Raw genomic sequence first — 52,831 nt, forward strand, 5'->3', positions numbered from 1 at the left:
GTTTTGAAGACGACGGATAACCATGTAGGGATCGGCGATTACGTCATTCTTGCGGGAGACGGGTGGACCTTCATCAAAATGGTTTACCGCGATGACGTGGTTGGTAGCGATCAGCATTGCTTGACAGCTCGGCGCCCTGATCGGGGTCATGCAAGCGTTTCTGGCAAAGAGTAACTCGTGCTGCGTCCACCGCCCGGGTTCTTCTTCAACGCGCCCCGGCCCACTAGGTCCGCAATATCCCGCTGCGCCGTGTCCTGCGAACACTTGGCCATCCGGGCCCAACGTGAAGAGGTCATCCCACCTTCGAATCCGTCCAGCAGGCGATTGAGAACCTTGATCTGTCGGGCATTGAGCGGCTCGGTGGCGAACCGCTCCCAGAATTGGGCCTTGAACAGCACGTGCTCGAGTGCATCCTGAGCGCTGTCCAGCGAACGCTGCAGGCAGCCCAGGAACCATTCCAGCCACAGGGTGATGTCCAGGTCCCCCTGTTTCTGAGTCCGCTCCAGAATCGCGTAATAGTCACTGCGTTCCCGAAGGATCTGCCCGGACATGCTGTAGAAACGTTCCGCAGAACCATCCGCTCGTGCCAGCGCCATATCGGCGATCGCCCGCGCGATACGCCCGTTCCCATCCGCGAACGGGTGAATCGTCACGAACCAGAGGTGGGCCAGCCCCGCCACCAATAGCGGATCCAACGGGCCGGGTGCCTTGAACCAGCCGAGGAAGGCGTCGACCTCCCCCGGGATGCGTTCGGCCGGTGGCGCGGAGAAGTGCACCGTCTCCCGGCCAACGGGGCCCGACACCACATCCATCGGCCCTTGATCGTCATCCCGCCAGCGCGCGACGGGAATCCGCGTCATTCCGCTGCGCCCCGTCGGAAACAGGGCCGCATGCCAGTCGAACAGCCGATCCACCGTCAGCTCACGGTCAAAGGCCTTCGTGGCATCCAGCATCAGTTCGACCATGCCGTCGACATCACGCCCCGAAGCGACCAGTCCACCGGCCTCCAGGCCGAGGCGACGTGCCAGGGAAGAGCGCACCTGATCCAGGGGTAGCCGTTCGCCCTCGATCGCGCCGGAGTCCACGATATCCTCCGACAGCACCCGCAGCGACGCTTCCTCACGTAGCGCGAAACCCAACCCCTGCATCCGCCCGAGCAGCCGACCCTGCTCGCGCGCGGCCGCAGCCAGCATCGGCGCGATGTGTTCCGCATCCCACTGCCAGTGGGGCCAACCGGCCAGTTCCCAGATATATCGCACACCATTCTCCGCATAATATGCGGAGATTATGCGGATCATTCTCCGCATTTCCAAGCTTAGACGGAGTGCGGCGGATGCCGAGCACATCTGACGCTGTAGGTCTTCTCGGCCGGCCAGAGTAATTGTCGTTAGATTGATGCCCGCGTCCAATGGGCACTGCACGGCGAGTAATCAGGGCGCAACGAGTGCCAGGCGTCTTTGCAGCTCGAGGGCGTTTTCGGATGCAATCCTGCGAAACGTGGAACTGATGCGGGTGTCATCCGACACGGTTTGCCAGTACCCGATCGCGGCGTGACAAGTGGTGACCCACGCACCATGTTCACGGGGCAATGGCAGGGCGGGCTCGAACGTCACGCGCGGCAACTCGCCACCCGGGAGCGGCGCGTAGGCCATCGGGAGCATGTCGTAGACCGGGCACAGGACAAGCCGGCCGCCCTCCGGTCGAAAGGCGAGATTGCCCAGGTGCATATCGCTGTTGGCAATCAGTCGGCCGAACCAGGTCATGTGACGGATGGCTGCAACCGCCTCCGGCGCCAGCAGACGCTTGCCCGCCAGTCCTTGGGCGAGGGTGTCCCATGCCGAAGGCGCATGGCCGAGCAAGGCCGCGTTCACGGTCTCCAGCGTCACCACCGCGCTGCGGCCGAACAGTCCGTGGCGATCGAAGCGCTCGACCTCCAGGAACGTGCGGCCCTGTTGCTGGAGGATTCGGCTGGGCGGGCTCTGCACGCCGGGCAGCGCCGCGACCGCCTCCAGAGCCAGATGCTCCGCCACCAGCAGATCGGACCAGCGCTGCACGGTCGCGGAATCATCGTCACCGGAGAATTTCACGATGACGTGCGGACTATGACTGCCCTGCAGGTCCCGAAGGGCGGTGAACTTCGGGAACTCACCCGCGGCACTGGAGCCCGCAAGACCCAGCGAGATGGCCTCCTCCGCCGCCTTCACATACATCCCTTCGATTTCATCCGCCCCGAGAACCGGAGGGAGGTCCAGGCGGGCCTTCTGCCAGCCCTTGAATGCGGCATCACCAACGACCAGGTTGCCCGGGAGATCGGACCCCACACGACTCAGAACCCAGAGGATATCGTCGTCACTCCAGGCATCTGGATTGGGTGACACCTCGAGCGTGTCTTGCAAGCGATGCGCCAGCTGGCGCCCGAGGTAGCCCTGGGGGCGCATATCGTACAAAGGGTATGGCAGACCGGCCCACCATCCTTCGGGGGTCTCGTCGTCATCCTCCAAAGGCCAATCCGAGCCACCGAAGTCGGCATGGCAGCCCTGTGGCTGGATAGGCGAGAGTTCCGTGAGCTCGTGCGGCTGGCCGGCTTCATCAATCACACGGATGGGAATGGGCACGAAGTCGCCTCGCAGCGCTCTGCGCAGAGCGTAGCGAGTGCGCCGGGCCCGCCCAGCCGCAAGCACGGGCTCGGTCGTCTCCTGCAGCAGGCGGTGAAGGGTGGGAACCGACAGCCCCAGTTCGCGGGCAAGATCGGCTGCACGTGCCGGGGCGAGTCTGGCAAGCGCCAAGCCGAGCCGCTGATGCGCTGCCTCTCGCTTGCTCCTCATCCGAACCTGCCTATTGAAATGATTATTGAGAAGATACTACCTCATTAACGGTTTGATATATAACCCTTCAATTTCTCTCCCAAGCATTTAGTGAAACGATCCTATGGACGAACCAGATCCTGGGCGGGACAGGTCTCGGCTCGCCCAGTTTGTGACCGGATTTGTGACAAAAATGGGGCGATACAATCTCGGGACTCAAGACTCGATGCCGGAAACGCACCATGACCGACTCCCCCACCCTGTCGATGTACTCCGCCCTGCACCGGGCCTTCGATCATTTCAACGAACGGCTGTTCGACAACGAATTGCCGCCCTGCCTGATCACGCTGCGCAGTTACCGCCGGCAACGCGGCTACCACCACGCCGAACGCTTTATCACCTCGGATGGCGCGATCATCCACGAGCTGGGTGTTCATCCGGGGTACTTCACCCTGAATCCGCTGGAGGTCGCACTCTCCACGCTGGTACACGAGATGGTGCCTCACTGGCAGGAATGCATTGGCCGACCGAGCCGCTCGAACCACCACAACCGGGAGTGGGTCGGCAAGATGGAAGCGATCGGTCTGGTGCCGAGCGATACCGGCCTGCCGGAGGGCAAACAGACCGGCCGCCGGGTCACGCACTATATCTGGCCCGACGGGCCCTTCGCCCGAGCCTGCTCGGACCTGCTGGCCACCGGGTTCGAACTGCCCTGGTTCGACCGGCATGCCCCACCGATCCGGAATCGCTTGCCCAAGTGCAGGAGATGCTAGCCCACCAGGGTCTGGCCGTCGCCAGCGCCCCCGCGCCGGCCGAGACGATCGCGATGCCCGACGATGCCGAAAAACCGGCGGTGTTTGCGCCACCCGCACCGCGCCCGGATCGCCGTGTGCGCATGAACTGCCCGACCTGCGAGGCGCGCGTCTGGGCGGGACCGGAAACCGAAGTCGTCTGTGGATAGCGCATGGAGCCCATGAGGCCTCTCTGGGTGACCTCACCAAGGCCAAACCGACACGCGGACATGCCGAAGTGACCCTGACGCATCCCGCAAGCATCAGGCGTGAGCCAGAAGGTCAATCTGAGGCCGAATTCCTGTGCCACCTTCCGTGACAACCCAACCCCAATCTCTACCTGTGTGTGACACATCTGAGCGATATGGATCGGTCTTTATCGTCATTCCCACCATGACGTTTTTTGCTTTTACTCCAGATGGTTGGGGAGTTTGTGCTACGTTTTATATCGCCTTACAACTCTCTTAGCCGATCTTGATTACGTAGGCTTATTCTGGCTACGAACCAGGTGGTCGGAGGTTCGAATCCTTCCGGGCGCGCCATATTCCCGAGAGAGGGCAGCCATTTCGGGCTGCCCTTTTTCATTTGTCCGATCTCAAAGGATTCGAACCTCCGATAAATTCGTTGGTTCGATCCCGAGCGCAGCGAGGAACGTGTCGGCCACGGGCCGACACCCGGAAGGCCCAGGCGCGCAGCGCCGCCGCTATCCTTCCGGGCGCGCCATATTCCCGAGAAAGGGCCCCCACGTCGGGCGGCCCCTTTATCATTTGTCCGCTCTCAAAGGATTCGAAGCGCCGGACAGACACGTTGGTTCGATCGACCCGGAAACCGCCTCTCATGTATCAGATCACCAGCCCCGCTCCCGACGCCTCCCCCGGCCTCCGTCCCTGCTGGATGGATGCGCTGATCACACCTAAAGCCTCCACCCGCCTGCGGCACATCGCCCTGGGCCTGGTCCTGGCGATCGCCCTGCTGGCCGCGGAGTTTGAAGCCGCGGCGGCGGGCTGGATCCTTCTCGGCCTGCTGGGCTCGGTCACCGTGCTGGCCCTGTCGGTCGATCCGCGCTGGCTGTATCGCATGGCCTATCCGGGCGTGGTCGTACTGGCGGTGGCCGTCGCCGTACCCGCTGGATATGCCGCCTATATCCTGGGCCTGGCGGAGACCGTCGCCCCCGCGATCGCGTTCGCCCTGATCGCCCTGGCCGCCACGCTGCTCGGCCCCGAAGAAGGCAGCCGCTGGCTGGAGCGTCGCAGCCGCGACGAGGACCGCCTGCGCCGCGGTTGAGACAACCGCCACCGCCCACCCGGGCGTCCTCGTGCACACCATCCCTGCGCGGCAGCCGGCCACTTGCGGCCAACCTCCTGTGAACTTAGCGTGTCGGCATCACCCGACACGGAATTCGCCATGCGCCAGATGTCCCCCCGGGAATTGCAGGACCACCTCGCCGAGGCGGATCAGCCGCCGGTCCTGCTGGATGTACGCGAGCCCTGGGAGTACCAGCGCTGCCGCATCGACGGCTCGAAGCTGATCCCGATGGGCGAGATTCCGGCGGCATACCAGGAGCTGAACCCGGACGACGAGATCGTGGTGATCTGTCACCACGGGGTGCGCAGCCAGCAGGTGTGCTGGTTCCTGAACCGCGCCGGGTTCAGCAAGGTGATCAACCTGGCCGGCGGCATCGACGCCTGGGCGCGGGACGTCGACCCCCACATGGCGACCTACTGATCTCTCCTGTGCGCGGGCTCCCGGCCCTGTCGGTGATCGTCCCGGCCTGGAACGAGGCGCAGTGGCTGCCGCAAACCCTGGCGGCCCTGCAGCAGGCCCTCGCCAATGCGGACCGTCAGACCGAGATCATCGTCGTCGACAATGCCTCCACGGATTCCACCCCGCAGATTGCCCAGCAGGCCGGTTGCCGGGTCGTGTTCGAGCCGACGCGGCAGATCAGCCGCGCCCGCAACGCGGGTGCCCGGGCGGCCTGCGGCGACTACCTGCTGTTCGTCGATGCCGACACCTGGCCCGACGCCGATCTGATCCGCACGACACTCCAGGCACTGGACAGCGGCGAGGTCTGCGGCGGCGGAGCCCGGGTCGCGTTCGATCACCTGACCCATCGCATCTACCGCTGGGGCGCGGCGGCCTGGAACGCCCTGTCGGCACGGCTGGGACTTGCCGCCGGCTGTTACGTCTTCTGCACCCGCGAGGCCTTCGAGGCGATCGGCGGCTTCAGTGAACGGGTCTATGCAGGCGAGGAAGTGTTCCTGTCGCGCGCGATGGCGCGCTGGGGCCACCAGCACGGGCAGCGGTTCCAGATGCTGGAGACCCCCGTGATGACCTCGGGACGCAAGGCGGACTGGTTCAGCCCCGCGCACCACATCCTGGTGGTCCTGCAGGCCCTGCTGCTGCCCTGGAGCCTGCGCTCCCGCCGGCTGGCCTGGTTCTGGTACACCCGACCCAGGGACTGACCGCCCGGTCGACCACGCCAGCGTCATCCGCGTGCCGTAGGGGCGCCCGCACGCGGATGCCCGATATGGAGCCACACCCTGCCGAGACTCGGTTGCAAGTCTCCACTTGGCGTCTGGCTCCGGTATACTGCGCGGTCTTTCGTTTCCCTCGAACACGACACCCGAGCCGCCATGAACCCGCGCCTGGACCGGCTACAGCCCTACCCGTTCGAACGCCTGCGCCGGCTGTTCGCGGATCTGCAACAACCCGCCGACCGGGAGCCGATCGCCCTGTCGATCGGCGAGCCGCGTCATGCGCTGCCGGGGTTTGTCGAACCGGTGCTGCGCGACGCGATCCAGGGTTATAACCACTACCCCACCACCCGCGGCGAGCCCGCGCTGCGCGAGACCATCGCCGCATGGCTGCAGCGCCGCTTCCAGCTGGATGGCGTGGACGCCAACCGGCAGGTCCTGCCCGTCAGCGGTACCCGCGAGGCCCTGTTCGCGATCGCCCAGGCCGTCGTCGCAGAGAAGCCCGGGGCACGCGTGCTGATGCCGAACCCCTTCTATCAGATCTACGAAGGCGCGGCCCTGCTGGCCGGGGCTGAGCCGGCCTTCTACGACCTGGCGGCGGAGAACGGCTATCTACCCGATTTCTCCGCGGTCGATGCAGCGACCTGGGATGCGGTGCAACTGGTCTATATCTGCAACCCGGGCAACCCGGCCGGTGCCTGCATGTCCGAGTCGGCGATGCAGGAGCTGATCGGCCTCGCCGACCGGCACGACTTCGTGATTGCGGCGGACGAGTGCTACTCCGAGATCTACCACCCGGATGCCGAACCCCCGGCCGGGCTGCTCGGCGCGGCGGCGCGCATGGGCCGTACCGGCTTCGAGCGCTGTATCGTGTTCCACAGCCTGTCCAAGCGCTCCAATTTGCCGGGGCTGCGCTCGGGGTTCGTCGCCGGCGATGCCGCGCTGCTCGACCGCTTCGCGCTGTACCGCACCTATCACGGCTGCACCCTGCCACCGCCCACGCAGGCGGTCAGTCGCGCGGCCTGGGCGGACGAGGCCCATGTCGCCGATAATCGCGCGCTGTACGCCGAAAAATTCGCCGCCGTGGTGCCGATCCTGCAGGAGGTCCTGGACGTAGAGCCGCCCGCCGCGGGCTTCTACCTCTGGCCGCGCGTACCGGATGGCGACGACGAGGCCTTCGCCCGCCGCCTGTATGCCGAAGCCGGCGTCACGGTGCTGGCCGGACGCTACCTCTCCCGCAGCGATCCCGAGACCGGGCACAATCCCGGGGCCGGACACGTGCGCATGGCGCTGGTCGCCGAACCGGCGGCCTGCATCGAAGCGGCCCACCGCATCGCTGCTCTATATCAAGAAACAATTTTTTAAACACTTAAAAGGACTGTTTCATGTCGGACATCAAGAACATCATCGAGACCGCCTTCGAAAGTCGCGCCGAGATCAACCCGCGCAACGTGGAGACCAACGTACGTGACGCCGTCAACGAGGCCATGGAGATGCTCGACAGCGGCCAGGCACGCGTCGCCGAGAAAAAAGGTGGTGACTGGGTCGTCAACGAATGGCTGAAGAAGGCCGTGCTGCTGTCGTTCCGCATTGCCGAGAACGAGTTCATCAAGGGCGGCTTCACCAACTACTACGACAAAGTCCCGTCCAAGTACGCCGACACTTCCAGCCGCGACTTCCGCGAGGGCGGCGTGCGCGTAGTACCGCCGGCAACCGCCCGCCGCGGCAGCTACATCGCCCCGAACGTGGTGCTGATGCCCTCCTACGTGAACATCGGTGCCTATGTGGACGAGGGCACCATGGTGGACACCTGGGCCACCGTCGGCTCCTGTGCCCAGATCGGCAAGAACGTGCATCTCTCCGGCGGCGTCGGCATCGGCGGCGTGCTGGAGCCGCTGCAGGCCGCCCCGACCATCATCGAGGACAACTGCTTCATCGGCGCGCGCTCCGAGGTGGTCGAGGGCGTGATCGTCGAGGAAGGCGCGGTGATCTCCATGGGCGTGTACCTCGGCCAGTCCACCCGCATCTACGACCGCGAAAACGACGAGATCCTGTACGGCCGCGTGCCGGCCGGCGCGGTGGTGGTGCCAGGCAACCTGCCGTCGAAGGATGGCAAGTACTCGCTGTACTGCGCGGTGATCGTGAAGCGCGTGGACGAGAAAACCAAGGCCAAGGTCGGCCTGAACGCCCTCCTGCGGGATGTCTGAGCTCGTCCTCTACGGGATCGCCAACTGCGATACCGTGCGCAAGGCACGCCGGGCGCTGGATGCGGCCGGCGTGGACGTCCGCTTTGTGGACTTTCGCAAGGACGGGCTCGAGGAGGCGCAGTTGCGCCGCTGGGTGGAGGCCGTAGGCTGGGAGACCCTGGTGAACCGGCGCGGTACTACCTGGCGCCAGCTGCCCGAAGAGACACGCGAGGCCATCGACCAGGAGCCTGCGATCGCCCTGATGCTGGAGCATCCGGCACTGATCAAGCGTCCGGTGATCGAGCGTGGTGACGACGTGTACGTTGGCTGGAATGCGGCGACCGCGCGTGAGCTTGGGGCTGGCTGACCGTTTCTAGCGGGCTCCGGCGCTCGTGGCTCTAGCCGGCGCTTCGTATTGGCTGGGCCGGGTTCGGCATCTAGAGTTTACGGTGGCTTCGTCCGGCCGCCTGCCTTGTTGAGGCTGGCCCTGGTTCGGCATCCGGTGTTTTTGTGCTTTCGTCCGGCCGCCTGCCTGCGCTGTCTCGGCAGCGCACCCCGAGGTACTTTCTTGCTTGCCCAAGAAAGCACCCGTCGAGGCGCACCCGGATTCCGCCCGGGGACCTTGCTCCAGGGGCCTCGGGCCGGCGGCGCTGAAACTCGCTGCGCCTTTGGCTTCGCTCAGACAGTCAGCGCCTCTCTTCCGTCCCGAGGACCCTTCCGCAAGGGGCTTCATACGGGAGATGAAGGTCAAGACAACGTCTGGCCTGACGTTCGTGCGAATGGATGGAGGCTGGGCGTTCCGACACCCTGGGCACGCGCGGCCTTCGGCCTGGCGTGCCGCGCCCGCAAGCGGGCGCCAGAGCCCATCGTAGGATGTGATGAGCGCAGCGAATCGCATCAGGATTGCCCCGACGCTGGAACGGTGCGTTTCGCTACGCTCAACGCACCCTACAGCTCTGGGCTTATGAAAGGTGCGGGAACACCGACAGTTTTGACCTTCCCTCCCGATATGAGCCCCTTGTGGAGGGCGTGACAGGCCGGACGAAGCCACCGTAAACACCAGACGACGAACCAGGCCCCGCCACAACGAAGGTGGCCGAGGGCAGGCCCCGGGTGTCAGGCGGGTTGCTGGCGGAAGCCGGCTACCTCGGCCTGCAGGCGCTCGGCCAGGCCTTCCAGGGCCTCGACGGCCTCCTGCATCTCGCGGGCGCCGTCGGCGCTGCGTACCGCGATGTCGTTGATGTGGTGGACATTGCGGTTGATCTCCTCCGCGACCTGGCTCTGCTCCTCCGTGGCCGAGGCGACCTGGCGCGTCATGTCGTCGATGGTGGTCACGGAGTCGTGGATGTATTCCAGCGTCTCTTCCGCCTCGCCGGCCTTGCTGACCGATGCCTCGGCCTGCTGCTGACTGACCTCCATCGCCTGTACGGCCTTGCCGGCCGCGCCCTGCAGGCGCTGGATGATCTCGCGGATCTCGCCGGTGGAGTCATTGGTGCGCTGGGCCAGGTGGCGCACCTCGTCGGCGACCACGGCGAAGCCGCGCCCCGCCTCGCCCGCCCGGGCGGCCTCGATCGCGGCATTGAGGGCCAGCAGGTTGGTCTTCTCGGCGATCTCCTCGATCACCTCGAGGATGGACCCGATGTTGTCGGAGTCACCCTTGAGTTCGTCGATCACGGTGCTGGCCTTGCGAATCTCACTGGCCAGCGCATTGATCGAGCCCTGGGTCGCCTGCACCACGTTGCGCCCGCCCTCGGCCGCGCGGGTGGCCTGGCCGGCGCTCTCCGCCGTGCTCTGGGTGTTGTTGGCCACCTCCTGCACGGTCGCGGACATCTGGTTCATCGCGGTGACGACCTGCTCGACGTCCGAGCGCTGCTCGTCGGTCTCGCGACTCAGTCCGTTGCTGCGGCCCTCCAGCTGGCGCGCCGAGGCGGCGATCCCGTCCGCCGCATCCGCCACCTGCGTGATCAGGCCCGACAGACGCTCCATGACCGCGTTGAACGCGGTACTGGTACGGCCAATCTCGTCTTCGGTCGTGATCTCCACCCGATGGCCAAGGTCGGCCTGTCCGGAGGCGATGGCCTCCAGCCCCGAGGCGAGCCGCTCCAGTGGCCGAACCAGCATGTTGGCCGCGAACCAGCCAATCCCCAGCGCGACCAGAAAGGCGACCACCCACAGGCCCCAAAGGAGCCACCACAGCTGATCGACCAGCGCCGCGTCGACATTCGCCGCCAGATCGCCCTTCATCGTATGGAAGGTCACCCCGCCCATGATCGAGAGCGGGATGGTACTGACGAGAATCACGAGAACAATAAGCTTGAGGCGCAGGCCGCCGTTCGTTAGAAGCCGGTTCATGGGGTCCCTCCTTTCCCCGCTGTAACGGCCGGGGCGGCCGGTACTTGATAGCGCCCATCTTCCCGGTGGCGACGACAAGAGCAGGTGATCCGGATCAAGTCCGGCGCAGGTTCGCAGACACAAAAAAGCCCGCGTCCCCATGGGAGACGCGGGCGGGTCTTGCCGTTAAGAGAGCGGTCCTAGCGGCCGCGTGCAGCCCGGTTGCCCTGGGGCGCGCGGCCCTGGCCACCACCGCGATGGCCGCCGGGCTTGCTGCCACGACCCTGGCGCGGCTTGCCATTACGCGCGCCGCCACCCGGCTTGCCACCACGGCGATGGCCATTGCCATCATTTGCGGCCGGCTTCGGGGCCGCGAAGCCGTCGGTTTCGATGCGCTCGATCGGTCGCTGGATCAGGCGCTCGATGCCCTTCAGGAGCTTCATCTCTTCGCCATCTACCAGCGACAGCGCAGCACCGGCGGACCCGGCACGGCCGGTGCGGCCGATGCGGTGCACATAGTCTTCCGGCACATTCGGCAGCTCGAAGTTGACCACCTGCGGCAGCTGGTCGATGTCCAGGCCGCGGGCCGCGATATCCGTGGCGACCAGCACCGGCACGGCCCCGGTCTTGAACTGCTTGAGCGCCTTGGTACGGGCCGCCTGGCTCTTGTTGCCATGGATTGCCTCGGAGGGCACGCCGTCCTGCGTCAGCTTCTGCGCCAGGCGGTTGGCTCCGTGCTTGGTGCGCGTGAATACCAGCACCTGGCCCCAGTCGTTGGTGCGGATCAGGTGGCTCAGCAGCTCGCGCTTGCGGCTGCTCTCCACCAGATGCACCGTCTGCTGGACGGTCTCGGCAGCGGTGTTGCGCGGGGCCACGTCGACCTCGGCCGGCTTGTTCAGCAGGCTCGACGCCAGGGCACGGATCTCGCCGGAGAAGGTCGCCGAGAACATCAGGTTCTGGCGCTTTTTCGGCATCAGGGCAATCAGCCGGCGAATATCGCGGATGAAGCCCATGTCCAGCATGCGATCGGCCTCGTCCAGCACCAGGATCTCGATACCGGAGAGGTCAATCGTCTTCTGGCTGGCATGGTCCAGCAGGCGACCCGGGGTGGCCACGACGATATCCATCGGGCCCCGCAGCGCCTTGATCTGCGGGTTCATGTTCACGCCGCCGAAGATGGTCATCGACTTCAGCGACAGGTGGCGACCGTAGGTACGGACGGAATCATGGACCTGAGCGGCCAGCTCGCGCGTCGGCGTCAGGATCAGGGCCCGCGGGCGCCCCGGCTTGCGCTCGGGCGCCGGGCCATCGGTCAGTCGCTGCAGGATCGGCAGGGTAAAGCCGGCGGTCTTGCCGGTCCCGGTCTGGGCGGCGGCCAGCAGGTCACCGCCTTTCAGGACTTCGGGGATCGCCTGGGTCTGGATCGGGGTCGGCGTCTTGTAACCGGCCTGCTCCAGCGCACGCATAAGGGGTTCGGCCAACCCAAGGTCGGCAAAGGAAGAAACAAAAGACATTCAATACTCCAACGGCTACCCGCCGCTCGTACTCGAGGGGCACCCATCGGGGTATGACGAAATCGGGGGGACGGGAACCGAGAGGGTTCCGGATCAGTGAACGGACGCTGACGGGCGGGGCGTTCGGTGCCGACAGTGTACGCGATTCTGCCTCTATGTCCATCAGCATATTCGCCCAACGGAATAAATCTCGCTTTCCAAGGAACGCTGGACTATGCTCCGGCCACAACGAAAAACCGGTGCCCACGAAGTACCGGAACGACAGGCGCGGCGAAAGAGCAATCGGTCAAACGGGGGATGGACAGCCATGAAACGCAACCTGCCGATCTCGGGGAACGAGGTCGACTACCCGGCCTCGGCCAACATCCTGTCCACCACCAACCTCAAGGGCGCCATCACCTACGTCAATCCCGAGTTCATCGACATCAGCGGTTTCTCGGAGGATGAACTGATCGGGCGCAATCACAACGTGATCCGTCATCCGGAGATGCCACCGGCCGCGTTCGAGGATCTCTGGCAGACCATCCAGGCAGGCCAGTCATGGATGGGCATGGTGAAGAACCGCTGCAAGAACGGGGATCACTACTGGGTCAGCGCCTATGTGACCCCGGTGGTGCGGGACGGAGAAGTCGTTGAATACCAGTCCGTCCGGACCAAGCCGGACCGCAGGCTGGTCGAGCGGGCCGAACAGACGTATGCGGCGGTAATGGCAGGCCGCCCGCCACCGGCCCTTCGCCTGCCTCCGTTGGGTCTGCGCATGCGCGTGCTCGGGAGTATCGGGCTCGGGGTGCTGGCTGGGCTGCTGACCACCACCCTGGCGACACCAGCCACCCTCTGGACGGCACTGAGCTTTGCTCTACCCATGCTGCTGGTTGCCGTACCGGTCGCCTGGATCGGAACAGCGCCCCTTTGTCGGGCCGCTCGACATGCCCGAACAATCGGCCGCAGCCCGATCAGCCGCTACATCTACACCGGCCGCACCGACGAGGTCGGCGAGATCCTGTTTGCCCTGAAGATGCTGGAGGCCGAGGCCAGCGCGGTGGTCGGGCGTATCGGTGATGCGGCGCGACAGCTGAACGAGAATACCGACGGACTCCTCGGCGCGATGGCCGACAGCCGCCAGGCTGCCGACCAACAACAGGCGGAGACAGAGGAAGTCGCCAGCGCGACCCAGCAGATGGTCAACAGCGTGCAGGAGGTCGCCCGGAGCGCACAGGGTGCGGCCGAGGCAGCCGATCACGCAGACCAGTCCGCTCGCTCCGGGATGGATGTGGTGTCCCGTAGCAACCAGGCCATCGAGGCCCTCGGCAGGGAGATTGCCGAAGGGTCAGCCGTAATGACCGAACTCGACCGCGAAAGCCGTGAGATCAGCCGGGTACTCGACGTCATCCGCGGGATCGCCGAGCAGACCAACCTGCTGGCCCTCAACGCCGCGATCGAAGCGGCTCGCGCCGGGGAGCACGGACGCGGCTTTTCGGTGGTGGCCGACGAGGTTCGAACCCTGGCCAGCCGCACCCAGGACTCCACCGCCGAAATCCAGACCATCATCGAGTCACTGCAGACGCGTGCAGCCGCCGCGGTCGAATCGATGAACACCAGCCGAGACCAGGCAGAAGAGTCCGTGGAACTGGCCCGGACCGTTTCCCGTACGCTGGAGGACATCACCAGCGGGATCGGACATATCCGCGACATGAGCAACCAGATCGCGGCGGCGGTCGAGCAGCAGGGAACCGCGGGTGACGAGATTCGGCAGGGCGTTGCCACGATTCGAGACGCCGCCCAGACAACCGCGGACCGCGCAGTCCGCAGCGACGCCTCGGCGCGATCGGCCGCGGAACTCGCCAACGGGCTCGAGGCACTGGCCGATCAGTTCTGGTCCCGCCATCGGAACCAGGGCGAACACTGACCCCTTACACGCTGATGCCATCTGCATCCCGGCGATCGTACCTGCGAGAACACCGAGCAGGTTACGACGATATCGTGATGCGTTCTGTGAATCCCATCCGGAGTCATCATCCGCAGGAAAGCGCGGCCGCGCCGATTTTCGCTGATTACCCCACCCCGCCAGTAAAGATTATGGGCTGCCGCCAGATAACTAACCTATATTGCCGGGAATACAAGAATAATCGCGCCAGGGAGGGCCGGGGGAACCAGATCCATCGCCTTGGATCCGCGACGCCCAATGCCTACCGGCAACGGCATACACCCGGTATTTGATCGTCCGCTGCCAACCATGGAGGGGCAGGATGAAGCCGTACGCCCGTGACGAACGCTGCCGCGCAACCACCCGAGGAATGGCGTCTGCGCCAGAGCTCGCGGGCGCGCATGAGCGCACGAACTCTGCGGTAGCCCGATGAACACGCTCCCTCGCCCGCTTCTGCACCGGCATGGGCCCCTGATATGGCTGGTTATGCTCGCACTGCTTCTGCTGCCGGTCTTCCTGTGGATGGCCGGCATCGCCATGCCGCCTCTGGTCCCGCTGGAGCACATGACCGCTTTTCATACGGCGACCGAACTGTTCGCGGTCGTCGTGGCGATCGGGGTGTTCGCAGTCGCCTATCACGTCCGTGACCGCCGTCGCGCGCTGGCCACCCTCGTTCTCGCCACCAGCTTCCTCGCAGTGGGCCTGCTCGATTTCCTGCATCTGATGACCTATCCCCAGATGCCGGACTTCATCACGCCCAACTCCTCGCAGCAGACGATCTTCTTCTGGCTCGCAGCCCGTCTCGTCGCAGCCTTGGCGCTCCTGCTGTATGTAGCACTGTCACTGTTCCCGCGGATCCGGGGGCCCGCCGCCGGGACCCTGCTCGCGGGTGCACTGGGTCTGGTGGCACTCCTCGCCTGGGTGGGGCTTTGGCACGAGCACCGCATCCCGGCGTTGTTCATCCCGGGCGAGGGACTGACGCCATTCAAGATCGCGCTGGAGGGTGTGGTGGTGGCACTGCACGCAGCCACGCTTCTGATCCTGCTACTGCGTCCTCGGCTGCTGCAGCGCCCGGGCATGCCGCTGGTGGCCGCCGCGCTCATGATCCTGATGGCCAGCGAGGTCCTGTTTACTCTCTACGAGAACCTGACTGACGGCTTCTTCGTGCTCGGCCACATCTACAAGGTGGTGGCTTATGCCCTGATCTACTGGGGTGTGTTCCTCGAAAGCGTGCGGGCGCCCATGGCGCAGCTGAGAGCCGCACACCGAGATGTCGGGCTGCGCCAGAAACGCTACGAACAACTAATCGACACGGCGCCTGACGGCGTTCTGGTCACCGATGGAAACGGGACCATCGTGATGGCCAACCGCAATATCGAGCGAATGTTCGGCTATCCCAAACAGCACCTGACAGGCCAACCCGTGGAAACGCTGATACCGGAACGCCTGCGTGCACACCATCGCTCGATGCGCGAACAACATGCCGGCAACATCTCGGAACGCACCATGGGCGAAGTGCCAGATCTGCGCGGGCGCAGACGCGATGGCACGGAGTTCCCGGTCGACATCAGCCTGAATGCCCTGGAGGACGAAGACGGCCAACGCATCACGGCCTTTATTCGCGATGTTACGGAACGGCAGCGCCGTGAGGCCCGCATCCAGCACCAGGCAACCCATGACAGCCTGACCGGGCTGCCCAACCGGTGGCTCCTGCACGATCGGCTCTCCCAGGGCATTGCTCAGGCCAGCCTTCACAGCCACCAGGTCGCGGTCATGCTGCTCGATCTCGATAACTTCAAGGTGATCAACGACACCTTCGGCCACCACGAGGGCGACGAATTGCTGCGCGAAGTGGCGCAGCGCCTTAAAGACGCTGTCAGCAGTGAGGCTACCGTCGGCCGTTTCGGGGGAGACGAGTTCATGATCCTGCTTCCGGAGGTTGCGGATGGCCGGCAGATAGGAGAAACGGCCCGTGAGATTCTAGGCCTGTTTGAACGACCATTCCGCACGGGCCCCAACCGCGAAGTGACCTCCAGCGCCAGTCTCGGGATTGCGCTGTTCCCCGGGGATGCACGCGACGAGCACACCCTGGTGCGCTATGCGGACATGGCGATGTACGAGGCGAAGGGTTCCGGGCGCAATACCTACGCCTTTTATTCCGAGCATCTGGATGCCCAGGTGCATGCCGAACAGCAACTGCAGGAACGCCTGAAGCTGGCACTGGAGCACGACCAGCTGACCCTGCATTTCCAGCCGCTGATCCACGTACATACCGGAACCGTCGTGGCCGCCGAGGCCCTGCTGCGCTGGAACGATCCAGAACTGGGTGCTGTACCCCCGTCCCGCTTTATCCCCAGCGCCGAGGCCAACGGATTGATCCTGCCGCTGGGCGAATGGGTCATCCGTCAGGCCTGCCAGCAGCTGGCTACCTGGACACAACAGGGCATCGATACATCCATTTGTCTCAACATCTCGGCGCTGCAGTTCCGCCAGCCGGATCTGGTTTCGCAGCTCGGACGGGCTCTGGAGGAAACCGGAGCCCCGCCCGAACGCCTGGGGATCGAAGTGACCGAGACGGTGGCCATGGCCGATATGGCCCTGACGCGCGAGCACCTGTCCGGCCTCAAGGCACTCGGAGTGCGCGCAGCGCTGGACGATTTCGGAACGGGATACTCCTCGCTTGCCTATCTCAAGTCATTGCCGATCGACAGGATCAAACTGGATCGTTCGTTCATCGCCGACATCGGCCGCGACCGTGACACCGAGATGATCCTGCGCACCGTGATCAACCTCGGCCACAGCCTGCACCTGGAACTGGTGGCCGAGGGCGTGGAGACGCCCGAGCAGCTCGCCTTTCTCCGCGACGAGGCCTGCGACCTGTATCAGGGCTGGCTGTATGCGCCAGCGCTTTCGGAGGAGGAGTTCCGTGCCGCCCTCCACGCGCAACTGGATGCCTGACCTCCCCTTGCTGGCGGCGATTCGAACATGTATTATCGATCGCTGTTTTTAAATCAAAAACTTCTCCCATTGAATCAGTCACCTAATACCCGGTTTGAGCGGGCGATAGCAAGGAGGAAGGGGGGCGTCCGCCCCCCTCGTGACACGCGGAGTGGGCGTGGCAGCGATTCTTGAGCGGGCGGTATCCGGGCCCGGCGGGAGCGCGGCCTTGGGACCGCGCAGCCGCTCCGCCTGGGTGATTGGCGCCGGTTTCACCATGGTGCTAGTGCTGATGACGGCGTTGATTGCGCTGGGCCTGAACCGTATGACCCAGGTGCACGACCGCCTTGAGTTGATCGTGCACGAACATAACGTCAAGACCGAGCTGATCGGCAATATGCGCAACGCCGCACGCGAACGCTCGGTAACCCTGCTCCGGCTGTCGATCACTACCGATCCGTTCGACGTCGACCAGGGCATCATGGACTTTCGTGGCCACGCCTCGGACTTCATGGTCGACCGCCAGCAGCTGGACGCAATGCCGATGACGCCCGAGGAGCAACGGCTCCTGGACGAATCCCGCGGCCTGACCGAGCGTGCGGTCGCAGCGCAGGAACACATCCTCGACCACATCCTCGAGGACGAGAGAGGGGAAGCCCGAAGCCGCCTGCTCGCGGAGGCCATCCCGAAACAGGAGAGTGTGCTCGAGCACCTGGATGCGATGATCGAGCTGCAGCAGGAGGCCGGCCTGGCAGCCGTACGCGACACCGCACGACAATACCGTACCGCGGTCGTCCTGATGCTGGCGCTCGGCGGGGCCGCGCTGCTCATAGGCATCCTCATCACGCTCGGCGTACTGCGGCATACGCGTCGGATTGAATCCGCGCTGTTCGAGGAAAAGGAACGCGCCCAGGTCACCCTGCACGCCATAGGCGATGGCGTGATCACCACGGACCTGGAGAGGCGGATCGACTACCTCAATCCGGTGGCGGAGCATTTGACTGGATGGGACCAGGCCTCCGCGCGTGGCCAGCCCCTCTCACGGGTGTTCCACATCATCCGCGAATCTACCGGCGAACGGCTCCACCACCCCTTGACCGGACGCATGCCGGATGCCACGGCGTGCAGTCTGGATCAGGAGGCCATTCTCATTTCGGCGGAGGGCCGCGAGCGTGCCATCGAGGAGGTCTCGGCCCCCATCCGCAACCGCGAGGGCACCACCATCGGTGCGGCCCTGGTCTTCCGCGACGTGTCCAAGGCGCGCGTGATGGCGCGCGAGCTGTCCTGGGCCGCAACGCACGACTCCCTCACCTCGCTCGCCAACCGCGCGGAGTTCGAACCTCGGCTCAGCCAGCTGGTGGCCACGGCACAGCAGGAAGCCCGCGAACATGCCCTGCTCTACATGGATCTGGACCAGTTCAAGCTGGTGAACGATACCTGCGGGCACGGAGCCGGCGACGACCTGCTGTGTCAGCTGACCACGCAGCTGCACAACCAGCTCCGCGAGAGCGACACCCTGGCCCGCCTCGGGGGCGACGAGTTCGGTGTGCTGCTGCCGAACTGCCCACTGGTACAGGCGGAACACATCGCGGAGAACCTGCGCACAACCGTCGACAACTACCGCTTCGAGTGGCAGGGACGGATCTTCCGCGTGGGCCTCAGTATCGGCGTGGTCCCGGTCTTCGGCCGCGTGAAGGATACGGTGCAATACATGAGCGAGGCCGACGCCGCCTGCTACCTGGCCAAGGAACAGGGTCGCAACCGGATCCACGTCTCGCGGGCCGGTGACGCCGAACTGTCGCAGTGCCAGGGAGAGATGAACTGTGTCCAGCGCATTACCCATGCCCTGCAGCACAACCGCTTCTGGCTGCACGGGCAACGAATTGTCCCGGTTTCCAGCGATGGGGCCACTCATATCGAGGTCCTCCTGCGCATGGTCGAAGACGATGGCACAGTGGTCCTGCCTGCCACCTTCATCCCCGCCGCGGAGCGCTACGGGCAGATGCCCGCGATCGATCGCTGGGTGGTCAAACGGGTGTTGCAGCACGCGGCCACGGACACCGATACCGAGGGCCATTTCGCCGTCAATCTTTCCGGCCAGTCCCTTTGCGACCGAGGCATGCTGGACTACATCGTGGACCAGCTTCAGCAAAGCGGTGTCGAGCCCAGCCGGATCTGCTTCGAGATCACCGAGACGGCCGCCATCGCCAACTTGAGCCAGGCCAGCCGCTTTATCCGTGTACTGCGCGGCATGGGCTGCCGCTTCTCGCTGGACGACTTTGGGACAGGAATGGCCTCATTCGGCTACCTGAAGACACTGAAGGTCGACTACCTGAAGATCGACGGCAGCTTCGTCCGGGACATGGGGGATGACCGCGTCAGCCGTGCCATGGTCGAGAGCATCCACCACATTGGACGTGTGATCGGGGTCGAGACCATCGCGGAATGTGTCTCGCACGAGAGCCTGCTGGATTCCCTGCGACTGGTGGGCGTGGACTACGCCCAGGGGTTCGGCCTGCATCTTCCGGAACCCCTCGAACCATGCCCCGCAAAGCCCGAGGCGCCCGAGGAGAACCGCCGGCGTTCCGGCTCGGTCGCGAGCCAGGAACTGTGACAGCCCCATTCCGCCGGGGCCGAACCCCCGGCGGAATGGCCAGCCGGCTTGCCTCAGTAGCCCATGTTCGGGTGGACGTCCGGCGGGGCCTCCTGGGTCAGCAGCGACCAGGTCAGGTGGGCCATGACCTCGGGTGCCACGACCGTATGACGATTACCCCCGTGCTGCATCCCCTCGCGCAGCCGCTGGCGCACCTCGCTCCGCCCGGTCAGGTCATAGACCACATCCACCTGGTCACCACGGGCCAGGATCTCCTCGACCGATTCCAGCGGAATTCCCCGCTCCTGCGCCAATTTGCGGCCATCGGTCTCGCCGCGCTCCGATACCGCGCAGATATTCATCCCCGGCGTCTGGCTATCCAGCAACAGCTCGAGGAAACGCCCCCCCACGCGGCCCAGACCGACAATCGCGATTTGAATCGCCATCACTCCCTCCTTGGTTTTCGTTATGTCCAGCATGCATCGTCCATGCATCGTCGTGCACGCCCACCGGAGTATAGGGGATATTCCGCGCTCCGCACGCCGGGGAGACACGGCGAAGGTCGGGCCTTTTGGGCCCATGTGTCGCGCCCCCTACACTCGGCGCATTCACCGCAATGGAGGACCCCCATGAGCCAGCTGCACCTTCCGATCCGCGTCGACCGCCGCGAACAGGGCAAGATCATCCAGCGCCTGGAGCGTCTGGAGGGCGTGGAGCTGGAATTCACGGATCTCGACGTCGGCGACTATGAACTACCCAACGGGGTCGTCGTGGAGCGCAAATCCGCGACCGATATGGTCCTGAGTGTCGTGGACCAGACGCTGTGGGAGAACGCAGCCAAACTGAAGGCCCAGCATGACAAGGTGATCTACGTGGTCGAGGGGGACCTGTACGAGCCACGCTTCCACCAGCAGGCGCTGGACATCCACCGCGCCCTGACGCACCTGACGATTGCACTGGGGATCAGCGTACTGCCCTCCAATGACGAGGACACCAGTGGCATGCTGATCTACCTGCTGGGCCTGAATGCCCAGGTGGACCCCGACCCGGCCGCCCGGGCAGCCAAGCCAGACAAGCGCCGGGCGGCGGCGGAGTTTATTGTCAGTGGCCTGCCGGGCGTGGAGCCCGACCAGGCCCGCGATCTGCTGCGCCAGTTCGGCAGCGTGCGCGACGTGATCAATGCGGATGCACAGGCTCTGGCCGAGGTTGAAGGCATGGATGCGGAGCGCGCACAGCGGATCGAGTCGGTAGTGGCCTACGGCAGCCGCAAGACCTGAGGCGACACTGCCTAATGTGTCCCGGCCCTCGCCTGACGTTACAATGCGCGCATAAAGCCCATGCGCGAGCCACGGGGCCGCGCGGCGGCGCCCGCCAGATCACGGGAACGCGGGGCCGCAATTTACTGATTTCAGGGAGAAACCCATGACGTTTGTCGTTCTCGAGAACTGCATCAAGTGCAAGTACACCGATTGCGTCGAGGTCTGCCCGGTCGACTGCTTCCACGAAGGCCCCAACTTCCTTGCGATCGACCCTGACGAGTGCATCGACTGCACGCTGTGCGAACCGGAGTGCCCGGCCGAGGCCATTGTGCCGGAGGACGATGTCCCGGAAGACCAGCTCCAGTTCATCGAGCTGAATGCCGAGCTCTCGCGCACCTGGCCGGTGATCACCGCGCGCAAGGACCCGCCCGACGACGCCGAGGAGTGGGACGGCGTCGACGGCAAACTGCAGTATCTGGAACGCTAGTCACCCGCCGGGGCCGCCAGGCGGCCCCGCATTCCCCTGCCAGGCCCTCCGTGCCGGCGCCCCGTCCCCGCTTCCGCTTCCTTCGCTCATCACCCCGACGACGCCCAACACGCCTCGCTGACAAGAACCGTGCGTGACAGCACGTTGTGCACTGGTTGTCTCCGTGATGATTCACCAAGCCCACGCGTTATTCTCTCGTTATTTCATCGCCTTAGGGCCAACCCCAACCATCGGGGGCGGACGCGCTGTATCACGGTTGACACAGTTGCGGCCCCACGGCCAGGCGCAACCTATCGTAAGTTGCTGATCCATCGATGAAACGGGTTTATGGCCCGACTCCTGCTAGTGGATTGCTCGTAGCGCGGCGCCTCGTGCACCTGGGCTACGACAACCGTTCATTGCTAGCTAGCCACAATGGAGACGTGACCATGAACTTCAAAAAGACCCTGATTGCTTCCGCTATCGCCCTGGCCTTTGGCCTGAGCTCGGGCCTGGCCCTGGCCAACCCGACCAATACCGCCGATGGCGAAGTCGGTGATCAAACCGCCACCGCCACCTCCTCGGCCGACGGTGGTGGAGCCTCGGCGAACGAATATTCCCAGGCGTCCGCGATCAATGACTCCGACCTGTCGAACAGCTCCGACAACAGCACGAGCATCTCCGACTCGGGCAACGACAGCTCCGACAACAGCACCGCGATCTCCGACTCCGGCAACACCACGGTCTCGGATTCGGGCAACGACAATTCGGACAACAGCCAGAATGTCTCGGATTCGGGCAATGACAGCTCCGATAACAGCACGAATGTCTCCGACTCCGGGAATGACAACTCCGACAACAGCATGGCCCACGCGGACGACAACAGTGCAGCCGCCAACAACGGTTCCACCGCCTCGGTAACCCGCGATCAGAGTGACAACTCCGACAACAGCACGGCCGTCATGGACTCCGGCAACAGCACCGCAACGGACAGCTTCAACACGACGCTGCAGGTGAACGCCGTGGTCAGCCAGAACGAGCTGTCGGGGACCGTGACCGGGAACCACGTGGACATCGCGCACCATGCCTCGCAGACGAGTTCCAACTCGATTGGCTCGGATTCCTTCGGGGCTCCGGCGGGGATTACTCAGGTGTCGCAGAACAGCGGCGCGAACAGCCTGACCCAGCAGCAGGTCTCGGTGCAGGCGCACCTGAACCTGGGCAACTAACCGACACGCGCTGTCGAAACGACATGCGGCGGGGACCATCCCCGCCGCATTCTTCCTGCCATGCTAGAGGATCCGGTCATGTGTAATCCGTCAGTCCATTGGGGCGGCATCGGTTCGGCTGCCTTGTTGTCCGTCGGCATGCTGCTGGTTACGGCCATCGCCCAGGCCGACGCCCAGCCTGCCAGTGATGCAGTGATATTCGGCGCGGGCGCCGAGGCGTACGAAGTGGTCGACATGGACACCCTGGACGCACAGCGGGCGCGCCAGGGCGTAACCAGCATCCAGCTCGGTCAGATCCACTCGCGCATCGACCTTGCGAACAACCACGTCGTCAATTCCACCACCGGCAAGAACCAGGTGGCCGCCGGGGCCTTCGACAACGCCCGCGGGATTTCCTCGGTCATCCAGAACAGCGGCAACAATGTCGCCATCCAGGAATCCATGGTCGTGAACATCACGATCAATCCCTGAGGGAGCATCGATGACGATCCGCCATTGTCTTCTTGCACCAGTCGTCGCTACCGCGCTGGTGCTGGCCCCGGCCTTGTCCGCGTGGGGCAGCGGTGCACAGTTTCCCGGCGTGATCGGCTCAATGAACGTACCGGTCGAAAGCCTCAAGGATCTGCGCTTTCGCTCGATCGTGCAGCAGCAATACGACTTCAGCTGCGGCTCGGCCGCCCTGGCCACCCTGCTGACCTACCACTACGACCGCCCCACCACCGAGGTCGAGACCTTCGACAGCATGTTCCGTCGTGGTGATCAGGAGCTGATCCGCGAACAGGGCTTCTCCATGCTCGACATGAAACACTACCTGGAGGCCGAACAGGGCCTGCCCGCCGACGGCTTTCGGGTCGGACTCGATGACCTCGAAAACCTGGGGGTGCCGGCGATCGCGATGATCGAAACCCGCGGCTATCGCCACTTCGTGGTGATCAAGGGACTGGAGGACGGCCAGGTGCTGGTGGGGGACCCCGCGCTCGGGGTCAATAGCTACAGCCGAAACGAATTCCAGCGGGTCTGGGTCAACGACATCCTGTTCATCGTCCGCGAGGACGTGGACCTCGCCCGGCATCGCTTCAATGCCTCGGAGACCTGGGCCGCTGTTACCCGCGCGCCTATCGAGGCGGGCGTCGTGCGCAGCGACCTGGCCAGTTTCACCTTGAACCTGCCCCGCGCCGGCCAGTGGTGAGCAATACGATGAATCGATTTCGATACAGCGCCCTGCTCTCGATCCTGTTGAGCGCCTTGTGGCCTGCCGCCAGCTACGCCCTCGACCCCCTGCCCCAGCCCGGCGATTATCGCGTAGTACCCGATGAAGTACTGGAAGCCCAGCGCGGTGGCTTCTTCGGGCGCGACGGGCTGGAGATCGCGATCGGCCTGGAACAGATCACCTCGCTCAATGGCGAGGTCATCCACCACTCAACCCTGCGCCCCCTGAGCGACCTTGCCAGCACAACCGGATGGCCCACCGGCGACCTGCGCTCGGTCATGATCCAGACGGGCGGTGCCATGCCTGCAGAGCACTGGACCTCCGGGATGGGCTGGGTCACCACGATCCAGAACGAGCTCGACAATCAGGACATTCAACACCAGACCATACTGCAACTGGAGTTGGGCAACCTGCAGATGCCGCGCGGCGACCTCAGCCGGGCGCTGGAACAGCACCTGCTCGAACGGGGCGGGGCCTTCTAGAAAGGCCCCACCCCTGGTGAGCTCAGAAGCGGATGGGCACCCGCACGGTGGCCTGGACATCCGGGGCCGCCTCGGTCGCACCCACACCGAGCGAGAAGTTCACGCTGGTACGATCCGTCAGGCGATGCGAAATGCCCCACAGCACCGTTCCCACCTGGCGCCGCCCAAACACGGGCTCGAGCCCGCTGTCGTTTTCCACGCGGGTCCGGAACACCGTGCTGTGATCGTAGCCAAAGCTCATCGAGGTGCGATCATTGAGGCTGATGGCCATCCCCAGACTCGCCCCGATTGCATCCCCGGGATTGACCTTGCCAAACCCGTCGCCGACATCGCGCTCGATATTCCAGAGATAGCTCACATTGGCAAAGATGACCGCCGGGTCCGTCGGATAGATCATCGTGATACTCGGCTGGATACTCCAGAACCCGGAGCCCGTCGGCTGCTCCAGAAAGATCTCGCCCAGACGATTGTCATCGTCGTCCAGGATCTCGCGGCGGTCCACGTCGAACGGGCCTTTTCCGGTCCGGCTCTTGGCCTTGAGGTTGCCGATAAAGAAAGGCCTTCCCCGATCCGCCATGTTGAATTGGTAGGACAGTCCGAATTCGATGTCGCCCAGGCCGTCGCCGGTAGAGCCCGTCACCCGTTCCAGCGCGGTCGCCTCGAGGATGTCCCGCCGGCGTACCTGCTGCTCGCGGTAGACATACGGGATCTTCATCCCCACCTCCAGCCGCTCGGTCAGGCCGTAGCGAAAGCTCACGGCCGCGGTCAGCGTATCGCGTTCGGTCTCGCTGACATCAATCAGCCCGATGGCCAGGGCCGGGACAATGGTGAAACCCTCGATCGATACGTCCAGCGAACTGCTGTGGACATACGACAAAGAGGGTTCCACCACCCACTGCCCCTGCGGCGTGAGCACGCCACGCTCCTCGAACACTGTGACTTCGGGACCCGTGTCGACCGGGGCATCTCCGACCTGTTCCCTCTCCTCCTGGGCCAGGGCGACCCCGGCCAAACCACAGCAAAGTGGCACAATCCCCAACACGCCCCATCTGATCCGTCGCTTGTCCACCATCATTCTCCATGGCCCCCAGGGGCCGACCCGTTACTCAAGGGCCACACACTGCGCCGCTGCAACCTTCAGGGCTCGTCGGAACGCAACCCGTGTTTGTTCAGCAGGCGGTAGAGCGTCATCCGGCCCACCCCTAACTGGCGCGCGGCCCGCGAGACGTTGTTGTCGCACTGGCTGAGCGCCTTGATGACCAATTCGCGCTCGGCGTTCCAGCGCGCTTCGGCCAGCGTTTGTGGCTTCTCGGCACTGGCCGGCACGGTCAGTCCAAGGTCCTCCGGTCGAATCAGTCGCCCTTCGGCCATCGTGACCGCGCGTTGCACACGATTGACCAGTTCGCGCACATTGCCGGGCCATTTGTAGTCGTACATGGTCCGCCATGCGGCCTGCGTAAAACCGCGCAAGCGCGGGTTCTGGCTGCGAAACTGTTCGAAGTAGAAGCGTGCGAGTTCTTTCAGATCCGTACCCCGCTCGCGCAATGGCGGCACATCGAGCTGGATCACGTTCAGGCGGTAATAGAGGTCCTCGCGAAAGCGCCCGCTCTCGACTGCCTCGTCCAGCGCGATGTGGGTCGCGGCGAGTACACGCACATCCAGTTTGATGGGTTGCAACCCACCCAGCCGCACCAGTGTTCCTTCCTGCAGGAAGCGCAGCAGGTTGACCTGAAGGTCCAGGCTCAAATCCCCGATTTCGTCCAGCAGCAGGGTCCCGCCGTGGGCCAGCTCGAACTGGCCGATCTTGCGCCGGCCCGCCCCGGTGAACGCCCCCGCTTCGTGGCCGAACAGTTCCGACTGGATCAGTTGCGCGGGCAAGGCCCCGCAGTTCACGGCGACGAACGGCCCATTGGCGCGACGCGAGTGGCGGTGTACCGCCAGTGCCGCAAGTTCCTTGCCCGTGCCGCTTTCGCCCTGAAAGAGCACCGGCGCCTCGGAGCCTGCCACCCGCTGGATCTGACGCCCCAACGCCTGCATCACTGGGCTGTGCCCGATAATCGGAATGGCGTCATCCAGGCTGGCGCCGGGCTCCTGCCACGCGGGCCGCGCCTCCAGCGCCGCCATACCGCACGCCCGACCCAGGGTAATCTCCAGACGCGCCCGGTCCAGCGGCAGGCTATGAAAGTCATAACAACACTCGCGGACCAGTTCGCGCACGTCGCCGCGCGGCAACGCCTCCGGGGCGATCAGCGCAATCCACTTAACGTGCTGGTGGTTGTGGACAAATTCGACAACCCAGGACGGCACCGGACAGCCGAGGTCCAGCAGCCCGACCCGGATCTCCCTTGGCACCTTTTCGCCCGGACCGACGGGTCCGCGAATCTGCCTGAACGTCCAGGCGTCAGAGAGCTGCGGCAGCGACTCTCGCGCTCGCCCGCCTGCATCCAGCCATGCAACCTCGCGCACCATTGCGGTCGCACAAGCGTGTTGCACTGCATAACGCGCTCCGTCTGAATCCCCCTGGGGCGAGAAACCTCCGCCATCCACCGAACGCAAAAAGGACCCGTTCAACCTTCGCGATCCGGCCATACTCATCCCTATTGTTCAACGTTACCGATACGCCAATCACGATCTCGCGTTTCACGACGAAGGCAACCCGCACCGTGTACGCCGAATATTAGGGCAAAAGCACGACAACAACCTTAAAACAAGAGAGGGAGATTACCCATCCAATGGAATTACAATTTTATTTCATGCAGAGCATTAAAACTCCCAAAAGCAAAAGCTCCTAAAGAAAAAGAAAAGGCCGCTTGAAGCGGCCTTTTCTGTGATGCATGTAACAATATCCTCGGACCTCTCAAGCCGCCTCCGGGCTTCGCCCCAGATCCGGGCACGCGCTTCTGAAGGTGATCATCACCACAGCCACGTCTCGGGATGCTCGATCGCCCGGTCTTCATTATTCGCCAGCAACCCCTTGATACAACGAACCAAAAGCCAGACGATCATGAAGAGCAGGATCAGGAAGCCAATTCCGATCGGGGTCAGAATCGCGCCAACGATGACCCCGAGCAGCCCGATCCAGAACGTACGAATCTGGTAGGTAAAATGGGTATCGCTGACCGCATCGCCATCGTTCCGCTTGATGTACGCAATGATCAAACCAGCAATCGCGGTGAGCGCAGTAAGAAAACTGACGAGATAAAGAACGTACACCACGGTCACCATGGTGCGCTCCTTGCGCGGACCCGGCACCGGACGACTCACTTCGCTGGGTTCCATTTCCGGTCTGCTTGTCTCGGTCACCTCGCACCTCCTGTCGGCATGGTTCGGCTCATCACGGGCCTGCTTAGCGAGACTAGCACTTTTGATACTTTCCGAGGCAGAGATGCTGTGGCCTCAGACGGGACCCGCCCAGACGATCAGCGCGATGCCGAGCAGGGCAAACGCAAAGCCGGCCAGCTGCACACGTGACATGCGCTCGGCCTGAAAAAGGCGGGCCATCAACGCGGTCGGCGCGGGCGATAACGCTCCGGCCACCGCGATGATCGACAACAGGCCCATGCGTACGGCGACGACAAAGGCCAGTGTCGCAGCCGCCTGAAACAGTCCCGCCAGCGCCAGGAGCACGAAGGTGGATCGGCTCATGCCGCGCTCGGGCCGCAGCACCAGCATGACCAGCGCCAGGGTCAGCGCCCCAACCGCGGACGTAGCGACAACAGGCCACAACGGCGAGCCAGCCTGGGCCTGGCCGAGAAACACAAACACCAGGCCAAAACAGACCCCCGCGGTCACGGCGTTGAGCAGACCCTTGACCGGGTGCTCCCCCCGCGCGAGTGCGATCAACCCGCGCACGGGCTGATCCAGCCGCCGCGGGCTCGCCTTGCGCGCCCCGCCCGAGATCAGGCCGATGGCCACCACGATGGCGGCAATACCGACCAGGGCCAGCACCCCCGGCCGCTCACCGAGCGCCAGACCCACCCCCAGCGGCACGAGGGCGGAGATCACCCCGGTAATCGCCGCCACCAGGCCCATCGAGCCATCGGCCAGCCCGCGATAATAGGCAAGGAGCCCCAGCGCCAGTGCCAGTCCGGAGGCACCACCCCAGATCAGCGCCTGCGGGCCCGGGAGCCCCGCAAACGGAACAGCGATCAGCAGCAGCGCGCCCGTGGCCAGGAACTGCGAATAGCAGGCGACCACGAGCGCGGGGATGCGGCGCGAGGCCAGGCCACCAAAAAAATCTCCGGCGCCAAATCCAAGCGCCGTCAGGAGCCCGAGAAAAAAGGCCATCAGCGACGCCGCCGCGAAACCGGCGCCCGCCGCTTCAGAGGCTTATTCACCTGCCTGTTCGAGCAGCTCCTTCAGCCGATCCTCGCTCGCGGCGGCGTGGATGCCGGTGACGGTTCCCTCGCCGTCCAGCAGGATCACGGTGACCTCTTCCGGAGTGTGCGGCATGAAGCCCGCGTCCTGTTCGGACTGGGTCACCGCCGTCGGGTATTCACGCGCCTGCATGCGCGGCAGCACCACGTTCTCCATCACGTGCGGCGGCATCTGGTGGATATCCGCGATGTAGATCACGCCGATCGCGTTGCGCTCTTCCTCGGTCATCTCGCCCAGCACGGCGTTGGCGATATCCGCCGGGGCCATCTCCACGGTCTTGAGGATGACGCGCGCATCGCCCGGGATCTGCAGCGGATTGCCATGCTGGTCGTTCAGCGTGCGCTCGGGAAAGGCCTCGCCCTCGACCACTTCGTCGGCCGAGGCGTCGGCGCCCCCGTCGCAGGCCGCAAGGAACAGGGTGGAGATGGCAAATAGAGCGGCAAGCAGGAGTACGGGCAGTCGAGTCATGGGGATTCCTCCGGGGCTGTGAATCAGGGCGCGCCGTGAACGGCCAGGCGCTCACGGCAGACGCCGCCGATGGTAACGCATCCATTGCCCCAGTAGACTGCGGGACGAATTTCCCGGGTCCTCTCGATGCTTCAGCCACTGATCAAACTGCTGCGTCCGCACCAGTACATCAAGAACGGGTTCGTCCTGCTGGGCGTCGTGTTCGCCCACGAGTGGGAACCGGCGATGCTGCTGGCAGCCGGGGTCGCCTTTGTCGCCTTCTGTGCGATCGCGAGTGCCGTGTATGTGCTGAACGACATCCTCGATGTGGAGGCCGACCGCCAGCATCCGGTCAAGCGCGACCGCCCCATCGCCAGCGGCACGATCCCGGTCAGCACCGCCTGGGCGATCTTCGCGACGCTGGCTGTCGTCGCGCTCGTACTGGCCGCGATGGTCAGTACCGGCGTCACGGCACTGGTGCTCGCCTACCTGGTGCTCAACGTCGCCTACTCCTGGTCGCTGAAGCACATCGTGATCCTGGATGTGTTCAGCATCTCGGCGGGCTTCATGCTGCGCATCCTGGCCGGCACACTCGGCCTCGGGATCGAACCCTCGCAGTGGCTGTTGCTGTGTGGCCTGATGCTCACGCTGTTTCTCGGCTTCGCCAAGCGTCGCGCCGAACTGGCGGATACCGCCATCGAGCGCTCCCCGGAGCGCGAGGGCCCGCGCCGCGTACTGAATGACTACAGTGTCGGCCTGCTGGACCAGTTCATCGCGATCAGTGCGGCCTGCACGGTCCTGGCGTACGGGCTCTACACGGTCAGTGCACAGACGATCGACCTGCACGGCACGGATGGACTGATCTACACGCTGCCGTTCGTGATCTACGGCATCTTCCGCTACCTGTTTCTGCTGCACGCCCGTGGTGGCGGCAACGACACCTCGCGCGACCTGGTCACCGACCCGCACCTGCTCGCAACGGTCGCCGTCTGGCTGGGCGTTACCATCGCCGTACTCGCATGAGTGCGGTCCTGCTGTCCGGCTGGCGCATGCGGGCCGTGATGCTATCCGTCATCGCGGCCGTTGTGCTGTATCTCGGGGTTGCGCTGTGGGCGGGGGCCGCCGAGGTCTGGCATGCCCTCGCGCTGGTGGGGATCGGGGGCCTGCTGCTGGCCCTGTCGCTCTCATTGGTGAACTACTCGCTGCGTTTCACACGCTGGCAGCTCTATCTGCGCCGGCTGGGTCACCACGTGCCCCTGCGCAGGAGCGCCCACATCTACCTGGCGGGCTTTGCCCTGACCACCACCCCCGGAAAGGCCGGCGAGGCCCTGCGCGGCGTATTGCTGAAGCGACGCCATGTGCCCTATCCCGACAGCTTCGCGGCCTTCGTCAGCGAGCGTCTGTCCGATCTGATCGCGGTCGTGCTGCTGTCGATGCTGGGCTTCACCCTGGTGGCCCAGGGTGGCTGGCTGATCCTCGCCGGGGCCAGTGCGGTGGCGCTCGCGCTGGTCATCCTGTCGTGGCGCCGACCACTCGCACGACTGCAGACGTGGACGGACCGGCCCGGCCAGCGCCTGTGGCGGACCGTTCATCACCTGGCGACTATCCTGCTGCAGGCCCGGCGCTGCCACCGCCCCACCCTGCTGGCCGGGGCGACCATTCTGAGCGTGGTCGCCTGGAGCGCGGAGGCGCTCGCCTTCTGGTGGATCCTCAACGCAATGGGCTTCGAGGCCAGCTTCGCCTTCGCCGCATTCGTGTTCGCGCTGGCGATGCTGGCTGGCGCGCTGAGCTTCCTGCCCGGCGGGCTCGGGGGGACCGAGGCCGTGATTGTCGGCCTGTTGCTGCTGCATGACATGCCCGCGGCCGATGCGGTGGCCGCCACCATGCTGATCCGCTTCACCACACTGTGGTTCGCGGTCATCCTGGGCCTGATCGCCCTCGGCACCAACCCCGAGGCCCGCGGCCGCGAACAACCGGAGGCTACGGCGTGACCACGAGCTGGAACCGCATCCCACGTGTCGCGCACGCCGCCGAGGTCTCCCTGACCCGGCGCGGCCAGCCCCTGCCCGAGGCTTCGCACCCGCTACTGGCCCACGGCCTCGGCCGCAGCTACGGCGACGTCTGCCTGAATCCCGGCGGGAGCCTGCTGCATACCCGCGACCTCGACCGCTTCATCGCCTTCGATCCCGATACGGGCCGCATCACCGCCGAGGCCGGCCTGACCCTGGACGACTTGCTGCGCTTCGCGGTCCCGCGCGGCTGGTTCGTGCCGGTGGTGCCCGGCACGCGCATGGTCACGCTCGGGGGCGCGGTGGCCAACGACGTGCACGGCAAGAACCACCACCATGCCGGCAGCTTTGGCGAGCATGTCCGCGCTCTGACCCTGCGCCGCTCGGACGGCGAGTGCCGCGAGCTGACACCAGAAACGACCCCCGACTGGTTCGCCGCGACCATCGGCGGACTTGGCCTGACCGGCCTGATCGAGACGGTCACGCTGCAGCTGATGCCCGTGCGCAGCGCCTGGATGCGCGCCTGGTCGCAGCGCTTCGACAGCCTGGACGAGTTCTGGGAGCTGGACACCCGGGCCGAGCGCGAATGGCCCTACACCGTCGCCTGGATCGACTGCCTGAACCCGGGCCCGCGCGGCGAGATCGGGCGCGGCATCTACAGCGGGGCGCGCCACGCCACCACCGCACCACCACGCGACCGATACCGGGAGCCCCGCCGTGCGATCCCCGTCGATCCGCCGGTGTCGGTGGTGAACCGGGTGACCCTGCGGCTGTTCAACCAGCTTTACTACCGCCAGCCCGTGCACCCGACCGCACGCGTCGTCCATCACCTGCCCTGGCTCTTCCCGCTGGACGCGATCCGCCACTGGAACCGTATCTACGGGTACAAGGGCTTTTACCAGTACCAGTGCGTGCTGCCCCCGCATGCGCAAAAGGACGGCATGCAGGCGTTGCTCGATGCCGTGGCCGCCAGCGGCCAGGGCTCGTTCCTCGCCGTGCTCAAGCGCTTCGGGGACCGCGCGGGGCCGGGGATGCTGTCGTTCCCCCGACCCGGCGCGACCCTGGCGCTGGATTTCCCCGATCGCGGCAACGAGACCGAGCACCTGTTCCGGCGCCTGGACCGCATCGTGCAGGAGGCCGGCGGCGCGCTGTACCCGGCCAAGGACGCGCGCATGCCACCCGAGTTGTTCCGCGGCGGCTTTCCCCGCTGGGAGGAGTTCGCTAGCTTTGTCGACCCCGAATTCTCCTCCGGCTTCTGGCGCAGGGTAACCAAATGAACCGTTTGCAATCCGTCGTGATCCTCGGCGCCACCTCGGCGATCGCCACCGCCGTCGCGCGCGAACTCGCCGAACACGGGGCCCGACTGTTTCTCGTCGCGCGCGACGGCGAGCGCCTGGAGCCCCTGCTGCAGGATCTGCGGGTACGCGGCGACGATGCCTCCGCCACACGCATCCTCGGCACGACGGCCGACCTGGCGGACATCGACACCCACGCGGATGTGTGGGCGCAGGCCCAGGAGGCGCTGGGCAGCAACATCGACGCCGTGCTGCTGGCCTGGGGCACGCTGCCGGATCAGGACGCCTGCAACGCATCGGTCGCGACCACACTGGAGGCGATCCATGTGAACGGCACCAGCGCCATCGCCTTCCTGGCCCGCATAGCACCCGACTTCGAGCAGCGCGGCCGTGGCGTGATCGCCGCCATTGGCTCGGTCGCCGGCGACCGCGGGCGCCAGAGCAACTTCGTCTATGGGACCGCCAAGGGCATGCTGGCTACCTATCTCCAGGGGCTGCGCAACCGGCTTTTCTTCAGCGGCGTGGATGTGGTCACGATCAAGCCGGGCTTCGTACGCACCCCGATGACCGAGGGCTTCAACCGCGCCGGCGCGCTGTGGGCGGAGCCCGAGACCGTCGCGCGCGGGATCGTCAAGGCCATGCGCCGCGGCCGCGATGTCGCCTACCTGCCGTGGATCTGGTGGGGCATCATGACCGTGATCCGCCTGATCCCCGAGTATCTGTTCAAGCGCCTGAAGCTGTAATGACGGCGCCGCAACGCATCGTGCTGTTCGACTTCGACGGGACCCTGACCCGACGCGACAGCCTGTTCCCGTTCTTGCGCTTCGCGCTGGGTACGCCGCGCTTTCTCGCGACCCTGCCCGGGTGCCTGCCGACACTGGCGGGCTTCGCACGCGGGCGTATCGCCAACCAGGTCGCCAAGGAGGCCGTGCTCCAGCGGATGATCGGCGGCGCGTCGCTCGAAGATCTGCAGGCCCGGGGCCGCGCCTTCGCCGATCGCGTGCTGGACCGCCTGCAGCGGCCGGCCGGCATGGAACGCCTGCGCCACCACCAGGCGGCCGGCGACACCTGCGTGCTGGTCTCGGCCTCGCTGGATCTGTGGCTGCGCCCCTGGGCCGAGCGCCACGGCCTGGCCGACGTGATCTGCTCGCGCCTGGCGGTCGACGATCACGGCCGCGTCAGCGGGCACCTCGACGGCACCAACTGCCAGGGCCCGGCCAAACCCGCCGCGATCGCCAGCTGGCTGGGCCGCTTCGACCCGGACACGCCCCTTGACCTCTACGCCGCCTACGGCGACAGCGCAGGGGACGAACCCATGCTGCAGATGGTCACCACGGGTTATCGGCTGCGCGGCGGCCGCTTCGAGCCGGTCCAGGCGGGCACGCCCTCGGCATGAGTGCCGATCGCCTGCCTCCCGGCGCGCCCTGGCTCGCGCGCCACTACGGCGCGGTGCTGCTGACCGCCCTGGCCGCCAAGATCCTGATCGCCTGGACCCTGCCGATCACGGGCGACGAGGCCTACTTCCTGATCTGGGGACAGAACCCCGATCTCGGCTACTACGACCACCCCCCGATGGTCGGCTGGTGGCTGAGCCTGGTGCTCGCGATCTCGGACCACCCGCTCGCGATCCGGGCGCTGGGGATCGCCGTATCCATGGCCCCGGCCCTGCTGATCCTTGCACTGTGGCACCGGCAGGACCCGGTCCGGGCGCGGCTGGTCTCGCTGATCGCCCTGTTCATGCCGCTGCTGTTCATCGCGGTGCTGACCGCCACGGACACCCCGCTGCTCCTGTTCGGCCTGCTGGCCACCGGTCTGACCTGGCACGCGCTGCGCACCGGGCGTCACGGCTGGTTCCTGCTGGCCGGGATCGCGCTGGGGCTGGCCTTCCTGTCGAAGTACTTCGCGGTGCTGCTCGGGATCGCGCTGGGGCTGCACATCCTGCTGTTCGCGCCGCGCCACTGGCGCGGACTGCTGCTGATCATCCTCGGCGTCGTGCCGGCGGTGGCCCTGAACCTGTACTGGAACTGGGACAACTGCTGGTACAACGTGATGTTCAACATCGTGAACCGGCATGGCGGCGACGGGATCGACCCCGCCAACCTGCTCGCCTACGCGGTGATGCTGGTCTATGTGTTCACCCCCTGGCTGCTGTGGTTCATCGCCCGCGAGTTCCGCGCACTGGGCCCCGGCATCCGCGAGCATAGCTTCGGGGTTTTCCTGAGCGCCGGGCTGATCCCGCTCGCGGTGTTCGCCCTGCTGGCCCCGTTCAAGAGCATCGGCCTGCACTGGCTGGCGGTGTTCGTGCCCTTCCTGCTGCTGCCCGCCCTGTTCCTGAGCACCCGCGCGCTGAACATCAGCGCCTGGCTCTCGGCCATCCTGGCCGGCCTGCACGCGGCCGTACTCCTGACCATCGCACTGATGCCCGTGGAATGGCTGAAGGATCACGAACGCTACCCCGATGCAGTGTTCTATCTGGCACCGCAGTCGGTGGCCGACGCCGTGGGGGACTACGGTCCGGAATGGCACTTGTTCACCCGCAGCTACTCCCGCTCGGCGGTGCTCGCCTACTACACAGGGCGCGACGTCGGTGTGTTCGACCAGGGTTCCCACTACGGCCGCCAGGACGACTTGCTCACCGATTTCCGTGATCTGGACGGCGCCGACCTGCTCTACATCCCGAGCCGCGGCGATCTCGATCGGGAGCAGATGGAGCCCTTCTTCGACGCGGTCCATGTGCAGGAGGTGACCATCCGTGGCGTCGACTGGTCTCTCGCGGAAGGCCGCGGATTTGACTACCGCGCATATCGCGACGAAGTCCTCGATCCGGTGCTCGAGCGCTACTACGACTTCCCGGACTGGCTGCCCGAGGGCCGCTGCGCGTTCACCGAGCGCTACTCAAGGCGGTAGCAAACCCACACGTTGACCATGGGTTCGGCAGCCCGGATACTGTCCATTGTCACCGATCAAGGGCACCCAGGGAGGGGGAAGCGATGATCATCTCCGAGGCTGCGATCGCCACCCGCCGGCCCCCGCCGAACGCGAGCCCTCGCTGGCGCGGGTTGCTCGCCGCCATCGCCGTACTGTTGCCATTGCTGCTGGCGGGCTGCGCCGGTTCGGAAGAGCCGCCCCTGCGAGTGGCCACCATACCGTGGATCGGCTACCAGCCCCTCCACCTGGCAGCCGACCGGGGTGAATTTCGCACCGAGGACATCCGCCTGGCCCGGTTCGCCTCCAATGTCGAATCCCTGCGTGCGATCCGCAACGGCAATGTCGATGTCGCCGCCCTGACCCTGGACGAGGCCCTGCTGCTGCGGGCCGACGGCCACGACATCCGGGTCATCCTGCTGCTCGATTACTCCCACGGGGGCGACGCCATCCTGGCCCAGCCGGGCATCACCCGCATCACCGATCTGAAAGACCGGCGGGTCGGGGTGGAGAACGACGCCGCCACCGCCTACCTGCTCGCGCGTGGTCTGGAATACGGCGGCCTGGATCGAGAGGCGATCCAAATCGTCCGTGTCGATGCGGGACGTCATGCAGAAGCCTTCCGGGACCAGGAGATCGATGCCCTGGCCACCTTCGAACCCATCCGCACCCGACTGCTGAAAGACGGTGCGGAGGAGCTGTTCGACAGCACGAAAATCCCGGGCGAGATCGTCGATGTACTGGTGGCCCGTCGCGCGGCGCTGGACGAGCACCCCGGGCACCTCCGAAAACTGGTCAACGGGTGGTTCAGTGCCTTGAACCATCTCGATGCCGAGCCGGGCCCGGCACGCACACGCATGGCCGCGAACAGCGACCTGAGCGAGGACGAACTCGAAACCGCGCTGTCCGGGGTTCGTTTTCCCTCGCGGGCAGAGAACTGCGAGGCCCTCGCCCGCGACGGCGAATCCCTGCGCAGCACGACCCAGCGTCTGGCCGACCTGATGCTGGGACAGGGGTTGCTGGAGCGGCAGGTCGATCTGGACCGGCTGTTCGATGACCGGGTCCTGCAGGCGTCGGGTTGCCCGGAAACGGCAGGCGGCTGATGCGGCAGGGGATTTATCGCTTTCCGATCAACACGACGCTGCCGGTCTTCCTGCTTGTGGCGGCGCTCATCCTGGGCACGGTTTACACCGTCACTCTGATCCAGAACCAGCAGCAAACCATCCTGGAAAACGCCGAACGCGAGCTGGCCACCGAGGTCAGCCGCCTGCAGCGCATCGTCCAGCACCATCTGGCAGACAACGGCACAACCTCGCTCCAGGAAGAAATCGCGGCACTCAATGTCGATATCCGAGTGCGCATGGCCGGCGTGATCGATGAACACGAACGCCACGTCGCCGCACTGGATCGCGCAGAACGCGGGCGATCCCTCGACAGCACCCTGGCCGGCGAGCCACTGGTGGCGCTGGCCGGTCCTCTGCGCGACACACTGGACGATGCCCGCCACCGGCGCGCGGCACAGGTGCGCTATGTCGAGACCGAGAACACACTGATCGCCGCTGCCCCGCTGCAATTCACCGGCCCGGCGGTCGAACTGGGCCGGAGCCCGGCCGGGGCGGTCATCCTCGCCTGGGATCTGTCCTTCCCGTTCCGGCAGGCCCGCGCCGCGGCCCTGAACTCGGCGCTGGCACTGGCGCCATTGATCGCTGCGGCCTTCGCGGGACTGTGGTGGCTGCTTTATCGGATGCTGGGGCAACGTCTGAGCCGGCTGACCCGGACAGCCGAGCAGATCGCCGGGGGCGAACACCACCAGCGTACAGGACTGACCGGGCGCGACGAGATCGGTCGCCTGGCGCGGGCCTTCAACCACATGGCGGACAGCCTTGTGGAGGAACAGGAACACCTGCGGGACAGCGAACAACGCCTCTCCCTGGCCCAGGAGTTTTCCGGGATCGGCACCTGGGAGTGGCACATCGACAGCGGTGCAGTGATCTGGACCCGCCCGACGTTCCGGCTGTTCGATCTGCCGGAGGACGATACGGAGGTCACTTTCGAGCGCTACCTGGAACGGGTCCATGCCGATGACCGTCCACGGGTACAGGCCGTGGTAGAGCAGACGCTCGAGTGCGGCACGGCCTACAGTATCGAGCACCGGGTGGTAACCGGGAATGGCGACCAGCGCTGGCTGCTCGGCCGTGGTGACGTGCTCCGCGATGACACGGGCAACCCCCGTCGCATGTACGGGATCGTGCAGGACATCACCAGCACCAAGCGGGCCGAGGAGGCGCTGTTCCGCGAGAAGGAGTACGCCCAGGTCACCCTGGCCTCCATCGGTGACGGCGTCATCACTACCGATACCCGGGGCCGAGTGACCTTCCTCAACCCGGTGGCGGAGTATCTCACCGGCTGGAGCACTCGGGACGCCACAGGCGAGCCCCTGACCCGCGTGTTCGACATCCTCAACGAGATCACCCGCAAGCCGGCGATCAATCCGGTCGAGCGCTGCCTGCAAGAGGGCCGGATCGTCGGGCTGGCCAACCACACCGTGCTGCTACGAACGGACGGGCAGGAATTCGCGATCGAGGACTCGGCCGCCCCAATCCGGGACCGCGACGGCCAGATCGTGGGCGTGGTGCTGGTATTCCACGACGTCACCCAGGCGCGCGAACTGGCTAACCAGCTAAGCTGGCAAGCCACCCATGACGCCCTCACCGGGCTCCCCAACCGTCACGCCTTCGAACAGCGCCTGGAACAACTCGCCCGGTATCCAGAGAGCCAGAAGGGGCACGAGCAGCACACCCTGCTGTACATCGACCTGGACCAGTTCAAGGTCGTGAACGATATCGCCGGCCATCTGGCGGGGGACCAGATGATTCGCCAGGTCGGCGAGCTCATGCTGGACCAGATTCGCGAGTCCGACCTGCTGGCCCGTCTCGGGGGAGACGAGTTCGGCATCATCCTGACCTACTGCGACATCGCCCACGCCGAACGGGTGGCCAACGCCATCCACACGGTACTGGACGAGCTTCGCTTTGCCTGGGAAGACCGCGTGTTCCGCATCAGCGCCTCGATCGGCATCATCGAATTCCACCCCGGCCGACACAGCCTGGACCAGCTGCTGGCGGATGCCGACATCGCCGTATACGCGGCCAAGAACGCCGGCCGGCGGCGCTCGCACATCTTTCGCCCGGAAGACCAGGAACTGCAACAGCACCGTCGCGAAATGGACTGGGCCACACAGATCTCGGATGCGGTCGAACAGGGACGCCTGGTGCTGTTTGCCCAGAAGATTCATCCACTGGCGGAGCCCGACTCCGCCGAGCGACCACCCGGCCTCGCCTTCGAGGTCCTGGTGCGGCTGCGCCACGAGGATGGACAACTGATCCCGCCCGGGGTCTTCCTGCCGGCAGCGGAACGCTTCGACCTGATCACCATCGTCGATCGCTGGATTATCACCCGAACATTCTCCATGGTCGCCGACTACCTCCGCGAACACGGCCCCCACACCATCAGTCACTGCGCGGTCAATTTGTCCGGCGCGACGCTGAGCGACGAGAGCCTGCTCCCGTTCATCAAGAACCAGCTCAGCCTGAACCAGTTGCCCGGCGAGATCTTTTGCTTCGAGGTCACCGAGACCGCGGCGATCTCGAACCTGCAGGCGGCGATGCGGTTCATCCGCGACCTGCGCACCATGGGCTGCCGCTTCGCGCTGGATGACTTCGGCTCGGGGCTGTCATCGTTCGCCTATCTCAAGACGCTCCCGGTGGACTATCTGAAGATCGACGGCAGCTTTGTGCGCAATATCAGCACCGATCCTGTGAACCATGCGCTGGTCAGCAATATCAACGACATCGGCCACCTGCTGGAGAAGCAGACCATCGCCGAGTTCGCCGAGGATGAACTGACCATCGCCCGCCTGCGGGAACTGCGGGTGGACTTCGCACAGGGATATGGCCTGCACCGTCCGCAGCCACTAGACGAACTGCTTTCCCAGACGCCACCCCCGTGACTCCATCCGAGTGACGCGGTTTTCGGACCAGCCTGCCCGCAAAATTTGTTCGCCTCAGGGAACGCCGGACGGGCGGCGCGGTCTCGAGAGGTCACAACGATGGTTGCCCGCAGGGGTGCCATTGGCCATTCTGTACGATTGACCACACGTTCCGGAGCACACTGAATGTATATCCGCCCCCTCCTCTCGGCCCTGGTCCCGGCCCTGCTTTTCGCCCTGCCCGGCCTGGCGCTGGCCCAGCAGGCCGACCCCCAAATGGAAGAGCAGATGCAGCAGCAGGAGCCGGAGACCACGACCTACCAGGACTGGGAGGTCGCCTGCATCGAGACCCAGGGCGGCGAGCGCTGCCGCATGCAGCAGACGCTGCAGATCCAGGACGAGCAGGCGCAGGGCGCCTACCTGCAGGCCTCGCTGTTCCGCGATGGCGACAGCTACATCATCGAGATCCTGCTGCCGCTGGGTGTGGACCTGCGCCCCGGCATTCTGATGCAGGTCGACGAGGACGGCGAGGAGATCGAGGCCCCCTACATCGCCTGCGTGGAGCAGGGTTGCGTGGCCGGGCACGAACTGACCGACAGCCAGTTCAACGCGATGCAGGGTGGTCGGGCACTGACGGTCGGCTTCTGGCCGCTGCATGGCGAGCAGCCGCTGGCCTTCGATGTCTCGTTGATGGGCTTCACCGACGCCAGCGAACACCTCTGAGCCGGCCCTTGGCTGAACCATGCGGGCCGTTACAATGGTCCGTGTGGCAACGCACAGGGACGCATCCGGTCGGGCCGGCTTGAGCCGGGCCCGCACACGCTGGCGGCGGGCAGCCTGGACTGCCCTGGCCGCCGCTGTGCTGTGGTGGATACTGGCCGGCCTGGATGCCCTGCTGGAACCCCTGGCGCTCCTCGCGGTTCTCCTGGCGGGCGCCGCCAGCCTCGTTCTTCCGACCAGCCGTCCGCTCTCGGTGCGGCCCCTGGCCATCCCGGGCCTGATCACCTACTTCCTGCGGGCCTCGTTTCTGGGCGGTATCGACATCGCCCGGCGTGCCCTCGATCCGAAACTGCCGATCGCTCCCGACTTCATCGAATATCGCGCGGATCTCCCGCACGGCCCGCCGCTGACGCTGTTCATGGCGGTGCTCAGTCTACTGCCGGGGACCCTCAGCGTACGCCTCGAGGGCCGATTGCTGACCGTGCATGTCCTGGATCGCCACAGCCACCCCGAAATAGCCCTGCGCGAGCTCGAGAAACGCATCCACGCCGCCTTCGAAGACCCGCGCCGGCAATCAGAGGAGACGCCATGACCACCTTCTACCTGGTTGCCGCGATCTTTCTGCTGGCAACGATCCTGCTCGGCCTGATCCGTGTGCTGCGTGGCCCCGGCTCTGGCGATCGCATGCTGGCCGCGCAGTTGTTCGGCACCACCGGTGTCACCATTTTGCTGCTCCTTTCGATGACACTCGAGACCCCGGCGCTGGTCGACGTGGCCCTGGTATTTGCGTTGCTGGCAGTCGTAGCCGCAGTCGCATTCGTCCGCCAGCATGGTCTCCCGGAACCCTCGGGGACGCCCATCCACCAGCGTCACGGTCAGAAAAAGGACCCGGATGATGATCGCTAACACCCTAACCGTGATCCTGATCCTCGCCGGGCTGGTGTTCTTCGCGGCCGGGACGGCCGGGCTGCTGCGCTTCCCGGATGTCTACTCCCGCCTGCACGCCCTGACCAAGGCGGACAACGTCGGCCTGGGTCTGGTGATTCTCGGCCTGATGCTCCAGGCGGGGGGTCCGGCGGACATCCTCAAGCTGTTCCTGATCTGGGTGCTGGTCCTGGCGGCCGGCACCACCGCTGCGCACATGGTCGCGCAGCGCACCTGGACCCACGGGGAATTCGAGTCCGATCGATGAGCGACCTGCTCCTCGTCGTCTTCGACCTGGTCCTCCTGGTCGGGCTCCTCGGGGTGGCCTGGCGCTGCCTGGCAAGTACCGACCTGTTCCGCGCGGTGGTGCTGTTCATCACCTTCGGGCTGCTACTGGCGCTGGCCTGGGTCCGCCTGGAGGCTCCTGACATCGCCCTGGCCGAGGCTGCGATTGGTGCCGGTATCACCGGTGCCCTGCTGCTGGTCACGCTGGAGCGGCTGCGCAGCATCGTGGTCGAACGTCGCCGCGGGCAGCCCGACGAGCCACCCGATCCCGCCGGCGCCGATGCCCTGCTCCATGCCCTGCATGATCCCCCGCCCCCCCGACGGACCTTTGTCCCGGCGCTGACCTTTGCCCTGGTGGTGGGCGGGCTCATGGTCACCGCGCTGTGGCACCAGCCGGACGCCGTGGGGCTTGAACCGGTGGTGGATGAACACATGGATGTTTCGGGAGTCGATCACCCGATCACCGCCGTGCTGTTGAACTTCCGCGCCTACGACACCTTCCTGGAGCTGGCGATCGTGCTGATCGCGCTGTTGGGGGCCTGGTCACTGGGACGCTACGACCGCCTGCCGGCGCGCCCGGCACCCGGCCCGATCCTGCCCGGGACCCTCCGGCTCCTGGTGCCGGTCGCGATTGTCACGGGCGTGTATATCCTCTGGGCGGGCAGCCATGCGCCGGGCGGTGCATTTCAGGCCGGGGCCATCCTCGGTGCCGCCGGCATACTTCTGGTCCTCGCGCGCCCGCGTGACCTCCCCATGGCCCCCAGCTCACCGCTACGACTGGGGCTGGCCGCAGGGGTCGCCCTGTTCCTCGCGATCGGTATCGTCGGGCTGTTGATCGGGCCGGGGCTGCTTGGCTATCCGCCCGCATGGGCCTATCCCCTGATCATCGTGATCGAGGTCGCGGCCACGCTGTCCATCGCACTCACCCTGGTGGCACTGTTCATCGCCGGACGCCCTGCTGGAGACGATCGCTGATGGAGTGGCTCGCCCAGCAACTGGCACCGGGGCTGATCTATCCCACAGCCGGCGCAATCCTCTTTGCGCTGGGGTTGTACGGGCTGATCCGCCGCCACCACCTGGTACTGCGCATCCTTGCGCTGAACATCATGGGCTCCGGCGTCTTCATGGTGCTGCTCGGCATTGCCGCGCGTGGCGAGGGTCCACCGGATCCGGTGGCGCAGGCCCTCACGCTGACCGGCATCGTGGTCGCGGTCAGCGCGACCGCCTTCGCCCTGGCGCTGGTCGTGCGCCTGACACGCATCACGGGGCAGGCGGTGATGCTCCCCGGCCCACCGGACGATCACGCGCCGGTAGACGACATCTCGCGCGAGGAGCATGCCCCCTCCGCGGAATACGACCGGGAGCATCGCGAATGAACGAAGCGGCCCCTGCGATGCTCCCGCTGGCGATCAGCGGCCTGGTGGCCCTGTCCCTGGCGCTGGCCATCCTGGCCACCGTCTGGCCGCGCCAGGCACACCGGATCGGGGGCTACGGCGCAGTGGTCGTCACCGCCTCCGTGCTGACACTGAGCGCCCTGTTCCTGGCCGCGGGGCCCGAACCCGAGTCCGCCGCCACGCGCGTGGCACTGGGCGGCTGGGAGGCCCCGCTGGGGCTGATGCTGCACCTCGATGGCCTGTCGATGACGCTGCTGGTTCTCACCGCCGTGGTCGGGCTGGCCACCAGCCTGTACAGCCTGGGCTACGTGCACGACCCGATCGAACGCCGCCAGTTCTGGCCTCTCTGGCTGTGGCTGTGGGCCGGGCTGAACATGCTGTTGCTCTCCGGTGATGCGTTCAACCTGTACATCACGCTGGAGGTGGTGTCGCTCTCGGCCGTGGCGCTGGTGGCATTCACCGGTACCGCAGCCGCCGTCTCCGGGGCGATGCGCTATCTGCTGGTCAACATCCTCGGCTCGCTCAGCTTTTTGATGGGGGTCGTACTGCTGTTCGGAGAACACGGCGTGCTCGATCTGGTGTTGCTGGAGGCCCGCACCGAGATCGGCCCCACCGAGCGCATGGCGGCGGTACTGATGACCGCCGGGCTGATGGTGAAGGCGGCCCTGTTCCCGCTGCATGTCTGGCTCGCCCCGGCACACGGCTCCGCCCCGGCACCTGTCAGCGCGGTGCTCTCCGGTCTGGTGGTCACCGGCTCGTTCTACCTGATCCTGCGCCTGTGGATGGGGCCCTTTGCCCCGCTGGCCACACCGGCGTTCGGCATCCTGGTGGGTCTGCTCGGCGTGGCCGCGCTGGTCTGGGGCTCGGCCCAGGCCCTGCGCGCGGGGCGGCTGAAATCCATCGTCGCCTACTCGACGGTGGCCCAGTTCGGCTATCTGCTGATCGCCTTCCCGCTGATGCTGGTGGACCCCGAGGCGTGGAAGGTGGTGGTGTTCTTCGCCGTCGTCCACGCCCTGGCCAAGGCCTCCGTCTTTCTTGCCGCCGGCACGCTGCAACACGCGGCCGGTCATGATCGCGTGGCCGAGATGGGCGCTATCCTGCGCGCGCGCGGGCGCACGGTATTTGCGCTCGGGCTGGCTGGGGTAAGCCTGATGGGCCTGCCCTTTACCGGCGGCTTCATCGCCAAGTACCTGCTGCTGGAGGCGGGCCTCGGCACAATCCTGGCGGGCAGCCTGATCGGCGTGCTCTGGGTAGTCGCAATTGCCGGGGGCGGGCTGCTCGCTGCCGGCTACGTGCTGCGCATGGTGGCCCCGGCCTTTCACCACGGGCCCCGGGACGCCGGCGAGGCGGTCTCGCCCTGGATGGACTGGGTGCCCCTGGGGCTGGCCGTGGTCGCGGCCGCCGCCGGGTTCGCCGGCACCCTGACCCTGCACACCCTGACACTGACGCCGGGGGCGCCATGAACGACGGCGGCTGGCTGCTCCTCGCCATCCTGATGAGTTCGCTGGGCCCGGGCCTGGCGATCTTCTTCCTGCCCGAACGGCGCTACGGGCTGCGGACCCTGCTGAACCTCGGCGGCTCCGGCACCAAGCTGTTGCTGATCGGCTGGCTGCTGCTGGGCGTCCTGCGCGGCGACGAATACCACTTCAGCGTGCCCCTGCTGCCGGGGATCGACTTCGTGCTTGCGGCGGATGCCCTGTCGCTGCTGTTCGCCACGCTGTCGGCCGTGCTGTGGTTCGTGACCACGGTCTACGCGATCGGCTACCTGGAGGGATCGCCACGGCGCAGCCGATTTTTTGGGTTCTTTTCCCTTTGTATCAGCGCCACCGTCGGGATCGCGCTGTCGGGCAACCTGATCACCCTGCTGATCTTCTACGAGCTGCTGACGCTGGCCACCTGGCCGCTGGTGGTGCACCGCGGCACGCCCGCCGCCCTGCGCGCCGGACGGCTGTATCTGGCCTACACGCTGACCAGCGGGTTGGTGCTGTTCACCGCGATTGTCTGGCTGACCCTGCTGGCCGGGGCCGAGTCCTTCGTGCCAGGCGGCTACCTCGGCGACCTCGCGACCACGCACGAGACTGCGCTCAAGGTGCTGTTCGTGATGCTGATGATCGGGTTCGGGGTGAAGGCGGCTTTGGTGCCCCTGCACTCCTGGCTGCCGATCGCGATGGTCGCACCCGCGCCGGTGAGCGCCCTGCTGCACGCGGTCGCGGTGGTCAAGGCCGGGGCCTTCGGGATCGTGCGAGTGGTGAATGACGTCTACGGCGCCGAGGTCGCGATGGAACTCGGGCTCGCCGCGGGGCTGGTGGTGGTCGCCGCGATCACCATCCTGTACGGCTCGATCCAGGCCCTGCGCACGGACGACCTGAAACAGCGGCTGGCCTTCTCCACCGTCAGCCAGGTCTCGTACATCGTGCTGGGGGTCGCGCTGGCCGGGCCGCTGGGGGTCATCGGCGGGCTGGTGCACCTGGTCCATCAGGGGATCACCAAGATCACGCTGTTCTTCTGTGCCGGCAACTTCGCCGAGACCCTCGGCATCCACAAGATCAGCGAGCTCGACGGCGTGGGCCGGCGCATGCCGCTGACCATGCTGGCCTTCACCCTGGGCGCCCTGGGCATGATCGGGCTGCCGCCGCTCGCGGGCTTCGTGACCAAATGGCATCTGGGTCTGGGAGCGCTGGAGGCCCAGTTCCACTGGGTACTGGCGGTGCTGGTCGCCAGCGGCCTGCTCAATGCCGCGTATTTCCTGCCGCCCGTGATCCGCGGCTGGCTGGGCGAGCGACGCACGCCCTGGCACGAGCATCTGGTCGAGCATAGCGGCCCCACGCGCTTCGAGACCCACTGGATGCTGCTGTTCCCGACGTTGTTCGTCGCAGCGCTGAGCCTGCTCGGCGGTCTCCTGGCCGGGATGAGCCTGAGCCCGCTCGACTGGGTGACCCTGATCGTGGAACGCGACTACTCGATCCCGGGGTTCGCACCATGAACGCCGTCCTGTGGCTCGCGATTCCCCTGATCCCGCTGCTGCTGGCGATACTGATCGGGTTGCGGCCGCACCGGACCCGCTTCAACCGCTGGGTCCCCTGGGCGGCGTTCCCCGGGCTTGTGCTTGCGGCGTTTGGCGGCGAACTCGAGCCTGCCGCGCTGGACTGGCTGATGCTGAACACCCTGCTGGGGCTCGATCCCCTGGGACGCGCCTTCCTCGCGCTGACGGCGGGGCTATGGCTGGCCGCGGGACTTTTTGCGCTGGGTGACCGCCAGGACGATCCCCTGCGCCATCGCTTCTACGCATTCTGGCTGCTGGCACTCTCCGGGAATCTGGGCCTGGTCCTCGCGCAGGACGCCCTGAGCTTTTACCTGTTTTTCTCGCTGATGAGCCTGGCGGCCTATGGCCTGGTGGTGCACTTCAATACCGCGGAGGCCTGGCGGGCCGGGCGCATCTATCTGATCCTGGCGGTGGTCGGCGAGATCCTGCTGTTCGCGGGCTTTGCCATGGCCATCCACGAGGCCGGTGGCGATACGCGGCTGGTCGCGATCGCCGAGGCACGCCCCGAGGGCTGGGGGCTAGCATTGCTGGTGCTCGGTTTCGGCATCAAGGCGGGCATGCTTCCCCTGCATTTCTGGCTGCCACTGGCCCACCCGGCCGCACCGGTCGCGGCCAGCGCCGTGCTGTCGGGGGCGATGATCAAGGCGGGCCTGCTGGGCTGGCTGCGCGTATTGCCGCTGGACGAGACCGGCCACGCGGTTCTGGGCGAGACGCTGGTACTGCTGGGCCTGTCGGCGGCCTTCCTCGCCGCGCTCGCCGGGGTCCTGCAGTCGCGTCCCAAGACCATCCTCGCGTACTCCAGCATCAGCCAGATGGGGCTGATGACGGCAGGGGTCGGACTGGCACTCGTCCTGCCCGATCTGCGCGCCTGGCTGCTGATGGCCGTCACCCTCTACGCCGTGCACCACGGCTTTGCCAAGGGTGCGCTGTTCCTGGCCGCCGGGATGACCACACAGCGCCCGGCGACCGGCGCGGGCCGTCTGGCCTTTTTCCTGTTCGCGGTGTTGCCAGCACTGGCCCTGGCCGGGATGCCGATGACCAGCGGCGCACTGGCCAAGAACACCCTGAAAGACCCGCTGTACGACGCGGACCTGGCCGGCTGGATGGCTCATACGGAATTCGCCCTGACACTGGCGGCCGCGGGCACGACCCTCCTGATGCTGCGTTTTCTCTGGCGCTGGCACCAGGTGCAGAAAGACGCGGAGACACCCTCGCGCGCGGACTCCCGCCGCTGGTGGGCCTGGGGCGGCCTGGCGGGCATGTCGCTGGTCTTCCCCCTGCTGGGGGTGGCGGTCGCCCCACCGGAGCAGGTCCCGACCTGGGTCGTGCTGACGGGCCTGAGCCTTGTCTGGCCGATCGGCGTGGGTCTGGTCCTGGGGCTGCTGGCCTGGCGATCGCTCCGCGATCGCGATCGGCCATGGCTCCAGGAGGGCGATCTCGTCGTGCCGCTGGAGTGGCTCGCGCACGCCGCCCAGCGCCTGTGGCACAGCCGCCCCGCACGGATCGGCGACGGGCGCCACCCGGCGCGCCTGCGCTGGATGCGGTACCGGCTGCGTGAACGCCTGGAGCTGGCCGAGCACGTACTCACGCGCTGGGAGACGATTGGCCTGCTGTTCGCCGCCGCGATGCTGGGACTCTACCTGACCCTCTGGGCCGGTTAAGGAAGCACACAAAAAAGGCCGGCCCGAAAGGGCCGGCCTGATGGCCTCCGGTTGCCCGATCAGTGCTGATCGAGGAAGTCGGCGGTGAAGTCCACCACGTCATCGGCGAAGAAATCGCGGAAGAAGTGATCCGCACCATCGACCGTTTTCACGGTGATGTGCTCCTTGTCCTCGACCGCATCCATCCGCTCCGGCAGATCCGCCACCACGTCATCCTCGGACCCGATCACCACGAGCGTCGGGGTCTGGATGCCGTCGATCACGCTGGGCGTATCGTGGACGGGGGCGGGATCGTAGTAACTCAGGAATGCATGCGGTGCGACGTCCAGCTCGCCACATTGCAGAAAGCGCACACCTTCCAGCATGGAGCCGTCACCACGATCGTGCTTCTCCTGGGCGCGGGCCAGTACTTCACCCAGTGGTTCGTCGGCCTGCTCTTCGTAGTCCGCGGAGGCCTTCTCGGCGTCGAAGGTGGACGGGGCGACCACGACCATCGCCCGGATGTCGTCCGGGTCGTGTTCGGTCAGATAACGCGCCACCTGGTTACCGCCGCGCGAGTGCCCGAACAGGGTGACCGGGCCATAGCCCTCACCCTGCAGCCATTCCTGCCAGAGGGCGAGCTCCTTCAGGTGCTCGTCCACGCCATGGTGAATCGGCGCATCACACTGGAACATGCCCTCGCGCCCGTCGATCCCGTAGCTGAGGTTGATGGACAGCGTATTGTGGCCCCGGTCGGCCAGCTGATCCTGGACCGCCTGCATGACCTCCATGCGGCCATGGGCCAGCGTGCCGTGCAGCATCAGCACCACACCGTCCTCGGGCGAGGCACCGGCCCCCTCCTGGAAATGACCGATCAGGGTCAGGTCGTCATGTTCCAGCGTGACCTTCTCGGCCGCGAACGCCGGGGCGGAGACCAGGGCAGCGGCCGCACAGGCCGCAGTGATCCATGAATACCGCATCGCAATCTCCTTGGGTCGGGTTTGGAGTCATTCTAGTAATCCCGCGAATGACTAGACCATCGCAGAACAGGAATAATTCCCGATACGAACTCTGCTTATGGCATACGCCGCTGCGCCCGACCCAATCAGCGCTTGCCGGGACCAAGAGACAACACGAAGTGCCACGGACATTTCCCGCACCGGTCACCGCCTGTAACCTGAAGGACCAATCCCCGCTCCGGACTCCCCTGACCACACCATGAGTGCCGAACAGCCCCTGACCCCGGATTCCACTGCGCTCGATGCGCTGGCGGCCGCCATCGAGGTCCTGCAGCGGGAGCTGCCCGCGGATCGCCTGATCCTGGAGGCGCACGAGCGCCGCACCTACGAATGTGACGGGCTGTCCGCCTATCGCCAGACACCCGGCGCGGTTGCGCTGCCACAGACGCGAGAGGAACTGCTCACCTGCCTGCGGGTGTGCCGCGAGCACCAGGTTCCCATCATCCCCCGCGGGGCAGGCACGGGGCTCTCGGGCGGGGCCCTGCCCAGTGCCATCGGGTTGCTGCTGTCCCTCGCACGTTTCAATTGCATCCTGGAGATCGACGCCGACAATCGCTGCGCGGTCGTGCAGCCCGGCGTCCGCAACCTCGCCATTTCCGAGGCCGCGGCCCCCCAGGGCCTCTACTATGCCCCGGACCCCTCCTCCCAGATCGCCTGTTCGATTGGCGGCAATGTCGCCGAGAACGCCGGCGGCGTGCACTGCCTGAAATACGGCCTCACGGTACACAACGTACTGGGGCTGGAGATGGTTACGCTGGATGGCGAGATCATCCGCCTGGGGGGCAAGACCCTGGACACCGCGGGCCCCGACCTGCTGGCGTTGATGATCGGCTCCGAGGGGATGCTCGGGATCGTCACCGAGGTCACGGTGCGCCTGCTGCCCCGTGCGGAACGCACCCAGGTCCTGCTGGCGAGCTTCGACGAGGTCGAGGCCGCCGGGCGCGCGGTAGCCGGGATCATCGCGGCCGGACTGATCCCGGCCGGCCTGGAGATGATGGACAACGCCGCGATCCGCGCAGCCGAGGACTTCGTCCATGCCGGCTACCCGGTGGATGCCGCCGCGATCCTGCTGTGCGAGCTCGACGGCACCAATGCCGAGGTCTCCGAGGACATCATGGTGGTGCGCCGCAAGCTGCTCGAACTGGGTGCCACCGAGGTGCGCACCGCGCGCGACGCACAGGAGCAGGCCCTGTTCTGGGCCGGGCGCAAGGCCGCGTTTCCGGCCGCAGGCCGGATCTCGCCGGACTACTACTGCATGGACGGGACCATCCCCCGTCACCAGCTCGGAACCGTGCTCGAGCGCATCAATGCGCTGTCGCGCGAGCACGGACTGGGCGTATGCAACGTCTTCCATGCCGGCGACGGCAACCTGCACCCCCTGATCCTCTACGACGCCAACCAGCCCGGCCAGCTGGAAACGGCCGAGGCCTTCGGGCAGCAGATCCTGGAGCTGTGCGTGGAGGTCGGCGGGACCGTGACTGGCGAACACGGCGTAGGGGTCGAGAAGCTCGACGGGATGTGCGTGCAATTCGCCCCCGTCGAGCTCGAGCAGTTCCATCGGCTGCGACAGGCCTTCGACCCGCTCGGCCTGCTCAATCCCGGCAAGGCCGTGCCGACACTGGCTCGCTGCGCCGAGTTCGGGCGCCAGCACGTGCATGGCGGCCAATTACCGCATCCTGACCTGCCGCGCCTTTGAGTAACCACAGACCAATACTTCCCGGAACGCCTTTCCACAATTGGGAAGAACAACAAAGATCGCGTGGCATCGAAACACTACCCTTGGGTTAGCCATCCAGCTTTCCCATGCGTTGCCCATGATGCGCTCCCAGGACTGGCGCGACGACAACACCGAGGACCCGTTCAACCAGGGCGTGGACAACACCCTGCGCCTGCTGCGCCAGATCGCCCCGCTCGACACCTGGATGCTGACACGGGTGGAAGGGAACGACCAGATCGTGGTGCGCGCGGACGACCACGGCTACGGCATCGAGGCCGGCACGGTATTCGACTGGAGCGGCTCGTTCTGTATCCGCATGCTGGAAGGCCGCGCGCCCCGCATCACACCGGATGCCGCAAGCGAACCGGCCTACGCCGAGGCACTAAAAGCCCTCGCGGCGGCCGGTGACGAGACACCGATCAGCAGCTATATCGGCTATCCGGTGCGCGACATGGATCACCAGTTGTACGGCGTACTGTGCGCCATTCACCCGGAAAAAATGGATATCTAGCCCGCCGAGCAGGACGAACCGATCCAGGCGGCGGTAGGCGCGCTCGAGGCCCTGCTACTAATGCGCCACCAGATCGACTCGCTCGAACGCGAACGCGAAGCCCTTGTTCTCGAGGCACACACCGATACCCTGACCGGCGCCTACAACCGTCGCGGCTGGACCCTCGCGCTCGCGGCCGAGGAAGACCGCTGTGCCCGCCACGGCCTCCCGGCCGGCGTCGTCATGATCGACCTGAACGGGCTAAAGACCCTCAACGACACCGAAGGGCACGAGGCCGGCGACCGCCTGATCGCCACAGCCGGGCGCACCCTGCGCGAGACCGTGCGGGAAGTCGACACGGTGGCCCGCCTCGGCGGCGACGAGTTCGCGGTCCTGTTCCCCGAGACGCCGATCGACTACCTGCCCGATCTGACCCAGCGCCTGCGCACGGCACTCGAGCGGGCCGGCGTGTCCGCCTCCCTCGGCGCCTCCGCACGCGAGGTCCAGGGCGACCTGCCCAGCGCCCTGACCCGCGCCGATCAGGCCATGTACGCCGACAAGCGCGGTCAGCGCTCCCCTTAGGTTAGGGAAGCGATCCAGGGAAACAGCTCGCGGAATCCAACTTGCCGCCGAGGGACACGCTGCCCGGCGGGTGTCGATCGTTTACCATGCCCGTTTTAGCCGCTCGTTCGGACAACCTAGCGAACCCCGAGGCCCCTACATGAGCAAGACCGTCACTCTGACCGACAACACCACCGGCAAGAGCATCGAGCTGCCGATCCAGGAAGGCGCCCACGGCCCCAACTGCATCGACATCCGTGCGCTGTACAAGGAGCTCGGCTACTTCACCTATGACCCGGGGTTCATGTCCACGGCCAGTTGCCGCTCGGATGTGACCTTCATCGACGGGGACGAAGGCACCCTGCTCTACCGTGGTTACCCGATCGAACAGCTGGCGGAAGAGAGCACTTATCTCGAGGTCTGCTACCTGCTGCTGAACGGCGAGCTGCCCTCCTCCGACGACCTGCACGACTTCTCGCGCATCATCAAGGAACACTCGATGCTGCACGAGGCGGTGCGCCGCTTCTTCGACGGCTTCCGTCACGATGCACACCCGATGGCGATCATGGTCGGCGTGGTGGGCGCGCTGTCGGCCTTCTATCACGACAACGTCGACGTGCATAACCCGGAACATCGGCGCATCGCCGCGCACCGGCTGATCTCCAAGATGCCGACCATCGCCGCCTGGTCGTACAAGTACGCCCACGGCCAGCCGTTCATGTATCCGGACAACAACCTGTCCTACACGGCCAATTTCCTGTCGATGATGTTCGGCGTGCCCAGCGAGCCCTACCAGCCGAACCCGGTGTTCGTGCGCGCGCTGGACCTGATCCTGATCCTGCATGCGGATCACGAACAGAACGCCTCGACCTCCACCGTGCGCCTGTCGGGTTCCTCCGAGGCCAACCCGTTCGCCGCGATTTCCGCCGGCATCGCCTCGCTGTGGGGCCCGCTGCACGGGGGCGCGAACGAGAAGGTCGTGCGCATGCTCGAGGAGATCGTGAACTCCGACAAGAGCGTGCAGGACTTCGTCGCCCGGGCGAAGGACAAGAACGACCCGTTCCGCCTGATGGGCTTCGGCCACCGCGTGTACAAGAACTACGACCCGCGGGCCAAGATCATCCGCAAGATGTGCCACGAGCTGCTGGCCGAGATGGGCGACATGGGCGCCGACAACCAGCCGCTGTTCGACGTCGCGATGGAACTGGAGCGGATTGCGATGGAGGACGACTACTTCATCGAGCGCAAGCTCTATCCGAACGTCGATTTCTATTCCGGCATCATCCTGCGCGCGATGGGCATCCCGCTGAACATGTTCACCGTGATCTTTGCGCTCGCTCGCACGGTGGGCTGGATCTCGCACTGGAACGAAATGATGCAGGACCCGGAATCGCGCATTGGCCGCCCGCGCCAGCTCTACACCGGCCACCCCTCGCGCGAATACATCGCGATCGAGGAACGCTAGAAACGTTCTAGGGAAACACTGATCAATGTACACGCTCGCGCTCGAGTCGCTTTTGCGTGCGAACAAGGCGCGGCGACTGCCGTGCAGTCATTCTGCACAAGGGAGCCGCAACGCCGTGCGCGCACAAAAGCGGCCGAGCCCCTTCGGGGTTGGCACCCCAGGTTCCCCGATCCCGCGTTGCGCCGCTTGCGGGTAGAACCACTACCCGTTGCACGACGCGCCTTGTCTCGGAAAACCTGGGGTACCAACGCGAGCGTGTACATTAATCAGTGTTTCCCTTGGCGCTCCCCTTCCCTTGCCGTGCGACTGCGCCAGTGCTATCTACTGGTTAG

General features: G+C 65.8%; 45 protein-coding genes and 2 pseudogenes. 36 read left to right on the forward strand and 11 right to left on the reverse strand.

The features are described 5' to 3' along the window. Positions 1-146 precede the first annotated feature (146 nt). Positions 147-1,259, reverse strand: coding sequence for a Fic family protein (locus G372_RS0104150; RefSeq protein ID WP_026340294.1), 1,113 nt, complete (start codon positions 1,257-1,259; stop codon positions 147-149). A gap of 171 nt (positions 1,260-1,430) precedes the next feature. Next, the gene (gene yjjJ / locus G372_RS13470) at positions 1,431-2,825 is read right to left on the reverse strand and encodes a type II toxin-antitoxin system HipA family toxin YjjJ (protein WP_026340295.1); all 1,395 of its coding nucleotides are present in this window, start codon (positions 2,823-2,825) and stop codon (positions 1,431-1,433) included. Positions 2,826-3,046: 221 nt separating this feature from the next. Between yjjJ and G372_RS0104160 the strand changes: the two are divergent. The 7 genes and pseudogenes from G372_RS0104160 to G372_RS0104200 all read left to right on the forward strand — a co-directional run bounded on the left by G372_RS0104160 (position 3,047) and on the right by G372_RS0104200 (position 8,622). After that, positions 3,047-3,765 (forward strand): annotated as a pseudogene (locus G372_RS0104160) (SprT-like domain-containing protein). Positions 3,766-4,489: 724 nt separating this feature from the next. Beyond that, the gene (locus G372_RS0104175) at positions 4,490-4,879 is read left to right on the forward strand and encodes a hypothetical protein (protein ID WP_026340296.1); all 390 of its coding nucleotides are present in this window, start codon (positions 4,490-4,492) and stop codon (positions 4,877-4,879) included. 120 nt (positions 4,880-4,999) lie between these two features. Continuing rightward, positions 5,000-5,320 carry a rhodanese-like domain-containing protein gene (locus G372_RS0104180; RefSeq protein WP_018864012.1) on the forward strand — a complete coding sequence of 107 codons (321 nt, stop codon included), beginning with the start codon at positions 5,000-5,002 and terminating at the stop codon, positions 5,318-5,320. An 8-nt stretch (positions 5,321-5,328) separates the two neighbouring features. After that, positions 5,329-6,057, forward strand: a complete 729-nt coding sequence (locus G372_RS0104185) for a glycosyltransferase (protein ID WP_019623395.1) — start codon at positions 5,329-5,331, stop codon at positions 6,055-6,057. 171 nt (positions 6,058-6,228) lie between these two features. Next, positions 6,229-7,434: a succinyldiaminopimelate transaminase gene (gene dapC, locus G372_RS0104190; RefSeq protein WP_019623396.1), complete on the forward strand. Its 1,206-nt coding sequence runs from the start codon at positions 6,229-6,231 to the stop codon at positions 7,432-7,434. A 20-nt stretch (positions 7,435-7,454) separates the two neighbouring features. Further along, the gene (gene dapD / locus G372_RS0104195) at positions 7,455-8,276 is read left to right on the forward strand and encodes a 2,3,4,5-tetrahydropyridine-2,6-dicarboxylate N-succinyltransferase (RefSeq protein WP_018864031.1); all 822 of its coding nucleotides are present in this window, start codon (positions 7,455-7,457) and stop codon (positions 8,274-8,276) included. Beyond that, the gene (locus tag G372_RS0104200; protein WP_019623397.1) at positions 8,269-8,622 is read left to right on the forward strand and encodes an ArsC family reductase; all 354 of its coding nucleotides are present in this window, start codon (positions 8,269-8,271) and stop codon (positions 8,620-8,622) included. Before dapD ends, G372_RS0104200 begins: the two co-directional genes overlap by 8 nt. A 749-nt stretch (positions 8,623-9,371) precedes the next feature. On the opposite strand, the gene G372_RS0104205 is transcribed toward G372_RS0104200, so the two are convergent. Together G372_RS0104205 and G372_RS0104210 are read right to left on the reverse strand one after the other, a co-directional pair. After that, the gene (locus G372_RS0104205) at positions 9,372-10,607 is read right to left on the reverse strand and encodes a methyl-accepting chemotaxis protein (RefSeq protein WP_019623398.1); all 1,236 of its coding nucleotides are present in this window, start codon (positions 10,605-10,607) and stop codon (positions 9,372-9,374) included. A gap of 179 nt (positions 10,608-10,786) precedes the next feature. Further along, the gene (locus G372_RS0104210; protein WP_019623399.1) at positions 10,787-12,052 is read right to left on the reverse strand and encodes a DEAD/DEAH box helicase; all 1,266 of its coding nucleotides are present in this window, start codon (positions 12,050-12,052) and stop codon (positions 10,787-10,789) included. A 355-nt stretch (positions 12,053-12,407) separates the two neighbouring features. Between G372_RS0104210 and G372_RS0104215 the strand changes: the two genes are divergently transcribed. The 3 genes from G372_RS0104215 to G372_RS0104225 all read left to right on the forward strand — a co-directional run bounded on the left by G372_RS0104215 (position 12,408) and on the right by G372_RS0104225 (position 19,575). Further along, positions 12,408-14,006, forward strand: a complete 1,599-nt coding sequence (locus G372_RS0104215) for a methyl-accepting chemotaxis protein (protein ID WP_019623400.1) — start codon at positions 12,408-12,410, stop codon at positions 14,004-14,006. 447 nt (positions 14,007-14,453) lie between these two features. Further along, positions 14,454-16,982: a bifunctional diguanylate cyclase/phosphodiesterase gene (locus G372_RS0104220; RefSeq protein WP_026340298.1), complete on the forward strand. Its 2,529-nt coding sequence runs from the start codon at positions 14,454-14,456 to the stop codon at positions 16,980-16,982. Positions 16,983-17,217: 235 nt separating this feature from the next. Then, positions 17,218-19,575, forward strand: coding sequence for an EAL domain-containing protein (locus G372_RS0104225; RefSeq protein WP_026340299.1), 2,358 nt, complete (start codon positions 17,218-17,220; stop codon positions 19,573-19,575). A gap of 53 nt (positions 19,576-19,628) precedes the next feature. Here the strand turns inward: G372_RS0104225 and G372_RS0104230 are convergent, their stop codons facing one another. Then, positions 19,629-20,000 carry a Gfo/Idh/MocA family oxidoreductase gene (locus G372_RS0104230; protein WP_018864038.1) on the reverse strand — a complete coding sequence of 124 codons (372 nt, stop codon included), beginning with the start codon at positions 19,998-20,000 and terminating at the stop codon, positions 19,629-19,631. A gap of 183 nt (positions 20,001-20,183) precedes the next feature. Between G372_RS0104230 and G372_RS0104235 the strand changes: the two genes are divergently transcribed. The 6 genes from G372_RS0104235 (at position 20,184) to G372_RS0104260 (ending at position 24,200) form a co-directional block, all read left to right on the forward strand. Continuing rightward, on the forward strand, positions 20,184-20,831 hold the full coding sequence (locus tag G372_RS0104235) for an ERCC4 domain-containing protein (protein ID WP_018864039.1): 648 nt from the start codon (positions 20,184-20,186) through the stop codon (positions 20,829-20,831). 145 nt (positions 20,832-20,976) lie between these two features. Beyond that, positions 20,977-21,300, forward strand: coding sequence for a ferredoxin FdxA (gene fdxA / locus G372_RS0104240; protein WP_018864040.1), 324 nt, complete (start codon positions 20,977-20,979; stop codon positions 21,298-21,300). Between the two features lie 428 nt (positions 21,301-21,728). After that, the gene (locus G372_RS0104245; protein ID WP_019623403.1) at positions 21,729-22,508 is read left to right on the forward strand and encodes a hypothetical protein; all 780 of its coding nucleotides are present in this window, start codon (positions 21,729-21,731) and stop codon (positions 22,506-22,508) included. A 138-nt stretch (positions 22,509-22,646) separates the two neighbouring features. After that, positions 22,647-22,979 carry a hypothetical protein gene (locus tag G372_RS0104250; RefSeq protein ID WP_019623404.1) on the forward strand — a complete coding sequence of 111 codons (333 nt, stop codon included), beginning with the start codon at positions 22,647-22,649 and terminating at the stop codon, positions 22,977-22,979. Between the two features lie 10 nt (positions 22,980-22,989). Next, the gene (locus tag G372_RS0104255; protein WP_019623405.1) at positions 22,990-23,697 is read left to right on the forward strand and encodes a C39 family peptidase; all 708 of its coding nucleotides are present in this window, start codon (positions 22,990-22,992) and stop codon (positions 23,695-23,697) included. A gap of 8 nt (positions 23,698-23,705) precedes the next feature. Beyond that, a complete protein-coding gene (locus G372_RS0104260; protein ID WP_019623406.1) occupies positions 23,706-24,200 on the forward strand; it encodes a hypothetical protein in 495 nt (164 codons plus the stop codon). Between the two features lie 22 nt (positions 24,201-24,222). On the opposite strand, the gene G372_RS0104265 is transcribed toward G372_RS0104260, so the two are convergent. The 5 genes from G372_RS0104265 to G372_RS0104285 all read right to left on the reverse strand — a co-directional run bounded on the left by G372_RS0104265 (position 24,223) and on the right by G372_RS0104285 (position 29,045). Next, positions 24,223-25,272, reverse strand: coding sequence for a transporter (locus G372_RS0104265; protein WP_051080812.1), 1,050 nt, complete (start codon positions 25,270-25,272; stop codon positions 24,223-24,225). Between the two features lie 65 nt (positions 25,273-25,337). Beyond that, complete coding sequence (locus G372_RS0104270; protein WP_026340301.1) at positions 25,338-26,771, reverse strand: sigma-54 dependent transcriptional regulator; 1,434 nt, start codon at positions 26,769-26,771, stop codon at positions 25,338-25,340. Positions 26,772-27,113: 342 nt separating this feature from the next. After that, on the reverse strand, positions 27,114-27,425 hold the full coding sequence (locus G372_RS0104275) for a DUF4870 family protein (RefSeq protein WP_081621261.1): 312 nt from the start codon (positions 27,423-27,425) through the stop codon (positions 27,114-27,116). Positions 27,426-27,596: 171 nt separating this feature from the next. Then, positions 27,597-28,487: a DMT family transporter gene (locus G372_RS0104280; protein WP_018864048.1), complete on the reverse strand. Its 891-nt coding sequence runs from the start codon at positions 28,485-28,487 to the stop codon at positions 27,597-27,599. 42 nt (positions 28,488-28,529) lie between these two features. Continuing rightward, positions 28,530-29,045, reverse strand: a complete 516-nt coding sequence (locus tag G372_RS0104285; RefSeq protein ID WP_019623410.1) for a hypothetical protein — start codon at positions 29,043-29,045, stop codon at positions 28,530-28,532. A 126-nt stretch (positions 29,046-29,171) separates the two neighbouring features. Between G372_RS0104285 and G372_RS0104290 the strand changes: the two genes are divergently transcribed. The 17 genes from G372_RS0104290 to G372_RS0104370 all read left to right on the forward strand — a co-directional run bounded on the left by G372_RS0104290 (position 29,172) and on the right by G372_RS0104370 (position 47,268). Continuing rightward, on the forward strand, positions 29,172-30,047 hold the full coding sequence (locus G372_RS0104290) for a decaprenyl-phosphate phosphoribosyltransferase (protein WP_019623411.1): 876 nt from the start codon (positions 29,172-29,174) through the stop codon (positions 30,045-30,047). Further along, positions 30,044-31,015: a lysylphosphatidylglycerol synthase transmembrane domain-containing protein gene (locus G372_RS0104295; RefSeq protein ID WP_019623412.1), complete on the forward strand. Its 972-nt coding sequence runs from the start codon at positions 30,044-30,046 to the stop codon at positions 31,013-31,015. Before G372_RS0104290 ends, G372_RS0104295 begins: the two co-directional genes overlap by 4 nt. Beyond that, positions 31,012-32,310 carry an FAD-binding oxidoreductase gene (locus G372_RS0104300; protein WP_019623413.1) on the forward strand — a complete coding sequence of 433 codons (1,299 nt, stop codon included), beginning with the start codon at positions 31,012-31,014 and terminating at the stop codon, positions 32,308-32,310. The genes G372_RS0104295 and G372_RS0104300 overlap by 4 nt, the downstream gene beginning before the upstream one ends. Further along, entirely contained in the window at positions 32,307-33,071 is a 765-nt protein-coding gene (locus G372_RS0104305; RefSeq protein WP_019623414.1) for an SDR family oxidoreductase, read from the forward strand. Before G372_RS0104300 ends, G372_RS0104305 begins: the two co-directional genes overlap by 4 nt. After that, positions 33,071-33,724 (forward strand): HAD family hydrolase, encoded by a 654-nt coding sequence (locus tag G372_RS0104310; protein ID WP_019623415.1) that lies wholly within the window; start codon positions 33,071-33,073, stop codon positions 33,722-33,724. The genes G372_RS0104305 and G372_RS0104310 overlap by 1 nt, the downstream gene beginning before the upstream one ends. Continuing rightward, positions 33,721-35,235 carry an ArnT family glycosyltransferase gene (locus G372_RS0104315; RefSeq protein WP_019623416.1) on the forward strand — a complete coding sequence of 505 codons (1,515 nt, stop codon included), beginning with the start codon at positions 33,721-33,723 and terminating at the stop codon, positions 35,233-35,235. The genes G372_RS0104310 and G372_RS0104315 overlap by 4 nt, the downstream gene beginning before the upstream one ends. 83 nt (positions 35,236-35,318) lie before the next feature. Continuing rightward, positions 35,319-36,356: an ABC transporter substrate-binding protein gene (locus G372_RS0104320; RefSeq protein WP_019623417.1), complete on the forward strand. Its 1,038-nt coding sequence runs from the start codon at positions 35,319-35,321 to the stop codon at positions 36,354-36,356. Continuing rightward, complete coding sequence (locus tag G372_RS0104325; protein ID WP_019623418.1) at positions 36,356-39,262, forward strand: EAL domain-containing protein; 2,907 nt, start codon at positions 36,356-36,358, stop codon at positions 39,260-39,262. Before G372_RS0104320 ends, G372_RS0104325 begins: the two co-directional genes overlap by 1 nt. A 165-nt stretch (positions 39,263-39,427) precedes the next feature. Continuing rightward, positions 39,428-39,964, forward strand: a complete 537-nt coding sequence (locus G372_RS0104330) for an invasion associated locus B family protein (RefSeq protein WP_018864058.1) — start codon at positions 39,428-39,430, stop codon at positions 39,962-39,964. A gap of 34 nt (positions 39,965-39,998) precedes the next feature. Continuing rightward, a complete protein-coding gene (locus G372_RS0104335; protein WP_026340303.1) occupies positions 39,999-40,553 on the forward strand; it encodes a Na+/H+ antiporter subunit E in 555 nt (184 codons plus the stop codon). Continuing rightward, complete coding sequence (locus G372_RS0104340) at positions 40,550-40,867, forward strand: MrpF/PhaF family protein (protein ID WP_018864060.1); 318 nt, start codon at positions 40,550-40,552, stop codon at positions 40,865-40,867. The genes G372_RS0104335 and G372_RS0104340 overlap by 4 nt, the downstream gene beginning before the upstream one ends. Next, positions 40,857-41,153: a cation:proton antiporter gene (locus tag G372_RS0104345; protein WP_012982413.1), complete on the forward strand. Its 297-nt coding sequence runs from the start codon at positions 40,857-40,859 to the stop codon at positions 41,151-41,153. The genes G372_RS0104340 and G372_RS0104345 overlap by 11 nt, the downstream gene beginning before the upstream one ends. Continuing rightward, positions 41,150-42,145, forward strand: coding sequence for a hydrogenase subunit MbhD domain-containing protein (locus tag G372_RS0104350; RefSeq protein ID WP_019623420.1), 996 nt, complete (start codon positions 41,150-41,152; stop codon positions 42,143-42,145). The genes G372_RS0104345 and G372_RS0104350 overlap by 4 nt, the downstream gene beginning before the upstream one ends. Beyond that, the gene (locus tag G372_RS0104355) at positions 42,145-42,546 is read left to right on the forward strand and encodes a Na+/H+ antiporter subunit C (protein WP_019623421.1); all 402 of its coding nucleotides are present in this window, start codon (positions 42,145-42,147) and stop codon (positions 42,544-42,546) included. The genes G372_RS0104350 and G372_RS0104355 overlap by 1 nt, the downstream gene beginning before the upstream one ends. Then, on the forward strand, positions 42,543-44,027 hold the full coding sequence (locus G372_RS0104360) for a complex I subunit 5 family protein (protein WP_020008831.1): 1,485 nt from the start codon (positions 42,543-42,545) through the stop codon (positions 44,025-44,027). The genes G372_RS0104355 and G372_RS0104360 overlap by 4 nt, the downstream gene beginning before the upstream one ends. Continuing rightward, a complete protein-coding gene (locus G372_RS0104365) occupies positions 44,024-45,547 on the forward strand; it encodes a complex I subunit 5 family protein (protein WP_019623423.1) in 1,524 nt (507 codons plus the stop codon). Before G372_RS0104360 ends, G372_RS0104365 begins: the two co-directional genes overlap by 4 nt. Beyond that, positions 45,544-47,268, forward strand: a complete 1,725-nt coding sequence (locus tag G372_RS0104370; protein WP_019623424.1) for a complex I subunit 5 family protein — start codon at positions 45,544-45,546, stop codon at positions 47,266-47,268. Before G372_RS0104365 ends, G372_RS0104370 begins: the two co-directional genes overlap by 4 nt. Positions 47,269-47,327: 59 nt before the next feature. Here the strand turns inward: G372_RS0104370 and G372_RS0104375 are convergent, their stop codons facing one another. After that, the gene (locus G372_RS0104375) at positions 47,328-48,227 is read right to left on the reverse strand and encodes an alpha/beta hydrolase (RefSeq protein ID WP_019623425.1); all 900 of its coding nucleotides are present in this window, start codon (positions 48,225-48,227) and stop codon (positions 47,328-47,330) included. A 238-nt stretch (positions 48,228-48,465) separates the two neighbouring features. Here G372_RS0104375 and G372_RS0104380 point away from each other — a divergent pair, with 238 nt between their 5' ends. From G372_RS0104380 to G372_RS0104390, 3 genes and pseudogenes are all read left to right on the forward strand, one after another. Beyond that, positions 48,466-49,962: an FAD-linked oxidase C-terminal domain-containing protein gene (locus G372_RS0104380; protein WP_018864067.1), complete on the forward strand. Its 1,497-nt coding sequence runs from the start codon at positions 48,466-48,468 to the stop codon at positions 49,960-49,962. A 118-nt stretch (positions 49,963-50,080) separates the two neighbouring features. After that, positions 50,081-51,055: pseudogene (locus G372_RS13480) on the forward strand (sensor domain-containing diguanylate cyclase). Between the two features lie 139 nt (positions 51,056-51,194). Next, the gene (locus tag G372_RS0104390; RefSeq protein WP_012982404.1) at positions 51,195-52,499 is read left to right on the forward strand and encodes a citrate synthase; all 1,305 of its coding nucleotides are present in this window, start codon (positions 51,195-51,197) and stop codon (positions 52,497-52,499) included. Positions 52,500-52,831: the final 332 nt, after the last annotated feature.

It is taken from the genome of Thioalkalivibrio thiocyanoxidans ARh2 (genome assembly GCF_000385215.1).
GTDB classification, from domain to species: Bacteria; Pseudomonadota; Gammaproteobacteria; order Ectothiorhodospirales; family Ectothiorhodospiraceae; genus Thioalkalivibrio; species Thioalkalivibrio thiocyanoxidans.

What these genes read in the sequence shown, in the direction of transcription:
- G372_RS0104360 (WP_020008831.1), top strand. Translation starts at nt 42,543, where the DNA reads ATGAACGAAGCGGCCCCTGCGATGCTCCCGCTGGCGATCAGCGGCCTG.
- fdxA (WP_018864040.1), top strand. Translation starts at nt 20,977, where the DNA reads ATGACGTTTGTCGTTCTCGAGAACTGCATCAAGTGCAAGTACACCGAT.
- G372_RS0104305 (WP_019623414.1), top strand. Translation starts at nt 32,307, where the DNA reads ATGAACCGTTTGCAATCCGTCGTGATCCTCGGCGCCACCTCGGCGATC.
- G372_RS0104265 (WP_051080812.1), bottom strand. Translation starts at nt 25,272, where the DNA reads ATGGTGGACAAGCGACGGATCAGATGGGGCGTGTTGGGGATTGTGCCA.
- G372_RS0104365 (WP_019623423.1), top strand. Translation starts at nt 44,024, where the DNA reads ATGAACGACGGCGGCTGGCTGCTCCTCGCCATCCTGATGAGTTCGCTG.
- G372_RS0104220 (WP_026340298.1), top strand. Translation starts at nt 14,454, where the DNA reads ATGAACACGCTCCCTCGCCCGCTTCTGCACCGGCATGGGCCCCTGATA.
- G372_RS0104230 (WP_018864038.1), bottom strand. Translation starts at nt 20,000, where the DNA reads ATGGCGATTCAAATCGCGATTGTCGGTCTGGGCCGCGTGGGGGGGCGT.
- G372_RS0104235 (WP_018864039.1), top strand. Translation starts at nt 20,184, where the DNA reads ATGAGCCAGCTGCACCTTCCGATCCGCGTCGACCGCCGCGAACAGGGC.
- G372_RS0104370 (WP_019623424.1), top strand. Translation starts at nt 45,544, where the DNA reads ATGAACGCCGTCCTGTGGCTCGCGATTCCCCTGATCCCGCTGCTGCTG.
- dapC (WP_019623396.1), top strand. Translation starts at nt 6,229, where the DNA reads ATGAACCCGCGCCTGGACCGGCTACAGCCCTACCCGTTCGAACGCCTG.
- G372_RS0104310 (WP_019623415.1), top strand. Translation starts at nt 33,071, where the DNA reads ATGACGGCGCCGCAACGCATCGTGCTGTTCGACTTCGACGGGACCCTG.
- G372_RS0104350 (WP_019623420.1), top strand. Translation starts at nt 41,150, where the DNA reads ATGAGCGACCTGCTCCTCGTCGTCTTCGACCTGGTCCTCCTGGTCGGG.
- G372_RS0104345 (WP_012982413.1), top strand. Translation starts at nt 40,857, where the DNA reads ATGATCGCTAACACCCTAACCGTGATCCTGATCCTCGCCGGGCTGGTG.
- G372_RS0104205 (WP_019623398.1), bottom strand. Translation starts at nt 10,607, where the DNA reads ATGAACCGGCTTCTAACGAACGGCGGCCTGCGCCTCAAGCTTATTGTT.
- G372_RS0104390 (WP_012982404.1), top strand. Translation starts at nt 51,195, where the DNA reads ATGAGCAAGACCGTCACTCTGACCGACAACACCACCGGCAAGAGCATC.
- G372_RS0104295 (WP_019623412.1), top strand. Translation starts at nt 30,044, where the DNA reads ATGAGTGCGGTCCTGCTGTCCGGCTGGCGCATGCGGGCCGTGATGCTA.
- G372_RS0104175 (WP_026340296.1), top strand. Translation starts at nt 4,490, where the DNA reads ATGGATGCGCTGATCACACCTAAAGCCTCCACCCGCCTGCGGCACATC.
- G372_RS0104245 (WP_019623403.1), top strand. Translation starts at nt 21,729, where the DNA reads ATGAACTTCAAAAAGACCCTGATTGCTTCCGCTATCGCCCTGGCCTTT.
- G372_RS0104315 (WP_019623416.1), top strand. Translation starts at nt 33,721, where the DNA reads ATGAGTGCCGATCGCCTGCCTCCCGGCGCGCCCTGGCTCGCGCGCCAC.
- G372_RS0104355 (WP_019623421.1), top strand. Translation starts at nt 42,145, where the DNA reads ATGGAGTGGCTCGCCCAGCAACTGGCACCGGGGCTGATCTATCCCACA.
- G372_RS0104280 (WP_018864048.1), bottom strand. Translation starts at nt 28,487, where the DNA reads ATGGCCTTTTTTCTCGGGCTCCTGACGGCGCTTGGATTTGGCGCCGGA.
- G372_RS0104210 (WP_019623399.1), bottom strand. Translation starts at nt 12,052, where the DNA reads ATGCGTGCGCTGGAGCAGGCCGGTTACAAGACGCCGACCCCGATCCAG.
- G372_RS0104285 (WP_019623410.1), bottom strand. Translation starts at nt 29,045, where the DNA reads ATGACTCGACTGCCCGTACTCCTGCTTGCCGCTCTATTTGCCATCTCC.
- G372_RS0104320 (WP_019623417.1), top strand. Translation starts at nt 35,319, where the DNA reads ATGATCATCTCCGAGGCTGCGATCGCCACCCGCCGGCCCCCGCCGAAC.
- G372_RS0104380 (WP_018864067.1), top strand. Translation starts at nt 48,466, where the DNA reads ATGAGTGCCGAACAGCCCCTGACCCCGGATTCCACTGCGCTCGATGCG.
- G372_RS0104275 (WP_081621261.1), bottom strand. Translation starts at nt 27,425, where the DNA reads ATGGTGACCGTGGTGTACGTTCTTTATCTCGTCAGTTTTCTTACTGCG.
- G372_RS0104260 (WP_019623406.1), top strand. Translation starts at nt 23,706, where the DNA reads ATGAATCGATTTCGATACAGCGCCCTGCTCTCGATCCTGTTGAGCGCC.
- G372_RS0104215 (WP_019623400.1), top strand. Translation starts at nt 12,408, where the DNA reads ATGAAACGCAACCTGCCGATCTCGGGGAACGAGGTCGACTACCCGGCC.
- G372_RS0104335 (WP_026340303.1), top strand. Translation starts at nt 39,999, where the DNA reads ATGGTCCGTGTGGCAACGCACAGGGACGCATCCGGTCGGGCCGGCTTG.
- G372_RS0104290 (WP_019623411.1), top strand. Translation starts at nt 29,172, where the DNA reads ATGCTTCAGCCACTGATCAAACTGCTGCGTCCGCACCAGTACATCAAG.
- G372_RS0104325 (WP_019623418.1), top strand. Translation starts at nt 36,356, where the DNA reads ATGCGGCAGGGGATTTATCGCTTTCCGATCAACACGACGCTGCCGGTC.
- G372_RS0104250 (WP_019623404.1), top strand. Translation starts at nt 22,647, where the DNA reads ATGCTGCTGGTTACGGCCATCGCCCAGGCCGACGCCCAGCCTGCCAGT.
- G372_RS0104330 (WP_018864058.1), top strand. Translation starts at nt 39,428, where the DNA reads ATGTATATCCGCCCCCTCCTCTCGGCCCTGGTCCCGGCCCTGCTTTTC.
- G372_RS0104375 (WP_019623425.1), bottom strand. Translation starts at nt 48,227, where the DNA reads ATGCGGTATTCATGGATCACTGCGGCCTGTGCGGCCGCTGCCCTGGTC.
- dapD (WP_018864031.1), top strand. Translation starts at nt 7,455, where the DNA reads ATGTCGGACATCAAGAACATCATCGAGACCGCCTTCGAAAGTCGCGCC.
- G372_RS0104340 (WP_018864060.1), top strand. Translation starts at nt 40,550, where the DNA reads ATGACCACCTTCTACCTGGTTGCCGCGATCTTTCTGCTGGCAACGATC.
- yjjJ (WP_026340295.1), bottom strand. Translation starts at nt 2,825, where the DNA reads ATGAGGAGCAAGCGAGAGGCAGCGCATCAGCGGCTCGGCTTGGCGCTT.
- G372_RS0104255 (WP_019623405.1), top strand. Translation starts at nt 22,990, where the DNA reads ATGACGATCCGCCATTGTCTTCTTGCACCAGTCGTCGCTACCGCGCTG.
- G372_RS0104180 (WP_018864012.1), top strand. Translation starts at nt 5,000, where the DNA reads ATGCGCCAGATGTCCCCCCGGGAATTGCAGGACCACCTCGCCGAGGCG.
- G372_RS0104200 (WP_019623397.1), top strand. Translation starts at nt 8,269, where the DNA reads ATGTCTGAGCTCGTCCTCTACGGGATCGCCAACTGCGATACCGTGCGC.